Source organism: Streptosporangium sp. H13245, assembly GCF_055690525.1.
This window is the reverse complement of sequence record NZ_JBSZKT010000010.1, coordinates 173,015-216,447: the sequence shown is the minus strand read 5'-3', so window position 1 is coordinate 216,447 and position 43,433 is coordinate 173,015. Positions and strand designations below refer to the sequence as shown.

The following is a 43,433-nucleotide window of genomic DNA, read 5'->3' as shown; positions in this document are numbered from 1 at the left end:
GCCCCGGCATGTTCCTGGCTCACGGCGAAGAACGCATGCTCCTGGCTCACGGCGAAGAACGCATGCTCCGGGCTCACGGCGAAGAACGGCGGAAGGATTTCCGGGGTCATCGCCGACGGCCCGGGATCCCGTGTGAACCCGTCGGTTTCCGGCGCCCGCGAACAACTCCGGTCATGGCGAACTCTGGGGGCGTTTCGTTCGTCGGATAGGTACAGACATCTCCCCGGGAGGCAGGGTTGTACCAGCAACCACAGCGACGGCGGAGGAACTTCGCCCCGTTCATCGTCGCGATCATTCTCGCCGGAGCCCTGATCGTCGCCCTGCGGATCCTCGTCGGCGCGAACGAACCCGGAGGAACGGGAGAGGCGCGCGGCGCCTCGGAGCAGCCCAGGTCCTGCGAGGACGGTGTCACCCTGACCGTCGCCGCCTCGTCGGAGAAGGCCGAGCTGCTGCGGACGATCGCCTCCGGCTACAACGGCAGGCAGGTGGGCGGGCGCTGCGCCGACGTCGTCGTCGAGACCAAGGCGAGCGGCGGCGCGATGCAGGCGCTGGCCAGGGGCTGGGACGAACGCCAGGACGGCCCCCGCCCCGACGTGTGGTCGCCCGCCAGCAGTGGCTGGATCACCCTGCTCCAGCAGCGCGCCTCGGGAAACGACTCCGCCTCCCTGGTCGCCGCCGACAACCCGTCGATCGCCAAGACGCCGCTGGTCGTCGCGATGCCCCTGCCGATGGCCGAGGCGCTGGGCTGGCCGGGCAAGAAGCTCGGCTGGTCCGACGTGCTCGCCGTGTCGGCCGGGTCGTGGGCGAAGTACGGCCACCCCGAGTGGGGGAGTTTCAAACTCGGCAAGACCAACCCCAACTTCTCCACCAGCGGCCTGAACGCCACCGTCGGCGCCTACTTCGCGGCGACCGGCCTGTCCGGCGACCTGTCGGAGAAGAACGTGGCCGACGCGAAGGTCAGGGACTTCGTACGGGGGGTGGAGCGTTCGATCGTGCACTACGGCGACACGACGCTGACGTTCCTGTCGAACCTCCAGCGGGCCGACGACGCGGGCGCGGGCCTGAGCTACATCTCCGCGGTGGCCGTGGAGGAGAAGTCGGTCTGGGACTACAACCAGGGCAACCCGACCGGTGACCCCGCGACGCTGGGCAAGCACGCCAGGCCCAAGGTGCCGCTGGCGGCGATCTATCCCAAGGAGGGCACGCTCCTCTCCGACAACCCGTACGCGGTGCTGACGGCCCCGTGGGTCGACGACGCGAAGCGGGCGGTGGCGGCCGACTTCCTGGCGCACCTCCAGGCCCCCGAGCAGCAGGCCAGGTTCGCCGAGTTCGCCTTCCGCTCGTACGACGGCAAGGCGGGCAAGCTGATCACCCAGGCGAACGGGCTGCTGCCCGCCGAGCCGAGGACGACGCTGAGCCCGCCCGCGCCGAACGTGCTCGACAAAATACTCACCGGCTGGGCCGACCTGCGCAAACCCGCGAACGTCCTCATGGTCATCGACGTCTCGGGCTCGATGGGCGCCTCCGTGCCCGGCACGGGCAAGAGCAAGCTCGACCTGGCCAAGCAGGCCGCGATCAACGCGCTGCCCCAGTTCGGCCCGCACGACAGGGTCGGGCTGTGGATGTTCTCCACCAAACGCGACGGCGCGAAGGACCACCTGGAGCTGGCCCCGCTGGCCACCGTCGACGGCGCCCAGCGCGAGAGGCTGCGCGCCAGGCTCGGCGGCCTCACCCCCGACGGCGGCACCGGCCTGTACGACACCGCGCTCGCCGCCCACGAGCAGGTCCGCGAGCTGCGGAACGGGGACGCGATCAACGCGGTGGTCTTCCTGACCGACGGCAAGAACGAGGACCCCGACAGCCTCTCCCTGGAGAACCTGCTGCCCGACCTGCGTACCGAGGCGGGCCAGGAGACGGTGCGGATGTTCACGATCGCCTACGGCCAGGACGCCGACCTCGGCGTGCTGAGGCAGATCTCCGAGGCGACCGCCGCCGCCGCGTACGACTCTCGCGAGTCCGGAAGTATCGACCAGGTGTTCACCGCGGTGGTATCCAACTTCTGATGGCACGTCTCGCCGACGAACTCAGGGACCCGTGGGGCCTGCTGCTGGGCGCGACCGCCGGCGGCGCCGCGTGGGCCGTCAGCGTGCACCCGGCCGCCGCCGTGTGCGTGGGCACGGTCGTCTGGCTGTCCAAGGCGGGCATCGCGGCCCTGCAGGATCGCGGGCGTCACACCGGGCCCGCCGTCGCCCCCGGCAGCCCGGAGGAGTACTGGCTCGTACGGGCCGGATCCGCCGCGTACGGCTTCGGCGAGCTGAGCGCCTCGTTGGAGCCCGGCCCGCTGGCCGAGCGGATCACGCTGATGCGGCCCCGGATCGACGACTCGACGGCCACGCTGGAGCGGCTGGCCGGGCAGGCCTCGCTCACCGGCGCCGCGCTGGCCAGGTTCGACCTCGACAGGCTCGGGCACGAGCAGGCCAGGCTGGCACGGGCCCGTGAGGAGGCTGGGCAGGGCCTGACCCAGGACATCGACCGCGCCCTCGCCTCGCTGGCCTCCCAGCGGGCCGTGGTCGAGCGGCTCTCCGCGACCCGGCAGCGGGTGCTCGCCCGGATGGAGTCGAGCGCCATCGGCATCGAGGGGCTCCTCGCCCGGCTGGTGGAGCTGTCGGCGGTGTCGGCGAACGGCCCGCTGGAGCCGATCCGGGTGCTGGACGAACTCGCCGACACCCTCGAAGGAGTCCGCCAGGGTCTCCACGAGACCGAGCAGATCACGCGCGACGCGCTGGATCGATAAGGAGTCCTCATGTTCAAGGTCATCCGTCGGGCCTGGCGCTATCTGGTCTTCGCCCTCTCCGGGCGGCTGGACGAGCTGTCCGACCCCCGGGTCCAGATCGAGCAGGCCCTCCAGGAGGCCAAGGAGCGGCACCGGCGGCTGAGCCGGCAGGCCGCGGCGGTGATCGGCAACGAGCGCGAGCTGGAGATGAGGCTCGCCCGTTCCATGGAGGAGACCGAGAGGCTCCAGGCCAACGCCCGCCAGGCCCTTCTGCTGGCCGAGCGGACCCGGGCCGCGGGCGACGAGCGCAAGGCCCTGTCGTACGAGGACTCGGCCCGCGCCTTCGCCTCGCGCCTGGTGGCGGCCGAGAGCGCGCAGCGGGAGTCGCGGCTGGCGCACGAGCGGGCCGCGCAGGCCTCGGCCCAGGCGCGGGCCGCCGTCGAGACCAACGCGATGGCGCTGCAGAAGAAGATCGCCGAGCGGATGCGCCTGCTTTCCCAGCTCGACCAGGCCAAGGTGCAGGAGGAGCTCAACAGGGCGATGGGCGACCTGTCCGGCCTCACCCCCGCCGACGAGACGCCCACCATGGACGAGGTCCGCGACAAGATCGAGAAGCGCTACGCCCGCGCCCTGGGCGAGGCGGAGCTGACCTCCGGCTCCGTCGAGGCCCGCATGATCGAGGTGGAGCGCGCCGCCATCGACGTCGAGGGGGCCGCCCGCCTGGAGGCCATCAGGGAGAGCCTCAGGTCAGACGGGAAGCCCGAGGTCGAGAAGTAGATCGTTCAGCGGACGGGCAGGTCGTAGACGCGGCGGACGCTGGTGGGGGCGGCGGTGCCGAGGTCGGCCCCGTAGATGTGCAGCGAGATGGCCGTCTCGTCGCCCGTGTTGTGGACGCGGTGGATGTCACCGGGCGGGGCGAACCCGCTCACCTCACCGGTCCGGTTGGCTGTCCTGCCGATCTCGGTCAGGTGGTCGCCGTGGTCGCGGTAGAGGGTCTCGTACTCGACACCCCGCAGCACGCCGAACACGCACCACGCGATGTGGTCGTGGATCACGGTCTTCTGGCCGGGCCGCCAGACCACGGCCATGATCGAGAAGCCCTCCTCGGTGTGGAGGGTGTGGCCGACGTAGTGGTCGGGGTCGCCGAGGCGCTCCTGCTCGGTGAGGATCTCGGGGGACGGCAGCCGTTCACGCAGCAGCCCGGCGACGGCGAAGGCCGTCGTCCGAGGGTCGGCGGACGGGTCGGCGAGTTCACGAACTCCCGCGACCAGCTCGGCCAGTCCCGGGCGGGTGAGCGTCAAGGTTGTCATGTCCCAAGCATGCGCCGGGGAGATCCATAACGTCTAATGCCTATCTTCCCGCTTATTCATAGATAAAGTTAATACATGCTCGATATCGTGCGGCTCCGCGTCCTCGCCTCGGTGTCCCGGCACGGCTCGGTGACCGCGGCGGCCAAGGAACTCCACTACTCCCAGCCCTCGGTGAGCCACCACCTCGCGAAGCTTGAGGCCGAGACCGGCGCCAAACTGATCCAGCGGGTCGGCCGGGGCATCCGGCTGACCGAGGCGGGCCGCCTGCTCGCCGAACGGGCCACCGAGATCATCGGCCGCCTCGACTCCGCGTCCGCCGAGCTGTCGGCGCACGTGGGCCTGCGCGCCGGGCGGGTCAGGCTGGCCGCCTTCCCCTCCGCACTGGGGACGTTCGTGCCCGAGGCCGCCGCCACCCTCGCCGAGGGGCATCCCGGTCTGGAGCTGCGGCTGACCGAGACCGAGCCTCCCGACGCGCTGCGCATGCTCAAGGCGGGCTACGTGGACGTGGCGGTCATCTTCCGCTACGACGACACCGCCCCCGAGGCCGACGGGATCCGGCTGCTCCACCTGATGGACGACCCCAGCTACCTGGTCACCTCCGGCCCGGTCGGCGACCTGACCTCCTACCGCGACTCCCGGTGGATCGGGGGCTGCGACCGGTGCCGCAGCCACCTGCTGGAACTGTGCGCCAGGGCGGGCTTCGAGCCGGAGATCGCCTTCACCACCGACGACATCGTCGCCGTCCAGGCCCTGGTCGCGGCCGGGATCGGGGTGAGCGCCCTGCCGGGGCTCGCCCTGCACGCCCACCGGCACCCGAAGATCAACGCGACTGAGCTCCCCTGCTCGACCCGCCACGTCTACGCCGCCACCTACGGTGAGCCCCCCGACCCCCCGGCCACCACCGCCCTGCTGAGCGCCCTGACCTCGGTGACGTACCCGTGACACCCGCTCCGTACGGGATGCCCGAAGCGGGCGAGGTCCACCTGGCAGTGGGGGGCCGTCCGGCAGCGGGGGGCGTCCGGCAGCGGGGGGTCGTCCTGCGGCGTGGGGGGCGTCCGGCGGCGGGTGGGGACCGTCCGGCGGTGAAAACGTGAGGCGCCCGGGGAACCGGTAACCCTACGATCCGGATATGCCGGATCTGCCTACACTCGCACTCTTCGCCGCCGCGACCCTCGCCCTGCTCGTCGTACCGGGCCCCGCCGTGCTCTACATCGTGACCCGCAGCGTCGCCCAGGGCCGGTCCGCCGGGCTGATCTCGGTGCTCGGCATCCACCTCGGCTCGCTGGTCCACGTGGCCGCCGCCGCCCTGGGCATCAGCGCCCTGCTCGCGGCCTCGTCGACCGGGTTCATGATCGTGAAGTATCTCGGTGCCGCCTACCTGATCTGGCTGGGCGTGCGCAAGCTCATGACCCGCTCGAACGGGGAGGAGTCCTTCGAGCCCCGGATGGCGACCAGGTCCCGGATGTTCTGGGAGGGCTTCGTGGTCAACGTGCTCAACCCGAAGACCGCGATCTTCTTCCTCGCCTTCCTGCCGCAGTTCGCCGATCCGGAGGCCGGGCCGATCGCCCCGCAGATCGTGCTGCTCGGCCTGATCTGGACGGTGCTCGGCATGGCCAGCGACGGCGTCTTCGCCCTGCTCGCCTCGGCCATGGCGGGCCGCCTGCGCCGCTCCGCCCGCGCCCGGCGCCGCCTGGACGTCACCAGCGGCGTCGTCTATCTCGGCCTGGGAGCCGTCGCGGCCCTCACCGGCGAGAACTCCATGGCCAAGGCTTAGACACCCTCGGCGTCGCGTACCCCGGGGAGCCGCCCCCGGGGTACGTAGAAACGACCACTCGGCCGGTTACCCGATATCCAAACGAATTCCGGGATACGCAACACGGTATCGATATCACTAAGTCCAGATAAATCGTCTTTTAACGTGAAAACTTACCGGCCGACCGACAACCCCCAAGGACGGATCAAGTCCCAGCGGTCCCGGAAGCGCTCGCCCCACAGGACGCACGAGATACCCGCAGATCAGCGAGCCGACGCTCACGACTCCGGCGCATCGCGACCCGCCGACCGTCGTTACCGAAAACAATTTCACGATATTTCATATAAAAAACCGGACCACCGGCTCCACCGGTTGATAATCGCACCGGTATTCTCGGCTCGCGGGGTGGTCAGGCCACCCAATACGGGCGACGATCGGACCGTGCCCGGTCCGAATTCACGGCTGACGGCCGTTTCCCCCGTGCAGGCCCTGCTCGTCTGCACCAGGCTCTGGTCCTCGGGAGCCACGATCGACGAGACCCTGGCGGCCCGGCTCAGGGAGACCGCCCTCGTCGGCAACCACCATCGCTACGCCGCCGCCATCCCCGCGTACGCGGCGCTGATCGGCGTGCCGTCCTCCGGGGCGGTCACCCTCGCCGACATCCGCGACCGGTTCCTGGTCACCGACGAGCTCTTCAAGGGGTACGACCCGGCCTGGCTGCGGGGAGGACCGTCCGGACTGTCCGAACTGTCGTGCTGGCTGGGATCCGTCTTCGTCGAACGGCTCACCGGCCCCGACCTCCACGCCGCCGACGTCAACGAGTGGCGGGCCGTCCTGAAACGGCACGGGGTGTACGTCACGTTCTCCAGCGGCACCGGCGGGCAGCCGTCCCTCGTCCCCCGCGACCGCCTGACCCTGGCCGCCCTGCGCGCCGCCTCCGGCGTGCGCCTGCCCTGGACCCCGGCGACCGGCGGCTACGACTTCCTCCAGCTCGTCACCCCCGGGCTGGGCCTGGGAATCCAGTCGGGGGCGACCGGCCTGGCCGAGGGAGCCGTCCGCGTCCACCGGCTGCGGGCCGTCCCGTTCGACCTGCGCTCCCTCGCCGACGAGACGCCACCCCGCCCCGGCGAACGTACCGTCCGCGACCGTGAGGCCATCCCCGGCACCGGTGAGGAGACCGGACACGAGGCCGCGGCCGAGTTCCTGAGGGGCGCCGAACGGCCCGTCCTCATATTCGGGACGCCCCCGGAGCTCTCCGGCCTCCTCGACCACCTCTCGTCGGCGGCGCGGCGGATCCGGTTGCCCCCCGGCAGCCAGGTCGTCACCGGAGGCGGCTGGAAGGGCCGTACCGCGATCCCCCGGGAGGAGCTGGTGGAACGGGTGACCGAGCGCCTCGGCGTGCCGCGCGAACGGTACGTCGACACCTACTCCACCTCGGAGCTGAACACGGTCTTCCCGAGCTGCGTCAACGACCGCTACCACGTCCCTCCCTGTGTCGAGCCGGTCGTCGTGGACGGGCTCCTGACCCCCGTCCACGGCGACGACGTGGAGGGCGGGCTCGCCGTGCTGGATCCGTTCGCGCTGTCCTACCCGGGGTTCGTCGTCACGGGGGACGCCGTCCGGCTCCGCCGCGATCCCTGCGGATGCGGTCTGGCGGGACCGTACCTGGTGGCTCCGATCGTCCGCGCCGCCGGGGCCGGTGAGCGCGGGTGCGCCGCCACGGAGGAAACGGCGGGAGTGGTTCCGTGACGCTCGACGCCCGCACGATCGCCGGTACGCAGATCGTCCGGCTCCCGGCCGTGGTCCGGGGGAAGGTCGTCATGCCCCCCTGGCCCCGGGTGGGTGACGTCCGCCTGGCGGTCGCCGAGCGGGGATCGCACCACGCCGACGGCTGCTACCTGATCGGGCGGCCGGTGGTGGACCGTGACTCGCTCGCGCTCACCGGCGAGACACAGGTGCTCGTCCTGCCCGCCCCCGACCCGTCCTCCCTGCTCGAACCCGACCCGGCCGAGGCGCTGCTGGAGCTCGCGCGCACCCCCGTACCCGAGGTGCTCTCCTTCGTGGACGCGATCGGGGAGGCGCTGCTGGCGGGCTCCCCCGAGGCCGCCGAGGCGGGAGCGCTGCTGGCGGCGACCTCGCTGGTCGGCGATCGCGCGCACCGCGCCTTCCTCGCCCAGCTCCCGGCGCTCTTCGACGGCGACGCCGTCGGCCGCATGATCGAACGTGACCTCGGCGCGGGCCCGCTCGACGGCTGGCGCGAGGTCGGGGAGACGCCCGTACGGGGCATGACCTCGCGCTTCGCGGACCACGCCCGCGAGGCGCCGCCCGCGCTGCGCGCGCTCCCCACCCGGCAGCTCCACCTGACCGCGGGGAACGCCCCCGTGGTCCCGGTGGTCTCCCTGCTGTGGGCGTGGGCGACCAAGGGGGCCGGTGTGATCAAGCCCGCCGCCGAGGCCGCCGCGCTCGTCGTCGCGCTGGGTACGGCGCTGCGCGACACCGACCCCGGCCACCCGCTGGCCAGGCACACGACGCTCGCGTACTGGCGGGGCGGCGACCGGCGGGTGGAGTCGACGCTGTTCGCCGACGGGGCCTTCGACCGGCGGGTCGTCTGGGGCTCCGCCGAGGCCGTCGGCAGCGTGACGGCCCGGGGCGGGACCACCGACACCCTGGTGATGGGCCCGAGGTTCTCGCTGAGCATGATCGGGGCCGCCCTGGTCAGGTCGGACCCGGAGGCCGCGGCCCGCCGCGCCGCGGTCGACTCGCTGATCGCCAACCAGGCCGCCTGCACGTCCTCGCTGCTCCACGTCGTGGAGTGCGACGCCGCCACGGCCGACGCGTACGCCCGCGCGCTCGCCGGGGTGCTGGCCGAGTGGGACGTCGCGCTCCCGCACCGGCCCTCGCGGCACGCGCGAGAGCGCCTCACCCGGCTGCGCAGGGGCCTGCTCGGCACCGGGCGCTGGTACGTCAACGGGGAGTGGCCCGAGGTGTCGTCGGCGGTCGTACGGATCGACGGCGCCTTCGACCTCGCGCGGCATCCCGGCTCCCGGCTCGTCCTGGTCCGCGCGGTCGACGACCTGCGGCGGGCGCTGCCCCTGCTGGGACCGGCCGTCTCGACGGTCGGGATCGCCCCGGAGGAGACCCGGCTCGCGCTGCGGGACGCCGTCGCCGCGTGCGGGGTGGACAACGTCGTCCCGCTCGGCGCGGCCGAGCACGGATACGCCGGGCGCCCGCACGACGGCATGCGGGTGCTCAACCGGCTGGTCAGATGGGTCAACGGCTGACTCACCCCGGGCGAGGTGAGTCGCCATACTCGGCGTCGGCGTCGGCGAGGTGCGCGCCGACGATCTCCAGGGCGGCTCCCGGCTCCTCCAGCAGGGCGAGGTGCCCCGTACCCGGAAGGATCCGCAGGAGGCCCCGGGGGGCCGCCGCCGCGATCGTCTCCGCGCAGGCGCGGTGCGCCGGGATCTCGCGGTCGCCCACCAGCGCGAGGAGGGGGGCGGCCAGCGCGGACAGGCGGGCCACCGGCTGCCGGGGCTCCAGGAGGGGACGGAGTCCGGGGCCGTCGAGCTCGTCCCAGGCGTGCCCGCCGATGACGCCGGCGAGCGCGGAGCGCGCCCCGGGCCGCGCCGCGATCCCGCCGAAGATCAGGTCGCACGACATCCACAGCGCGGCCGTCCGCGCCCTCGAACCGGCGCCACGGTGCAGAAGGAACAGGTCGAGATAGTGGCGCTCGATCGCCCGCTCCCGCGGGCCGCCCGCGTAGGACGGGGCGGCGAGCGTCCAGGAGGCGAACGCTCGCGGGTGGCGCAGCGCCATCTCCAGGGCCACCACGGTGCCGAAGGACAGGGCCACGACATGCCGTACGCCCGCCTCCAGGGCGCGGGCCACCAGCAGGTCGGCCAGCGCGGCGCGATCCTCGCCGTCGCGCGGCGGCCTGGAGCGCCCGTGCCAGGGGAGGTCGACGGCCACGTGCCGCCTGCCGGGCAGGTGCTTCCAGAGCGGCGGCCAGATGGCGGCGCTCATCGTGTAGCCGTGCAGCCACAGCACCCCGGTCCCCGCGCCGCTCGCGGTGACGGCCAGGCCGTCCCAGTCACCGTCTTCCTCGCCCGCGATGCTCATCGCGTGCCCCCGAACCGCTGGCAGTACGAACGGTAGGCGCGCACGAGCTCGTCCCCCTCGGTGTACCGGGGGACGACCGTGGTGTCGAGGTGCTCCCAGATCGGGGTGTCCTGCTCGAACGCCGTGCGGCTGCCGCTGACGAGCGAGGCGACCTCGCGGACGGTCGGGGAGCCCGAGGCCCTGCGGACGGGCACCGCGACCGTCACCCTGACCACGCAGGCCCCGTCACCCGCCGGGGTGGCCGCGGTGATGACGACGTTGGGCTCGTCCGGTGGACCCAGCTCCGTGGCCACCAGGTTCGGGCTGAACACCAGGGCGCGGAAGCGGGCCTGGACCGGGTCGCCCCCGGGCTCTCCCGCCTGCCAGCGGTTGGGACGCGCCATGTCGAGGTCTCCCTCGACGCACAGCACCCCGCCCTCCGCCGGGCGGACGCTCAGCCGGGGACGCCTGTCGAGCCCGTGGACGGGGGCGAAATGGTCGGCGTCGAAGACGTTCTCGATGACGTATTCGGCCGGGACCTTCACGGGTAACGAGAATCCGGCCACGATTCGGTGGCTTTCCTGTAATTTCACCAGGAAATCATCGAGCCCGGTGTCGAACGACGGGTCGAGCAGCACGAAAAGACCTCCGGCCCGGAGCGTCGAACGATGGCGGTCGATCCGGAAACGACCGGAACTCTCACCCCCTAATTGCACTCGATGGCCATGAAAAGGGCAAACAATCGCATTTCCATCGACCTTTCCGCCATATCCGAGATGAGCACCTCTGTGCGGACATGTCGCGTCATAAACTCCCACGTCATCCCCGCTCCGTACGGCGATCAGCGAGCGTCCCGCGAGGTCGAGAACGGTGACGTCATCGCCGAGATCGGCACCGAACGCCAGCTGCGTCCATCCCAAGGATGCCGACAATTCCCCCTCCTTTCGATGGGCCCGAAACCACGGTTACCTCACCATGAAAAATATATTCCTGAATAATTATTCACCATTGCTTGTTAAGCCTCAAAAGTTTATGGTACAGGCACGGCGCCCAACCGAAAGAGGTGACTCGAATGACCGAGAACAATCCCTTCAAGGATCTGTCCGGCGTGCCCGCGCGAGATCCGGACGACCTGCAGCGCGCGGACAACCTCAGGAAGAAGGAGCAGACGCGGACCGTCGCCGATCTGGGCCTGGCGACCCCCGAGCGGCTGGAGCAGCTGCCCAGGATCCGCGACCTGACGATCCACGACCTCAACGACCTCGCCGCGGAGTTCAGCGGCATCCCGACCGACAACAGCCGCGTCGCGTCCCTGAGCATCGACGACCTGCAGGACCTGGAGGGCGTGTTCTTCGAGTTCAAGCGTTCCGTCGGCGGCGACCTCGTCAGCCGCAGGGCCACGGTGAGCAGCGTCGACGTCTCGTGCTGCTGCTGCACGCCCTGCTGTTCCTGCGCGGCGGCCGACATGACCTCCACGGCCTCCTAGCGCCTTGGCGACACAGGAGCCGCTGAACGCCCGGGAGCTCCAGGTTGCCCACCTGGGCCCCGACGAGGCCGTCGCGAAACGTGGGCTGACGGAGGTGCGGCTGGCCGCCCCGGGAATCGGCGCCCTGCTCACCCGGATCACCGAGCTCGCGGACGGGTCACGTTCGCTGGACGAGCTCGTCGACGCCTTTCCCCCGCGCGAGCGGGAGGACGCCCGCGAGGTGGCCGTCACCCTGCGGGCGCGGGGGCTGCTCGGCGAGGACGCGGGAGACGACCCCACGGCCCGGTTCTGGGCGAGCATGGCGCGGCTGTCCCCGGACGGGCCCGGTGAGGTCGCGAAGTCGTCGGTGCTCGTGGCCGGCACCGGCCGGGTCGCCGACGCGCTCGCCCGGTCGCTGACGGCGTGCGGTGTGGGCCGGGTCGAGGCACGGCCCGCACCGGTGGCCGGTGAGGACGGCTGGGATCTCTGGTGCGCCGCGGCCGACGGCCCGGCCGATCCCGCCCTCGTCGACGTGGCGCGGCGCGCGCTCGACGCGCGCGTCGTCCTGCTGCCCGTCTGGATCGACGACCTCGTCATCCGGGTCGGCCCGCTCACCCATCCCTTCGACACCGCCTGCCTGCGCTGCTACCTGCTCAGGACCGACTCGGACGACGTGTGGCGCGAGGCCCACGCGATGCTGCGCGCCCAGCGCTCGTCCGGCGTCGGGTTCCTGCCGTCGATCCCCTCGGTGGCCGGGGAGATCGCGGCCACCGAGGCGGTCAAGCACCTCACCGGGCTGCCGGTGACCGCCTGCGGCCGGGTCATCGAGGTCAGCCTGGTGCCGTTCCGCTCGGCCGTGCGCCGGGTGCTGCGGGTGCCGCGCTGCCCCGACTGCGGCGGGACCGCCAGGCAGGGCGCACCCGTGATCACTCACGGTTCCCAGCTCTCCGAGTGACCCGTGACGGACCCGGGCCCGCCGCGGGTCCACGGTGACGCCACCGGAGAGGACACCACCGGAAAAGGAGGCCGATGGATCTGCTCGACGCCTGGACGGATCTCGTGGATCCCCGCACGGGCATCGTCCGCGAGATCACCGAGCTGCGGATCGACGACGACGAGCCGCGCTTCGTCCACTACCTGTCCGAAGCCTGTTCCACCGAGGCGATGGGCTTCCTGAAGAACTTCGGCAACAACGGCGGCGCCGCGACCGACCGGCGCAGGGCCCTGGCCAAGGCGGTCGGCGAGGCGGTCGAACGTTACTGCTCGGCCTGCTTCTCCTACGACGACCTTCTGGTCGCCGCCTACGACGACCTCGACAGTCCCGCCACCCCTCCGGGCACCTACGCCCTCTACCGGCCCGAGCAGTACGCCGTGCCGGGCTTCCCCTGGCGGCCATTCACCTCGGCCACCCGGGTGGCCTGGACGCGCGGGCGCTCCCTGGTCACCGGGGAGGAGATCCTGCTGCCCGCGGCCTTCGTCCACGTCCCCTACCACTACCGGGCGGAGACGCCGATCGCCCAGCCCATCTCCACCGGGCTGGCCTGCGGATCCTCCCTGCGGGAGGCCACCGTGTCGGCCCTGTGCGAGGTCGTCGAGCGCGACGCGTTCACGCTCATGTGGCAGGGGCGGCTGAGCCGTCCCCGGATCAGGCTCGACAGCCTGCCCGACTCCCTCACCGACCTGGTGCGGCGCTTCGAGGACGTCGGGCTGGCGGTGCACGTCGTCGACATCGGCACCGACGTCGGCTGCCCGTCCGTCATGACGATCGCGGAGGGCTTCACCCGGACGTCACCCGCCCTCGCCTTCGCCGCGGCCTCCCACCCGGACGCCGAGGTCGCCTGCCGCAAGAGCCTGGAGGAGCTGGCGCACACGCGGAAGTTCTCCGTCCAGGTGATGGACTACCTGCCGCCCGTCCCCGTCGACGTGGAGTCCGGCCACCCCGCCGTCGACGGGCAGCGGGCCCACCTGCGCTACTACTGCCCGCAGGAGTCCAAGGAGTACGCCCGCTTCTCCTGGGAGTCCTCCCGGGAGACCGATCTCGACCTGTCCGGCGACCGCGACCTGTCCCTCCGCGCGCTCGTCGCGGGGGTGGCGGCGACCGGCGAGGACGTGATCGCCTGCGACCTCACGACGCCGGACGTCGCGGAGCTCGGGCTGTCGGTCGTACGCGTGGTCGTTCCCGGCCTGCACCCGCTGCACATGGGCCACTCCAACCGGGCGACGGGCGGGTGGCGCCTGACCGCGCTGCCCGGCTGGTCCCCCGGCGAGGACAACCCGCATCCCCACCCGTTTCCCTGACGCTTCCCTGACGCGGAAGATCCCCGACGAGGAAGGGCCACCATGCATCCGGTCGACGCGTTCCTGCTGGAGGAGAGCGAGGAGGCGGTCTGGGAGAGCTTTCACGAGAACTCCAAGACGAGCCGGGCCACCCCCCACCTGTACTTCGACAGGCACCCCGCCGACAGCACGGTCGTCGCGGTGATGACCGGGCTGCGCGAGACGAAGCCGTACCGCGACCGCCCCCGGATCGCGCTGCCGTACGAGCTGCCGCCGTCGAGGATCGACCTCGACGAGGCGCTGATCGGCCGCGAGTCCGCCCGGGGGTTCGGCCCGGGGCCGGTGGAACTGCCCGACGTGTCGAAGGTCCTGCGGTGCGCGTACGGCGTGACGAGATCCAACGCCGACGGCCGCTACCCGCGCCCCTTCCGTGCCGTCCCCTCGGGCGGCGCCCTGTATCCCCTGGAGCTTTACCTCTGGGCGCGCGACGTGTCCGGCCTGGTCAAGGGGCTCTACCACTACGATCCGACGGCGCACGAGCTGCACGAGCTGGGCGAGTTCGAGGCCGGGAGCTGCTTCGTCCAGTCCGAGCTCGTCGCCGGGGCACCGGCCGTGGTGCTGGTGTCGGCGGTGTTCGAGCGCTCCGTCTTCAAGTACGGCGAGCGCGGCTACCGTTTCGTGCTCGTCGAGGCGGGGCACGCCGTGCACAGCGCGGTGCTCGCCGCCTCCGGGCGCGGCCTGGCGGCGGTGCCCGTCGGCGGCTACTTCGACCGCGAGCTCGACGACCTGCTCGGCTTCGACGGGCTGCACGAGTCGGTCGTCTACACCCTTCTCCTCGGCCCTCGGGAGGAGGAATGACCGGAGCGGCCGAAGCGACCGGGGTGGCGGGCACGTGGCCGCTGACCGTCACCGCTCCCGGTCCCGCCCGGCGCGGCGCCTCCGCGCTGGCCTCGCTGGTGCACCCGCTCGACCCCGACGTGTTCCGCACCGCGTACTGGCAGCGCAGGCCGCTGCATGTCCGGGGGCCCGCCGACCGGTTCCGCGAGCTGTTCACCATGGCGGACCTGCGCGAGGCGGTGAGCCGCCAGCGCGAGCTCGGCCTGCTCATCCGCGCCAGCGGCGACCACGAGGGCGACGGCGGCGCCGCCGGGGCGCACGTCGCGGTGGAGGCCGCCGACGTGGCCGCACACCTCGGGCGCGGCGCCTCGATCTGCGTGGAGCCCATCGAACGGGCCGCCCCCAGGGTCGCGGAGCTGGCCGCCCGGCTCAAGCGCGAGCTCGGGCACCACGGCGACGCGGGCGTCAAGTGCTATCTCTCACCGCACGGCTACGGCTTCAACACCCATTTCGACGCCCACGTCGTGACGACGCTGCAGCTGGACGGGCACAAGCGCTGGCGCCTGTCCCGGGCGCCCGGTGTCCCGTTCCCGCTGGGCAACGCCTTCGCCGGTCCGGACGGCGCGGTGCGCTACATCGGGCGGGCCCCCAGCTCGGTCCGTCCCTGGGAACGCCCGGAGATCGCCGAGGAGACGTTCGCCGAGGTCCTGCTGGGTCCCGGCGACGTCCTGTGCCTGCCGGCCGGGACCTGGCACAGCGCGAAGGCGGTGGGACACTCCCTCGCCGTCAACATCGCGTTCACCCCCGCCGACATCCTCAAGCTCCTCACCGACGCGGTCAGGCCCCACCTGGAGGAACGGGAGACCTGGCGCTCGGGTCTCCCCGCGACCGGCGGGACGACGGCCCCCTTCGCGGAGCCGTCCGGAGGGCCGTCGGAGGAAAGCATCGGGAGGGCGTACGTCACGGCGGCGGGCACCGCCGACACGACGGGCACGGCGGGCACGGCGGCGGGTGCCGTGGCGGGCACGGTGGCCGGGTTCCTGGCGGAGCGGCGGGAGGAGCTGATCGACGCGCTCAGGGCGCTCCCGCTGGACGGCGACCTGCTGGCGACGGCGACCTCGGCCTCCGCGGGCAGCGCCGCCGCCCGGACCGCCGCCCAGGCCCCGTCCGCCGCCGGAGCGGACGACCGCAGGCTGCAGTGCGTGCTGACCGTGGCGAACGCCGAGGTCGCCGCGAGATGGTACGAACGGGTGCTCGGCTGCCGCGTCCTGGCGACGATCCCGGAGTTCGGCTGGATCGAGCTGGCGTCCCCGGTGCCCGGGGTGAGCATCGGCCTGTCGGAGATCCCCACCGCCGGGGTGAGCGGCGGGGCGGTGCTCGACTTCCAGGTGGACGACCTGGAGCACGTCCGCGAGCTGCTCGACCGCGAAGGAACGACCCCGCGGGCTCGCGCGCGCGACATCGCGGGCGTCGCGCGGTTCCTGGAGGCGAGCGACATCGACGGCAACCGGTTGATGTTCTATCAGCCGGACGACGACCGGGAGAGGACCTGATGGGCAGGCTGGACGACAACGTCGTCATCGTGACGGGCGGGGCCAACGGCATCGGCCGCTGGTACTGCACGGCCCTCGTCCAGGAGGGCGCCCGGGTCGTCGTGTGCGACATCGACGGGCAGGGCGCGGCCGGTTTCGCCGCCTGGCTCAACGAGCGGGCGGGCGCGGAGCGGGCACACCCCCTCGGGGTGGACGTGACCTCGCCCGACGAGACCGCGGGGATGGCCTCCACCGTGCTGTCGCGGTTCGGGGCCGTCGACGTGCTGGTCAACAACGCGGGCAGCTACCCGCACGTGGCGTTCGAGGACATCGACCACGACGCCTGGCGGCGGGTGGTCACCCTGAACCTCGACAGCGTCTTCCTGTGCTGCCGGGCGGTGCTGCCGGTGATGCGGAAGCAGGGGCACGGCGCGATCGTCAACGTGGCGACGAACCTGGTGTGGTCGGGGCTGTCCAACATGGCCCACTACATCGCGGCCAAGTCGGGGGTGATCGGACTGACCAAGGCGCTCGCCCGCGAGTACGGCGAGCACGGCGTCCGGGTGAACGCGCTGGCACCGGGGGCGGTGGTCCCCGACCTCCCGGATCGTCAGCTCACTCCGGCGGGCCAGGAGGCCGTGGAGGAGATCCTGCAGTACCAATCCGTCAAGCGGCACCAGCATCCCCGCGACCTCGTCGGCAGCATGCTGTTCCTCTGCTCCTCCGACTCGGAGTTCATGAGCGGCCAGGTCCTGACGGTCGACGGCGGCCTGACCATGCACTGACCATGTGCACCGCCCCCGGACGACCCAGGACGACCTCGGACGGCACCCGACCGTTCCCGATCGTCCCCGAGGACACCGGACCGCCCCTGACGGCCCTGACCGTCCCTGGCACGACCGGACCGCCCAGGACGATGCCGGAGCGCGTCGACCTGACATCGAGCGACACCAAGCGACATCGAGTGACGCCCGCCGACGCCAACCGGCACCGATCCACACCGAGCCGAACATCGAGCCGAACACCGCCCTGAACACTGCTCGACACCGAGCCGAACACCGAGTGACGCTGATTGACGCCGATGACACAGCCCTCGTACGACCCTCGTGCCCCGGAGATCCACGCCGATCCCTATCCCGCCTACCGCGCCCTGCGCGAGCACGATCCGGTGCATCTCGTACCGGGGGCCCGCCTGTGGTTTCTCACCAGGCACCGCGACTGCCTGGCCGTGCTCGGTGACGCCCGCCTCTCCGCGCGGCAGGGGCAGCGGTTGCGGCGGGGACACGCGGCGCTGCCGGTGTCCATGCTGAACACCGACCCGCCCGGCCACACGAGGCTCCGGCGGGCCACGGCGCCCGCGTTCCGGCCTCGGGCGCTTCGTGAGTACGAGCGCGGGCTCGCCCCGCTGGTCTCCGCGTGGGTGTCGCGGGTCCGCGAGGCGGCGGACGCGGGCCGGGAGATCGATCTCGCCGCCGGGTTCGCCCGTCCGCTGGCCGTCCGGGTGATCGCCGGGTTCCTGGGGCTGCCGGACGACGACCTGGACGACTTCGGCGGCTGGGCCGACGCCGTGGCGGGCAACCTCGACCCGTTCGGCGATCCGGCGCGCGGGGAGGAGGCGATGTCGGCGATGTGCGACCGTTTCGCCGACCATCTGTTCGCCAGGATCGACGATCCCCGGCCGGACGCGTTCACCGTCCTGGCCCGGGGGCACACCGGGGGGCTGCTCGCCCCGGCCGAGGCGATGGCCACGGCGGGTCTCCTCGTCGTCGGCGGTGTCGAGCCCCTGGGCGACATGATCACCAACGCCGTCGCCGCCCTGCTCGCCGAACCGGCCCGCTGGCACGACCTGGCGTGCCCCGGCCCGTCGCCGAGGGGAGAGCCCTCCGGCCGGTCACCGAAGAGGCGTGCCGTGGAGGAGTTGCTGAGGATCGACCCGCCCATCCAGTTCACCGCGCGTACCGCCCGGGAGGATCTCGTCGTCGGCGGCCGGTCGATCCGCCGGGGTGACGGCGTCGTACCGCTGCTCGGGGCGGCCAACCGCGACGGCGCGAGGTTCGCCGACCCCGACCGGCTGGATCTGGGCCGCCGCGTCAACCCGCACCTGTCCTTCGGGGCGGGACCGCATGCCTGCCTCGGCGCTCCCCTGGTCAGGCTGCTCGCGCGGCTGCTGGTCTCGGCGATCCGGGGGTGCGGCGCCGAGCCTCGGCCGGGCGCCGAACCCGCCGTCCGCCGGTCGGGCGTCGTGCCGCGCGGCTACGCGTCCCTGCCGGTGCGCTGGTCGTGAGCGCCGTGTCCGTCGCGCGGTCTGTCGGCACCGCACCGGGAGCGCGCGTCGCCGCCCTCTCCGCCGTGGGGACGGTCGCCGGACAGGGTGAGCGCCACCTCGGCGGCGGCTCTCCTGCCGCTGGCCAGCGCCCCCTGGACGAGGCCGCGCAGGTCCGGTCCCGCCGACGCCTCCCCGGCGAAGAAGACGGTCCCGGCGAGCGGTTCGGCCCACGCGGACGAGGCGGCTCCGGCACCGGCCACCGGGACGCTGTAGGCGCCGCGCGACCACGGGTCGCGCCCCCAGTCCATGACGAGCACGTCGTCCACGGCCCCCAGGTGGGAGCCGAGCGACCTGATCAGGTCGTTCTCCCATCCCGGGCGTCGTACCAGCCGCGCGGAGGGGCCCTTGACGTGACCGGTCGCGACGCGCGAACCGGCCCGGCAGGTCCAGAGGCCGCCGGGAGGGTCGGCCAGCAGGAACGACCGGGAGCGGGGAGCGGGCCCCGCGGTGACCAGCACGACCGCGACGGCGTCGCAGGAGGCGAGCACCCCGGCCGCGCCGGTCTTGCCCGGGGGCAACGGCGGGTCGAAGACGAGGTCTCCGGCGGTGACCACCGGCGGGGGCGGGGTGACCACGGCCGTACGCGCGCGGATCACCGTCGAGGCGGTCGCGGCCTCCACCCCGCCGGAGCCCCAGCGCAGCCGCTCGGCCGGGGAGCCCGTACGGATCTCCAGCCCTCCGGCCAGCGCGTGGACCACGCGGTCGAAGCCGTCCACGACCACGCGCTCCCCGCCCCGTCCCCGGCCGTGGTAGGAGGCGGCGGTCTCGGCCAGGTCGAGCAGTGCCGGATCCTCTCCCACCACCTGCTCCATCCAGGAGAGCGCCAGCTCGCGGGCGGGCGGGGCGAGGCCGGAGAGCGCGCGGCCGACCGTGCCGGACAGCGGTCGCGACGCGTACAGCCCGTCCTCGGCCGTCCACGGCAGGGGCCGCACCCGCGCGGCGAGGGCGGCGGTGTCGTGGTGCGCGCCTCCGGACACGACCGTGAACCCGACGGCGGCCTCCATGGGCGCGGTGACGATCCGCGCCTCGCGGAGCAGGTCGTCGAAGGCGTCGCAGCGGGCCGGATGAACGACCTGGGCACCCAGCTCGACCGGGCCCGCCTGGCCCGTCCTGAGGGTGCGGACCCTGCCGCCGATCGCGGGCCTGGCCTCGACCACCACGACGCCGAACCCTCGCGCGGACAGCTCTCCCGCGCAGGCGAGCCCGGCGACACCGGCTCCGATGACCACCACGTCGGCTGTCTCGGCCGTCATCGTGTCCCACCCGATCCGAGGAGAGAACCGTGGCCCCCACTCCCCCGTTTCCCCACGGGAGCGGCTCATCGCCTGGCTCGGCCGGGGCGGGCGACGGTCAGGCCCTGACCGTTCCGAACAGCAGAACCGTAACAGGGAGGCGACCCCCCCACCCCGCGAAACCGGCACTCCCCCCGCGGGGTCCCGCGAGCTCCGTCCCGGACCCGGCCCTCCCCCCGCAGCACCCGCCCACCTCCACCCGGGATTCGGTCCTCACCCCACAGGACCCACTCACCTCCACGCGGGACGGGGCGAGTTCCGTTCCGGCCCCGGTGGCTCCCGTTCCCGGCCCGGCGGGTCCCGTGCCGGACGTCACGCCGACGGGGCGGCTCGCCGCCGCGTTCGGTGATCTCGCCGTACGGCTCGGTGTGCGGGACGACGCGGGTGCCGTCGCGGACGCGCTGTTGCGGATCGCCGGGGACGCCGGGGACGGCGGGGACGGCGGGGAGCCCCGGCGGCGCTCCCTGCTCACCGGCTCCACCGTGCCGGTCGAGGTCTCGCTGAAGCTCGACGAACGGGGTGTCCCGTCCCTGCGCTGCGTCGTCGACCTGGTCGGGCACCGCCCCGACGACTGGGAGGAGTCCCTGGCGAGTGCCCGGTCCGTCGCGGGATGTTCCACCGGGGAGCGAGCCGACCGGATGTATGGCCTGTTCAGGACGCATCTGGCCGGTGCCCCCGCCGACCTCCCGGCGCCGCTGATGCTCGGTCTGGGCTACGGGGCCGGGGGCCGGAAGCGCGGGACGGTCTACTTCAGGACAAGCTGGCTTCACCCGGACGAGCTCGCCACCAGGCTTCCCTCCCTGACGGAGATCCTCGGGCGGGCCGAACGCCTGCACGGCTGCGGGCTTCCCGGCGGCGTCGAGGTGATCGGGTACGACCTGGCGGACGGCGAGATCACGGCGTGGAAGACCTACAAGTGGCTGCCCTCGGGATCGGGCCTGACCTTCGGCGAGCGCGCGGGGACGCACCCGGACCTGCTTCCCGCCGCCCGGCTGCACGACCTCTTCGCCACCGCGTCGCGGCCGAGCCCCGCCGACCGGTCGCTCTTCCTGCAGCTGTCGCACGACGGGGTCTCGACGCGGCAGAAGGTGTTCTTCTTCTGCGCCGCGTGGGGGTGGGACGACCCGGCGGGGCTCGCGGAGCTGCTCGATTTCCTGCGGCGGTCGTACGAGCACGACCTCGGCCCGCTGCTGCGCCTGCGTGAGGCTACGGCGGCTCACGGGACCGGGGTCAGGCTGGGGCTGATCGCGCTGGGCGGCGACCCGCGCCGCCCATCGCTGACCTTCTACTTCTGGCCCGTCGAGAGGCCCACCCGGATCGGGGTCGTCAGGTGAAGCGGTAGGTGGTGGTGGATTCGAACCGCTCGCCGGGGCGCAGGACCACCGAGGGGAAGTCCGGCCGGTTGGGCGAGTCGGGGAAGTGCTGGGTCTCCAGGCACAGGCCCGCGTGCTTTCCGTACGCGGTGGCGACGCCGTCCAGGAAGTTGCCCGTGTAGAACTGCACGCCCGGCTCGGTGGTGGTGACCTCCATGGCGAGCCCTCCGGCCGGGTCGCGGACCTCGATGCCGCCGCGCAGGACGTAGCAGTGGTCGTAGCCGCCGCCCAGCAGGGGGTCGGCGATCCGCTCGCCGATCTCGTACGGAGAGGTGAAGTCGAACGGGGTCCCGGCGACCGGGGCGAGCTCCCCGGTCGGGATCTGCGTGGCGTCGACCGGCAGGTAGTGGTCGGCGTCGATGCGGACCACGTGCTTGAGGACGTCGCCGCCCCCGGCGAGGTTGAAGTAGGAGTGGTTGGTGAGGTTCAGCACGGTCGGCGCGTCGGTGACCGCGTGGTAGTCGATCCGGATCGCGTCATCGGTCAGCGTGTAGGTGACCGAGGCGGTGAGCGTGCCGGGGTAGCCCTGCTCGCCGTCCGGGCTCACGTGCTCCAGGGTCACGGCGGTGCCGGAGGCGGCGGTGATCCGCCAGACCCGGGTGTCGAAGCCGTGCGTCCCGCCGTGCAGGCTGTTGGGGCCGTTGTTGACCGGCAGCTCGTGGTCGCGGCCGTCGAGGGTGAAGCGCCCGCCCGCGATGCGGTTGCCGTACCGGCCGACCACGGCGCCGAAGTAGCGGCTGCGCGTCAGGTAGTCGCCGAGGTTGTCGTAGCCGAGGACCACGTCGACGCCGGAGACCTCCAGCGACTGCAGGATCGCCCCGTAGCTGATGACCGCGGCGCGCATCGGCCCGTTCGACAGCACGTGCCGCTCGACCCGCTCGCCCGACGGGGTGGTTCCGAAGGTCATTGTCGCGCCTCTCCGGTGGATTCACGGACGACCAGGCTGGTGTCCAGGGTGGCCAGGGTAGGGGTGGCACCGTCGTCGAACGACTGCAGCAGCAGGTCCACGGCCATCCGCCCGGCGGCGGCCGTGGGCATGGCCACGGTGGTCAGCTTGGGCCGGTTCAGCCGCCCGGGGACGATGTCGTCGACGCCGACCACGCTGACCTCGTCGGGAACGCGCACGCCGCGCTCGTACAGGCCCTCGATGAGGCCGATGGCCACCAGGTCGTTGTAGGCGAGCACGCCCGTCGCCCCGGCGGCGACCACGTCGGCGGCGACGGCGAGGCCGCCCCGCTCGGTGGGCGCGTTCGGGCCGAGGATCACCAGCTCGACGCCGTCCGTCGCGGTCGCGGCGGCGCGCATCTCGCCGCTGGTCCACGAGCCGGTCGGCCCGGAGAGCAGGGCGATCCTGCGGTGGCCGAGCCCGATCAGGTGCTCGATCGCGAGGCGGGCGCCCTGGCCGACGTCCATCAGGATCGTCGGCATGCCCTTCACCCGCCGGTTGACCACCACGAACGGCACGTCGGCGTGGAGACGCTCGATGACCCGGTTGGACAGCCGGGGGCTGCAGAGCAGGACCCCGTCGACCTGCTTGGCGAGCGTCTGGATCAGCTCCTCCTCGACCTGCGGATCCTCGTCGGTGTCGGCCACGAACACGTGGTAGTCGCGGGCCCTGGCGTGCGCCTGGGCGGCCTTGATCAGCGGCGGGAAGAACGGGTTGGAGATGTCGGCGACGATGAGGCCGATGTTGTGGGTCCTGCCGGTGGTGAGGGCCCGCGCGGCCCGGTTGGGACGGTAGCCGAGGTCCTCGGCGGCGGCGAGCACGCGGTTGCGGGTCTCGGTGTTCACCAGGTGTGGCGCCGAGAAGGTGCGGGACACCGTCGAGACGTGCACTCCCGACGCCCGCGCCACGTCCCTGATCGTCGCTGCCACCGTGCTCCTTCGCCGTGGCCCTTCACCGGGCCCTGAAGCACATTAGTGCAAGCGGTTGCGTGACTGTCAACGCCGGAATCAGGTGGTCTGCGAAACGGTACCGGGGCGAGCCCGCCGTCCTGGCGATCAGAAATACCGAAAAATCCGCAGATAGGGAGGGCTTTACCAAATTGAGCCCTTGACGTTAACCGTAGATGTCATCAATGTTTCTTGCAACCGGTTGCAGTCCGCGACGCCGATTCGGAAGGAGTTGCCGGAGATGGCAGTCATCACGGCGGGTCCCCGGATACGCCGCCGTCCAGGTCGCCTTGTGAGCGCGCGGCGAGCCCGGCCACCGGGCAGGCGGACGGCGCCGATGGAGAGGGCCGGAGACCACCGGCGCCCGGGACCGCGATGGGAGGTGGCGTGATGAAACCGGTTCGCGTGGTGCTCGCCGGGGCGCGCGGGCACGGCTGGTGGCACCTGTCGAACGTGCGGCGGCTGGCCGAGGCCGGGCTGGTGGAGCTGGCCGGGGTGTGCGACGTGCGGCCGGTCGACGACCTGCCGGAGGGAGCGGAGTTCTCCGGAGACCTGGCCGGGCTGGTCGGGCGTACGGGTGCCGAGGTGACGATCCTGTGCACGCCCATCCACACCCACGCCGACCTGGCGGAGCGGGCGCTGCGCGCCGGGTCGCACGTGCTGCTGGAGAAGCCGCCCGCCGCCACGTACGCGGACTACCTGCGGATCGCCGAGGTGGCCGGGGAGACAGGGCTCGCCTGCCAGGTGGGATTCCAGAGCCTGGGCTCGGAGGCGATCCCCGCGATCCGGCGGATGGCCGCCGAGGGGGTGATCGGCCGGGTCACCGGGATCGGCGCGGCGGGAGCGTGGGAGCGCCCCTACTCCTACTACGGCCGGGTGCCGTGGGCCGGGAAACGCGAGGTCGGCGGTGTTCCCGTGGGGGACGGCGTCCTCACCAACCCGCTCGCGCACGCCACCGCGACCGCGCTGGCCGTCTCCGGCGCGACGGTGGAGAACGTCGAGGTCGAGCTCTACCGGGCCAACGCGATCGAGGCGGACGACACCTCGTGCGTACGGGTGCGGATGGACGACGGGACGGTGGTGACGGTCGCGGTCTCGCTGTGCGCGGACCGGCGGCACGAGCCGTACCTGATCGTGCACGGCGAGAAAGGGCGGATCCGGCTCACCTACACCGAGGACCGGGTCGAGTTCGACGGGACCTCGGTCGTCCACCCCAGGACCGACCTGCTGGAGAACCTCGTCGCGCACATCCGCGACGGCGCCGGCCTGCTCGTACCGCTGGAGAGGGCGGCCGGTTTCATGCGCGTCATGGAGGCGGTACGGCTGGCACCCGAGCCCCTGGCCATCCCGGACGTGTTCCAGGAGGTCGGCGACGAGCGCCGGGTGCTGCCCAGGATCGCCGAGGTGACGGCGGCGAGCGCGGAACGGCTCGCGCTCTACTCGGAGCTGCGGGTGCCCTGGAGCGGGCGCCGCCCCGGCGCGGAGCGGTGATCCGCGTGGTCCCAACGGCGACGAAGTTCCAGGGGGCCCCAAGGACTTCCTGGACACGTTCGAAGTTCCAGGGGGTCCCGGGGGCTTCCTGGACACGTTCGCGGCCAGGCCGACCGGGGTGCGGGCGTCGCACCGGCGGCCGAGCCGTTCCAGCGAGGCGGGCGGCGCCTACCCCTGACCTGGGCGCCGCCCGTCTCCACCAACCGAAAACACCCGGAAACACCTAGAAAGCACCCGGAAGGCTCTCGGGGGCCGTACGGAGCCTCTCCCTCCCACCTGACCAGCGGAGGAATCCCCGTGAAACGAGCCGTCGCGCTCACCACCCTGCTCTCCCTGGCGGTCCTCACCGCCCCGCCCGCGGCCGCCTTGTCGGAGACCTCGGGGCGGCCGGACCTCGGCCGCCAGACCCTGCCCGCGAACGACGGCTGGGCCGCCGAGGGCACCGGCACCACCGGTGGCGCCGCCGCGCCCGCGTCGAACGTGCACACCGTCTCCACCCGCGCCGAACTGGCCGCCGCGCTCGCCGCCCCCTCGCCGAAGATCGTCTACGTGAAGGGGACGATCGACACCGACAGGACCTGCGCCGACTACGCGACCGGCGGCTACACGCTGGAGGGCTACCTCGCCGCGTACGACCCGGCGGTGTGGGGCAGGGCGGCCGTGCCCTCGGGCCCGCTGGAGGAGGCGCGGGTCGCCTCGGCCGCCAGGCAGACCGCCACCATCAAGCTCAAGGTCGGCTCGAACACCACCCTCGTCGGCCTCGGCGAGAACGCGCGTGTCCGGGGCGTCAACCTGCACGTCGACAAGGCCGACAACGTCATCATCCGCAACATCCTCTTCGAGGACACCGCCGACTGCTTCCCGAAGTGGGACCCGACCGACGGCGCGGAGGGCAACTGGAACTCCCTCTACGACAACATCTCGGTGACCGGCTCGACGCACGTGTGGGTGGACCACAACACCTTCACCGACGGCGACAACCCGGACTCCGGGCAGCCTCGGTACTTCGGCAGGCCCTACCAGGTGCACGACGGGCAGCTCGACATCACCAACGCCGCCAACCTCGTCACGGCCTCCTGGAACCGGTTCTCCGGCCACGACAAGACGATGCTGATCGGCTCCACCAACAACCCGGCGAACGACACGGGCAAGCTGAAGGTCACCGTCCACCACAACCACTTCGACGACGTGCTCCAGCGGCTCCCGCGCGTGCGCTTCGGCCAGGTGCACGTCTACAACAACTACTACGAGATCCCCGACGCCTCGACCTTCGAGTACGCCCTCGGTGTGGGTGTGCAGTCGCAGATCTTCGCCGAGAACAACTTCTTCCGGCTGAGCCGGGCGGTCGACCCGGCGGACCTCCTCTACGACTGGGGCGGCACCGCCCTCACCGCCAGGGGGAACGTGCTCCGCGTCGGCGGCAGGGTCGCCCCCGCCGACCTCGTCTCCGTCTACAACGCCGCCCACGACCCCGACCTCGGTACGGACGCGGGCTGGACGCCTGCCCTGCACACCGGGATCGACCCGGCCACGTCGGTGGACCGTTCGGTCTCCCGGCACGCGGGGGTGGGCGAGATCGGTTAAAAACCGCAGGACCCGGACGGCTCGTCGTTCACGAGCCGTCCGGGTCCACCCGCGTCGGGACCTGTCAGGCGGGCGCCGTGAAGGTGTACGAGCCCGCGCCGAGCCGGAAGACGGCCGCGCCGCCCTCGTACCCCATGGGCACCGCCTCCGGCGGGCCGGTGACCGCGGCGGCCGAGGCCGAGGGGACCCGGACCGTGGCCGTGGCGTTCGCCGGGATCTCCACCCGCAGCGTCAGCGTCCCGCCGCCGATCGACCAGTCGCTGAGCGCCCTGCCGTACGGCGTCAGCAGGTCGGCCTTGCCCGAGGTGAGCCCGCCGCCGGGGCGCGGCGCGATGGTGATCCGGCGGTAGCCGGGGTCGCGCGTGTCCGGGCCCAGGCCGCCCACCGACCGGTAGAGCCAGTCGCCCACCGAGCCGAGGCCGTAGTGGTTGAAGGAGTTCATCCCCGGGTCCTGGAAGGAGCCGTCGGTGCGGATGCCGTCCCAGCGCTCCCAGATGGTGGTGGCCCCTCGGCCGTTCATGTAGCCCCAGCCGGGATAGCCGGGCTGCAACAGGATCTGGTACGCGGTGCCGAGATGGCCGTTCTCGGCCAGGACGGGCAGCAGGTTCTCCACGCCCAGGAAGCCGACGCTGAGGTGGCCGTCCCGCGACGCGACCTTCGCGGCGAGCTTGTCGGCGACCGCCTGGACCCGGTTCTGCGGCACCATCCCGAACGACAGCGCCAGCACGTACCCGGTCTGGGTGTTGCCCGACACGGTGCCGTCCGCCGCGACGAACCTGGAGGTGAACGCCTGGGCCACCTGGTCGGCGAGGGTGCCGTAGGAGGCGGCGTCGGCGGTCCGCCCGGTGGCCGCCGCCATCCGCGACAGCAGCCGGGCGCTGTGACCGAAGTACGCGGTGGAGATCAGGTCGTTGGCCGTGTTGTCGTTGACGTTCAGCCAGTCGCCGTAGGTCTCCTGGTCGCGGATCAGGTCGGAGCCGGAGGTGGCGCGCGAGTAGTCGACCCAGCGCCTCATCGCCGCGTAGTGGTCGTCGACGACGCGCAGGTCCCCGTACCTCTGCCACAGCGTGTACGGCACGATGACGCCCGCGTCCGCCCAGCCCGCCTTGCCCGCGCCGCAGCAGACGTCGGGGGCCACGTCGGTGAAGGCGCCGTCGGCGCGCTGCGCGTCGGCCAGGTCGTCGGCGAACTTGTCCAGCAGGCCGTGGACGTCGAAGTTGAACGTCGAGGTCTGCGCGAAGATCGCGATGTCACCGGTCCAGCCGAGCCGCTCGTCGCGCTGCGGGCAGTCGGTGGGCACCGACAGCATGTTGGAGCGCGCGCCCCACAGGATGTTGTGCTGCAGCTGGTCGACCAGCGCGCTGGAGGAGTCGAAGGTGCCGGTCGGCGCGCCACCGGTCCAGGCGGCCCTGCCGGTGAGGCTCGCGGTGGTGGGCGTGCCGGGGAAGCCGGTCAGCTCCACGTACCGGTAGCCGTGCACGGTGAACCTCGGCTCGTACACCTCGTCCGCGCCGGTCCCGGCGAGGGTGAACCTGTCGGTCTGCCGGGCGGCGCGCAGGTTGGCGGTGTAGATCGTGCCGTCGGCGTTGAGCACCTCGGCGTGCCGCATGGTCACCGTGGTGCCCGCGGGGCCGCGCACCCGTAACCGGTTCCAGCCGGTGAGGTTCTGCCCCAGGTCGACCACCCACACGCCGGGCCTCGGCTGGGTCACCGACCGCGCGGCGACGTCCTGCTGCACGACCACGCCCGGGTCGACGGCCGCCACGAGGCCGGGCCTGGCCTCTCCGCGTACCTTCACCGGGCTCCAGCCGGAGTCGTCGAACCCGGAGGCGTCCCAGCCGGTGCGGGTGGCGCGGGCGTCGTACTCCTCGCCGTGGTAGAGGTCGTCGGCGGTGATCGGCCCCGGCGCGGTCCGCCACGACGAGTCGGTCAGGACGGTGGTCTCGGTGCCGTCGGTGAAGCGGACCCGGAGCTGCGCCGAGTACCAGGGCTGGGTGCCGTATCTCTGGCTTCCGGCGAAGCCGAGCGATCCGGCGTACCATCCCCGGCCGAGCTGCGCGCCGACGGCGTTGTCACCCTGGCGGACCAGCGAGGTCACGTCGTAGGCCCGGTAGGCCAGGCGCTTGTTGTAGTCGGTCCAGCCCGGGGCGAGGACCTCCTCGCCGACCTTCGTCCCGTTGATCCGGGTCTCGTGCAGGCCCAGCGCGGTGACCATCAGCCGCGCCTCGGCCACCGGCCTGCCGAGCGAGAACCCCTTCCTGAGGTACGGGACGGCCTCGGCGGCCGAGACGTTCGAGGCCCACGGCCCGGAACCGTAGGCCGCGACGGCGCGGGCCGCGGGCCAGGAGGCGTCGGAGAAGCCCGGCTGCTCCCAGCCGGACGGGCCGCTCTGCGAGGCCTTCCACCCGGCGTCGGTGACGATCCGCGTGGTGCCGCCACCGGCGACGTCGGCCTCCAGCGCGGCGATCATCCCGGCCGGGGAGACGGTGGTGTTCTGGGTGGAGACGGCCAGCGTGTTGGCTCCGGCCCGGAGCCGGGAGGCGACGTCCACGACCGAGGCGGACTTCCAGGAGTCGGTGGCGCGCGCCGAGGAGCTGACCTGGACGCCGTTGACCCACACGTCGGCGGTGTCGTCTCCGGTGACGGTCAGCCTGGCACGGGTGATCGCGCCCGAGGGAAGCGTGAACTGGCGGCGCAGGAACCGGGTGGCCTGTGGCGCGCTCGCCGCCGGGTCGCCCTCCGGGTACCAGATCCAGCTCGCGCCGGACAGGGTGGGAGCCGTGCCGGGCGCGCCGACGAAGGCCGCCCGCCACTCCGTCGCCGGGGCGAGCAGGCCGGTCTCGAACCAGTGCGCCGGGCCCCAGTCTCCGGCGCGGCCCTGGGTGTCCCAGACGCGTACCCGCCAGTGGTAGCGGGTCTGGGAGGCCAGCGCGCCGCCTCCGTAGACCGCGTCCACCGACGTCCCGGACGCGACGCGCCCGCTGTCCCACACGTCGCCGGTACCGGCCTGCGCGCGGGCCGCCGTCGAGGCGACGATGATCTGGTACGCCGCCTGGATCTGCCCGGGGGCGGCGGAGGTGAGCTTCCAGCCGAAGCGCGGCCGGGGGGTGTCGACGCCGATCGGGGTGGCCCGGTGCTCGGTGACGGGGGCGGTGACCGCCAGCGGCGAGGCGGCGGCGAGGTCGGGGGCGGTCACGTCGCTGTTCCACGGGGTGATGCCGTACGTCCCCGAGACCGAGGCGGCGGGCCAGGAGGTGTCGGCGAACCCGGGGTCGGTCCAGCCGGGGGTGACCGTCTCCGCGGCCTTCCAGGCGTTGTCGGTGACCAGCTCCACCGTGCCTCCGGCGGTGGTCACCCGCAGCCTGCCGATCACCCCCGCCGCACCGGCCGTGGTGTTGCGTGCCGCCACGGCGAGGGTGTTGGCGCCGGGGCGGACGGCCGAGGCGAGGTCGACGTACAGCGCCCGCCGCCAGGAGTGCTCGGCCCGGGGCGAGGTCGCCAGCGGGATCCCGTTGAGCCAGACGTCGAGGGTGTCGTCCCCGGTCGCGACGAGCTGCGCCTCGGTGACGGCGCCCGCGGGGACGGTGAAGGTACGCCGCAGGTAGCGGGTGCCCGCGGGGACGGACTGCCGCGCGTCCCCGCCGGGGGACCAGATCCAGCCGGCCCCGGCGAGCCCGACCGGGGCGGCGGCCCGTGCCGGGGCGGCGACGGCGGGCGACAGCCCCGCCACCAGCGCGCAGAGGGCCAGCGTCCATAGGGCCGTGCGTAACCGGCCGGGGTGGAGGGAGGGGAATGGCATGCCGTCTCCTTGCTTCGTGGGGGGCGAAAAAGGCGGGCGAACCAAGACGGAGTAAATCGATTTAAAGCTGACTGGACAGTAGATCAGCATTTCTGGGCCGTCAATAGCTGATTAACACGACATTTCCGACAGAACTTCACCCAGGTGAGACTGTTTTTATTGTTACGTTTTAATATGAGCTTAGGGCGAGCCGAAACAGGCCCCGCGCCGGAGCGACACGAGAGTGTCGGTATCCGCCAAGACGCAGGCACTGACCGTCGACATCGCCGACACCGCCGATCAACCGCGTCTCGAGCACACCCGCCGCGAGCATCCCGGCCGGGCGTCCGCCTACCTCGGGTCGGCGCAGAGCTGGGAGGTCAACGAGGTGCGGGCCCACTCCTCCCACGCGTCCGGCGACCAGCCACGGTCGCGGACGAAGATCAGATAGAGCTGCGGGCTGAGCAGGCCGAACAGCAGGTCCGCCGCCATCTCGGCGGAGAGGCCGGGACGGGCGTCGGGCTTGCCGGTCAGGGCTTCGGCCGCCGCGCGCTGCACGGTGTAACGCGGGTCGGGGCCGTTCGGCCACTGCGCGGCGATCTCGGGGTCGGTGGCCGCGGCAGCCGCGATCAGCGGCATGATCGGGGCGACCCGGCCCAGGATCTCGCGGGTGCCGCGAACGTGTACGCGCAGTTGCCCGGACGCGGTGGGCTCGGCGCACGCGGTGCGAAACCACTCACGATCCATGGTGGCGACAGGCTCGGCGTCCCCGGCGATGGACGTGTCGACGACGTCCTTGAACAGCGTGCGCTTGTTGTGGAAGACGAAGTAGACCGTCTGGACGGCCACGCCCGCGCTGTCCGCGATCTCCTGCAGGCTCGTCGCCCCGTAACCCCGCGCGACGAACAGCTCGCGAGCCGCCTCGACGATCTTTTCCCGGGTGTGGCGTGAGCGCTCGGTTCGCTTGTCCGGCCGCTTGACTCTGTCCATGCTACGAGTATAAATATAGAGTGTGCCACTAGAGTTCAACTCTAAATTGTTGGAGGAGACGATGGACCAGCCCACCACCACCCAGAAGCCGGGCCCGGACCCGACCTCACCGCGGCGAGACCAGGAGGAGGAGTCCGTCCACCGCGCGCTGGAGGGCTATTACCGCGCAGGCAAGCCGCCATGGGATACCGGCGTGACGCCGCCCGAGCTGGTCGCCCTGGTAGAGGGGCACGGCGCGCCACCACCCGGCCGCGCCCTCGAACTCGGCTGCGGCACGGGAACCAACGCCACCTACCTCGCACGGCACGGCTGGGAGGTGACGGCCGTCGACCTGATCGACCGCGCCATCGACCAGGCCAGAGAGAAGGCCGAGGCGGCGGGAGTGACGGTACGGCTGCTGCACGGAGACGCCACCCGTCTCGGCGAGCTGGACGTGCCCGGCCCCTTCGACCTGTTCTTCGACCTGAGCTGCTACTGCGGGATCCCGCTGCACCGCCGCGACGCCTACGCCGCCGGGCTCACCCACCGCGCCGCTCCCGGAGCACGGCTGCTGATGTTCGGGTACGGCCCCGAGCCGCTCGGCAGTCCGACCACCGAGATCACGTCGTGGGCGGCGGGCGTCACCGCCGACGAACTCCACACCAGGTTCGCCGGCTGGGAGCTACTCGACGTCACACCGGGCACCAACTCGGTGCCGACCTTCTGGTTCACGCTGCGCCGCGACGCCTAGTGCTGCGTTCCTTAGGGCAGGTAGACGAACCTGCGGCGCGGGGTCCGTGGCTGTGGTGAGGATCGTCCCCAGATCCAGGTCTTGTCGATGCCGCGCGAATACTCCAGCCGGTCCTTGATCCGGTGCCCGTCGGGCGACCAGCCCGGGGCGGGTGGGAAGGGTAACGCAGAGGAAACGGCAGAGCTGATTTTCTGACGCGGGCACCTGCCCGAACTCCTCCTCCGCAACCGCCGGGGAACGGGCCGGGCAGATCGCCGCTGAAATCGCCGCAGCCCTCAGGAGCCCTGCCATGCACGAAGAAGAGACTTTTTCGAGACTGGATCGACGACGGTTCCTGCAACGCGCGGGGCTGGCCGCCGGAGTAGGTGCGGCGTTGCCGCTGCTGGGCATGGGTGGCGCGAGCGCCATGGCCGCCGCTCCGTGGTCCGCCGACGACCCCGACCAACTGTTCAAGGACGGCCATTTCAAGCGCGCCGAACTAGGTTACCGGCGCAGGCTGAAGGAGAACGCCGACAACGCGCAGGCCGCCGCGCAGATCGGCTACATCGCTCTGCTGTCCAACCGGTTCGCCGACGCCGAGAAATTCCTCAAACGCGCCGTCAGTCTGAAGCCCGACGACGAATTCTCCCTCTACCAGCTCGCGGACTGCTACGTCCGCCAGGACAGGCTGTCGGAAGCCGTACCCTGGCTGCGCAAACGCGGCGAGCTGACCGACTCGCTGACCGACTTCGCCTCCGCCAAACTGTACGAGACGATCCGGGGCACCCCCTGGCAGGTGCACGGCCCGCAGACCACCCGGATCCCCTTCCTCGGGCTCGAACCCCTGCCCCACATGATGATCTCCATCAACGGGACACCGCCGAGGATCTTCCAACTCGACACGGGAGCGACGACGGCCGGCCTCAGTATGCGACTGGCGAAGGAGGCCGGACTAGAGGTGATCTCCGAGAGCAGGGGAAGCGCCGACGGGCAGCAGTTCACGATGTATTACGGCATCGCCAAGTCGGTGCGTATCGGCGACCTCGAGATCCGCAACGCGCCCGTCCACTGGAACGAGGCCGACCGGCCGAACCTGCCCGACGGCACCGAGGCGCAGGGCACCATCGGCACCGTGCACTTCTACCATTTCCTGACCACCATGGACTACGGTCACCAGCAGTTCGTCATGCACCGCAAGACCGAGGCCAACCTGCGCAGGATCCGTACCGAGACCGCACGGCTCAAGGGTGACGTCCTGCCGCTGTGGCTGGCGAAAGACCATTTCCCCTGCACGCTGGGCTCGCTCAACGACTTCGGGCCCCGGGTCGTCACCTTCGACACCGGCGGCCCCGGCCGGGGCGTCGGTACCTCCCTCGACTTCGCCGAACGCGCCGGCATCGAGCTCGGTGAGCCCGAGCAGGGGCGTGGCGGGGTGCGCTACCCCATCGCCCCCGAGCAGATCAGCCTCGGTAAGGCGACACGGCGGCGGGTCAAGGGGTGGGCGGAGGAGAAGCCCAAGGTCGGCGCCGGGATGAAGTTCGACACGATCGCCAACTTCACCCACGACTTCTTCAAGCCGTTCGCCATCACCTTCGACTACACCCACATGAACCTGTACGTCACCGGCGACTTCATGAACCCGGACACGGGCCGGTAGGGAGCGACCGCGATCTGGCCGTGAGCACTCGCTTGGCGAAGACCGGCACACCGTCCATGGCCGGCAGTGCCGAGATACCGCCTATCCCCTTCCCCGGAACCTGTGCCTGCTCCGGCGACTCGCCGAGCTGCCGGTTGCCGCGCAACGCCAACGCGCTCGCGACATCGCTGTATCGGTGGACACGCTCACCGTGAGACATGTCCAACCGGCTGTTTCGCAGTCCCAACGGAGGCGCCCTTCGTAATCAACTTCGCGTATTAGTGCGACGTTCCTCAAAGCAGATCGAGAACCCAAGGTCGCCGGGGTGGCTTTCCCCGCCCTCAATCTCCCGGGCCGGCGGGGATCTGCACTTCCAGCGAGGAACGTCGCACTAGTAGTACTTCGTCAGGTTGGTCCGAGAGGATGGTGTTCTGGCCGGATTTGGCAAGGTATATCGCGGTGGTAGTGGGACACGCGCCGGCGAACGCATCGGCCAGATCGTCCACGGCGTCATCCAAGCCGCCCGAGATCGCCGAACAGGCGTCACTGACACTCTCGTGTCGCGTGGCAACACAGAGCTGGAACGGCTTGGGGCCGGAACAACACGGAGCTGGAACGGCACGAACAGGAACGACTCCGAGCCGATCTCCGGGGGGCCGGAGATCGGCGGGAATGTCAGACGGAGGAAATGCCAGGCGGAGGGAATGTCAGGCGCGTCCCTCCACGAGGACCCCGTCGACCCGGCGGGGAATTCCCAGCGGGTTGTCGTCGCGAAGCTCCGGCGGCAGGAGCTGGGCCGGCCAGTCCTGGTAGGCGGTCGGCACCAGCCACCTGCGGATCGCGGCGGCGCCGACCGAGGTGTGGGCGGCGGCCGTACTGGCGGGCCAGGGACCGCCGTGGTGCATGGCCCAGCGGACCGCCACCCCGGTCGGCCAGCCGTTCCAGATCAGCCGTCCCGCCTTCCTGAGCAGCACCTCGGCACTCGCACGCGCCTCGGCGGGGTCGGTCGCGTGAACCGTGGCGGTGAGCGAGCCGTCCAGCCTCTCCAGTACGGGAGGCAGGTCCGCGGGGTCGGTGTAGACCACCACGACAGCGGCCGGGCCGAAGCACTCCTCCACGAGATCGGGCAGGTCGGCGGCGAACGTCGCCAGGTCGGTGACGAACACCTGCGGGGTCACCGCGAACGCCCCCTCGCCCGGCCGTCCCTCGGCCAGCGGGGTGAGCTTGCCGAGCCTGGCCAGCCCGCGCAGGTAGCCGCCCCGCATCCGCTCGGTGAGCATGGGCCCGCCCACGGTCTCGGAGACCGCCTCGGTGATGGCCCCCAGGAGGTCCGCGTCGTCGGGGACGAACACCAGCCCGGGGTTGGTGCAGAACTGGCCGGTGCCGAGGGTCAGCGAGGCGGCGAACCCCTGGGCGAGGCCGTCCCTGGCGGCCGAGGGCAGCACGACGACGGGGTTGACGCTGCCCAGCTCGCCGTAGAAGGGGATGGGGTCGGGACGCTCGGCGATGAGCGCCTGGATGGCCTTGCCCCCGGGGATGGAGCCGGTGAACCCGACTGCCGCCACGGACGGATGCCTGGCCAGCCGCTTTCCCGCGTCGAGCCCGCGGACCAGGCCGAGGAGGGCCGGGTCGGGCAGGGCGCGCCGGATGACCTGCCACGACAGCTCCGACGTGGCCGGATGCCCGTCGTGGGCCTTGACCACCACCGGGCACCCGGCGGCCAGCGCCGAGGCCGTGTCGCCGCCCGCGACCGAGAAGGCGAACGGGAAGTTGCTCGCCGCGAAGACCCCGGCCACGCCGGGCAGGGGGTGGTTCATCCGCCGCAGGTCGGGGACCGGCGGCTGGGCCGTCGCGTGGTCGATCACCGCCTCCACATGCCCGCCGTCCCGCAGCACCTGGGCGAAGAGCCGGAACTGACCCGCGGCCCGCCCCACCTCCCCGCGCAGCCGGGTCTCCCCGAGCGCGGTCTCCGCGTCGGCGGCCCGCCAGAGCTCCTCGACGTTCGCCTCCAGCGCCGCCGCGACCGCGTCGAGCGCCTCCGCCCGGTCCGCCGTACGCCAGGCGGGCCCGGCCGCGAGAGCCGCCCCGACGATCGCGTCCACCTCGTCGTCCGAGGTCAGCGGGAAGGGATCCCCGACGGACTCGCCGGTCCTGGGGTCAACTGAGTGGATCAAAACGAAAGCCTCTCCTCAACGGAACCTGCCACGCCAGGCCACTCTCCTACGGTAAGCGCTTTCCAGCACAGTGGCCACCCGGCACGATCTTGAATCGCATCGGCCGGGGCCGGGGGAATCGTACGGCCGACCGGATGGCAACCGTGAGGCACCCTAGGATCGAACTACCAGGTAGCGGAGGTTTCACGCTCCTCGCAGGGAGATCTCCAGGCCGAAATGGTCATTCAGATGGGTGAGACGCCGACCGAGCGTCACCGCGTCCCGGACGCCACGCCGGGACGGACTCAAACGCAAGGCTTCGATCACCCGTAATAGGTCAAGAGCAGGAGAAATCCGGACATGACCGATCTACGTGAATGCGTCGAAGAGCTGGACAAACTCGAAGACGCCATAACCGGCATGCGGTGCCGACTGAGCCGTGAGATCCGCCGACAGCGCCGATTCGCCGCGGACGCCTCCCACGAGCTGCGTACTCCCATCGCGGGCCTGCGCGTCTCCCTCGAAGAGGCCGCGCGCAACCCGCAGAAAACCGATCTGGAAAATCTTCTCTCACACGCGTTGAGCAACGTCGACCGGCTGCAGGCGATCGTGACCGACCTGTTCATCCTCACGGAGCTGGAGGCGAGCACGGGCGTCGCCGAATACAAGGCGGTCGACCTGGCCAAGATCGTTCAAAAGCAGGTCTACCGGCGGAAGGACAAGCACAAGATCAGCCTGCGGTGCCGGCCGGGAATTCTGGTGGGAGCCGCTCCGGAGAAGATCAGCCGAATGCTCGCCGAGTTGCTCGACAACGCCCAGCGCCACGCCGAACACGTCGTGGAGGTCGAGCTGAGCCACGATTCCGGTTACGCCATCCTGACCGTCGCCGACGACGGCCGGGGCATCCCCGAGGCCGACAGGCAGCGCGTCTTCGACCGGTTCATCCGGCTGGACGAGGCTCGCTCACGCGACCTCGGCGGCACCGGCCTGGGCCTGACGATCGCCCGCGACATCGTCACATCCCACGCGGGCACGATCCACGTCGAGGACTCAACACTGGGCGGCGCCTGCTTCGTCGTCCGCCTGCCTCTGGCCGACCCGGCCGTCCCCACCCCCTCGATCGACGCGTCGAGCAACGGCCTTCGCGGCAGCTGACCCACCGGGGCCGTCCCGGGAACCGTGCCCGGCGAACTCGCCAAGAGCCCATACGGGCCAGGAGGTCGCCACAACCACGAGAACGCCGGAACGGGGAAGGGAGTCATCGCCCGGACCCGTGCCAGCCCTTGTGGGGGAAGAGACGCCCCGTCGGTCAGCTGACCGGTGGGGCGTCGTCGGTCGTGGACTTCACGAGGAAGCCAGCATGCGACGTAGATCCTGAGCGGAGTCCACGAGCGTCGACGTCGGCCCCGTCCCAGCACGCTCAACACGGTCGGCAACGCGAAGCAGCAGGTTGGCCGTACGTGCGGAGGCGATCTCATTCGCCTGCCCCATCACATCGACGATGACCGGCTCGGCCTCTCGCCACGCCTGCGCGTGTACGAGGGCATTGAGCAGCTGGGCGGCGTAGTGGTAGCGAGAACGTCCTCGGGTGGATCGCCGAACGAAGGCGTCCATGAGCGGGGCGGCAGCCTTTCCCCACTCGCCCAGCTCCGCGTAAGCCATGCCTTCGTGCCAGGCCAGCTCGGCTTCGTCCATCCACCATGTCCAGTGCGGATCGCGCGCGCTGATGCTTTCGGCGAGCGCGGACCGCGCCCGCTGAAGCGCGTCGAACCCTCGCGTCTTGTCGCCCATGACGGCGAACGCACGTCCACGCCGTACGTCGAATATCGCCGCCACACGAGGGGAAAGGTCACCGTTGGTGAGCACGTCGTCAGCGAGGCGCAGCGCCTCGCGCGGGCGGTCCTGACACAACGACAGCATCGACAGGTGAGCCAGCTCGAACAACTCCATGCCGCGATCTCCCGCGAGACGCGAAAGCATCAACGCTTCATGAACGATCCGGCGTGACACCTCTTGCTGATCGGCGTCGTGAGCCTGCCAAGCGGCGACCTCTCCGGACTCCCCGGCGGCAGCTTCGAGATCCCGCTCGATTCCCGCCGCAAGGCTTCCCGTGGCGAGCTTGGCACTGACGGTTCGGAAAATCCGCAGAGAAAGGGGAAAAACTTCATTTCCCCCGTGGGCGCTGTCCAGCGTGACAAGCGCCTGGCTGGTTCTCCGTAGTAACGCCACATCCTCCGCGTCAGCTGGTCGGCCGTTCAGAGCAAACGAATCAAGGACACTCATGTCGCCCACTGTTGAACTGTCCGGAACACGTGGGGCACCGTCATCGAACAAAACCGCTTCGTCGAGGTCGAAGACGAGTGCGAGCAACCGCGGATAGGGGGCACGAGGCCGGGCCCTGCCCGCCTCCCACTCCCTGAGCATCCGGGTCAGAGACTCCCTGCCCGGCAGGCGGATACCGGCATGTTCACGAGCCACCTCAGTGAGGCGCCGGGCCACCTCCTTCTGCGTCCAGTACTCGCCAAGGCGTGCGGCCTTCAAACGCGCGGCCCATGTCGGCAAACTCATAGTTACCTCGCTGACGTGGGGGACTCCGCTTTCCTCCTCCATCCTCCTCTATCGGATAGCGAGTGCGCCGCGTTCTGATGGATGCGTCATGTCGGTGACACGGCAACCACAAAAGACAAAGCCCGCCCACGGCATTGCGCGCCAGGACGGGCCCCTTGATCAGGAAGCGAGTCCTGACCCGATGAATAACCCTAATGCTCCAATTCTCGACCGGACTACAGCGAGCGGCTGTGGCCGCTTCGCCACCGCGCCACCCGTCACCGAACCGTCGCCCGCCGTGCGCCGCGCCGAAGAGCTCGCCGCCGTCCTGGGCAATCTCTACGGCATCGAGGCCGACGTCCACGAGGTGCGCTCCGGCAACGCCATACTGTCCGTCCACTACGGGCTGCTGGCCTACACCGACGGGGAGAGGTTCTGGTGGACCGGACCCGAGCGCGGCGACTTCGGTAGTCCGCTGCTCAGCTCCGAGCTGACGTTGCCCGTCGCCGCCGAGCAGCTCGCCAGGCACTATCGGATCCTGCGCGCCCGTCCCGCCGCCAGTGTGCTGGAAGGCGAGCTGCCGTTGCTGGCCGACGTGATCCTGGCCGATCATGTCGTCCCGCGCTGACCGGAGGGAAGCAGACGTGATCCCGCCCTGCGGCACACCGGGAGGCGACCGGCTCTGCGCGGCCACCTGGCGGCCCGGTGCCGTCACCGCTCTCCAGCGCCTGCGGACCGAGTTGCACGCCCACCGGATCTATCCGGCCATCGCCTACGACGAGGGGCAGCCCCGCCTGGTGGTCGGCTCCGGCACGCTGACCGTCTGGGCCGACCGCGAGGGCATGTTCTTCCGCTGGGGCACCGTCCACCTGGAGGAGCCCGCCGACCACGCCCCGGCCGACGACCTGCCGCAGGTAGCACGCCAGATCGCCGAACGGCTCGGCGAGCACTACACCGAGCCGACCACTGCTCCATGAGCGGCGGCACGGCGACCAGCCTCCCGTGCCGTCACGCTCGCGCTCCCCACAAGCGTTGGCGCATGACGCGGTGGACGTCCCGCGAGGCGCGGGAGATGTGTCGACACCGGCTCGCCCCCGGATACAACCCGTCGCGTTAGGTTTCACTCGAAATCACGGGAGCACCGCCTCCCAGCGGGCGATCAGGGTTTTGCCTCCGGGGGTCACCGTCACGTTGTCCCCCGCCTTGCCCAGGGCGGTACGCAGTGCCTTCGCCTCGTCCCCCCGGTAGGTCCGGGTGCCGAAGTTACCTCCGGTCGCGGCCTCGATCGGTGTGGTGATTCCCTTGGGCCAGGTCGCCTGCCGGATGGGCCGGGCGCTCGGGTCCTCGTACATCGTCACCGTGATCGGCGCGGTGGGGTCGGGGGTGCCGGTGGTGCGGATCCTGGCGGTCAGTTTCGAGAGGCGCTCGGTCGCGGCGACGATCCGCTCGTCCTCCGCCAGCGGCGATCCCTCCAGCCGGGTCTCGTGGGTCCTCCCGCCGGGGTCCACCACGGTGACGACGGCGAAGGGCTGGTCGGTGGCCCCTCCCGTACGGTCGAGCGTGCCCTCCCGTCCGGCCAGGGACTCGACGAGCCCGGCCCGTAGATCACGCAGTTCGGTCGCGGTGAGCGGGACGACGAGCAGTTCCCCGTCCCGCAGGGAGACGGCCCGCCCGTCGGCGGTGACGGCCATGCTGTCACCGCCCTCGCACGTCATCCCGCCGCAGCTGACGTACCGGACCACGACGTCACCCGGCCGGGCCCCGGCCGTCGCGGCGGGCTCGGCGGGTTCGACGACGGCGGTGGTTCCGGTGGTCGCGGAGCAGCCGGTCAGGAGGAGAAGCACGGCGGCGAGCAGGAAACGCGTCACCTCCCTGAAACGGGCCGGGGCCCCTCGCGGTTCACGCCCCCGGCGAGACGGCCGTACGAGGACCTCTCCGGAGACGCGACGGCCGGGAGGGAAGGGTCAGGCCCCGGTCGCCCGGGCGGCCTCGGCGGTCTTCCTGGCCCAGCGGTAGTCGGCCTTGCCCGCCGGGGAGCGGACCATCTCGTCGACGAAGGCGAAGGTCCTGGGCACCTTGTAGCCGGAGATCCTCCCCCGGCAGTGGGCGTCGAGCTCCCCGGCCGTCGGCGTCGTGCCGGGACGCGGCTCGATCACCGCCGCCACCCGGCTGCCCCACCGCTCGTCCGGGATGCCGGTCACGACCGCGTCGAAGACCGCCGGGTGGCCCTTGAGCACCGCCTCGACCTCCTCGGGGAAGACCTTCTCCCCGCCGGTGTTGATGCAGGCGGAGCCCCGGCCGAAGATCGCGATGGTGCCGTCCTCCTCGACCTTGGCCATGTCACCGGTGAGCAGCCAGCGGACGCCGTCCCCGTCCGTCACGAAGGTACGGGCAGTCTTGGCCTCGTCCCGGTAGTAGCCGGAGGCGATGTGGCCGCTTCTGGCCACGGTGCCCAGCTCGTCCGAGCCGGGCTTGACCGGTTCCAGGGCCGCGTTGAGCACGGCCAGACCGGCGTGGGGGTTCGCCTGGTAGCGCAGCCCGGACTCGGGAGAGGAACCGGGGACCGCCGACGCGGTGTAGCCGGACTCGGTGGAGCCGAAGCTGTCGACGATCATCTTGCCGGGCAGCAGATCCTCCAATCGCTCGCGTACGGAACCGCTGAGGATCGCGCCGGTGGAGCTCAGCACGAACAGCGAGGACAGGTCGTAGGCGCCGGTGGCGATCTCGTCGGCCAGCGGCCGGGCCATCGCGTCCCCGGTGATGTTGAGCGTCAGAACCCCCTCCCGCTCGATCGTCCGCAGCACCTCGGCCGCGTCGAACGTGCGGACGTACGCGATCGTGCCGCCCATGCACCAGCTGATGAAGGTGCCCATCTGGGCGGCGCCGTGCATCAGGGGGGCCGCGGCCATCATGGTCACCGCGTCCGTGGCGACGGCCGCCTCGATCACCTCCCCGGGAGTGGCACGCGGCTCGCCGTAGGGGTTGCCGCCGCCGAAGGCGAAGAACAGGTCCTCGGTACGCCACATCACCCCCTTGGGCATGCCGGTCGTACCGCCGGTGTAGATGATGTAGAGGTCGTCGCCCGACCGTTCGGGGAAGCCGCGCGTCTCCAGCTGCCCGGCCAGCGCCTCCTCGTACGGCACCGCGCCCTCGACCTCGGAGGGTCCCCCCACCGCGATCAGGTGTTCCAGGGCGGGGGCGTCTGGGGCCGTGGCCGCCACCCGGGCGTCGAACTCCACGTCGAACAGCAGGGCCACGATGTCGGAGTCCCGGTAGAGGTAGAGCAGCTCGGCCTCGACGTAGCGGTAGTTCACGTTGACCGGCACGGCACGGATCTTGAGGGTGGCGAGCAGCCCGGCCACGTACTCGACGCCGTTGTACAGGTGGATCCCGACGTGCTGCCCGGGGCGCACGCCCCTGCTCTCCAGGAAGTGGGCGAGCCGGTTGGCGTGCGCGTCCAGCTCGGCGTAGGTCACGTGGCGGTCGCCGCAGACGACGGCCGTGCGGTCCCCGATCGCGTCGGCGAGTCCTTCGAACAGATCCGCGTGGTTGAACTCCATTCGCACCCCTCCTGGGGGATCAGGGTTTGTCGCTGCCGACCATCCACATCGCGAAGAACTGCGCGCCTCCCCCGTACGCGTGCCCGAGGGCCCGCCTGGCGCCGTCCACCTGGTGCTCCCCGGCCATCCCCCGCACCTGGAGCGCCGCCTCGGCGAACCGGATCAGCCCGGAGGCGCCGATCGGGTTGCTCGACAGCACGCCGCCCGAGGCGTTCCACGGGATGTCGCCGTCCAGGGCGGTGGCCCCGGACTCGGTGAGCTTCCAGCCCTCCCCCTCGGCGGCGAAACCGAGGTTCTCCAGCCACATCGGCTCGTACCAGGAGAAGGGCACGTACACCTCCGCCACGTCGATCTCCCGGCGCGGGTCGGTGATCCCGGCCTGCCGGTAGACGTCCGCCGCGCAGTCCTTGCCACCCTGCGGGTTCACGGTGTCGCGGCCCGCGCGGAAGATCGGCTCGGAGCGCGTCGCCGCGCCGAGGACCCAGGCGGGGGTGCCGCCGGTGAGCCTGTCCTCCGCGGCCAGGACCATCGCGCAGGCGCCGTCGGAGGACGGGCAGGTGTCGAGGTAGCGGATCGGCTCCCAGAGCATCGGGGTCGACTCGACCATCTTCCGGTCGATGCCGGGGATCCTCAGGTGGGCGTACGGGTTCCTCAGGGCGTTGCGCCGGTCCTTGACGGCCACGAGGTGGCCGATGTGCCCGGGGGCGCCGGAGCGGCGGATGTACTCGCGGATGTGCGGGGCGAAGTAGCCGCCCGCGCCGACGACCAGCGAGGCGCTGAACGGCAGGTGGGTGGAGAGCGCCCAGGTCGCGTTGGACTCCGACTGCTTCTCGAACGCCACCACCAGCACCCGGTCGTGCACGCCGCCCTGGATCAGCGAGGCGCCGACGAGCGCGGTGGACCCGCCGACCGAACCGGCGGTGTGGACCCGCATCATCGGCTTGCCCGCGGCGCCCAGCGCGTCGGCGAGGTACGCCTCGGGCATCATCACGCCCTCGAACAGGTCGGGCGCCTTGCCGATGACGACCGCGTCGATGTCCTTCCAGGTCAGGTCCGCGTCCTCCAGCGCGCGCAGGGCCGCCTCGCGGACCAGCCCGGCGAGGGAGACGTCGCGCCGCTTGGTCGTGTAACGGGTCTGGCCGACACCGATGACAGCGCAGGGGTTACCCATGGTCGCTCACCGCTCCTCGCTCGCCACGCGGACCACTCGCCACGTCGGATTCGCCCTGTTGCTCACGGCCACCCACCGCTCCTCGCTCACCGCGTCGGGTTCGCTCCACGTTCAGGCCTCCATCACGGTGACGAGGTTGTGCTGGAGGCAGGGGCCGCTCGTGGCGTGCCCGAGGACGCGGCGCGCGGTGCCGTCCATGACGTGTCCGGCCGCCTCGCCGATCCTGATGAGACCGGTGGCCATGACCGGGTTCGCGGCGAGGGGGCCGCCGCTGGGGTTGACGCGCGTGCCCTCGGGGAGCTCCAGCGCCTCGCGCAGGATGAGCTCCTCGTGGCTGAACTGGACGTGCAGTTCGGCCACGTCGACGTCACCCTTGCCGACCCCCGCCGCTCGTGCGGCGTCGGCGGCGGAGGCCGACCGGGCGAGATCCCTCATGCCCAGGTAATGCGGCTCTATGCGGTGGGCTATCCCCGTTATCCACGCGGGGCGCTCGCACAGCTCCCTGGCCAGGTCACCGGCCGCCAGCACCAGCGCGGCGGCGCCGTCGGTCGCCGGGGCGATGTCGTACGGCCGCAGCGGCGCGACCTCCGCGTCCTCCCCGGCGGGGTCCGGCAGGTCGAGGGCGTACGGGTTCGCCCTGCCGTCGGCGCGGCTGCGTCGTACGATCTCGTCCAGCTCGGCCCGGTCCGCCCCGGTGGCCGACGCCTGCAGCGCGGCGAAGGAGACCTGGTCCAGCCCGAGGGGGGCGAGGTAGTACGGGTCCAGCTGGAGCGTCATGATCTCCCGCAGGTCCCCCTGGGACGACTTGCCGAAGCCGTAGACCAGGGCCGAGTCGACGTCGCCGTGCTGGAGCCTGACCCAGGCCTCGTACAGCGCCCAGGCGGC

36 protein-coding genes and 1 pseudogene (1 of these 37 cut by a window edge) are annotated in these 43,433 nt (G+C 71.6%); 22 read left to right on the top strand and 15 right to left on the bottom strand.

Annotated features, from left to right (window positions below):
• The first annotated feature begins 236 nt into the window (after positions 1–236).
• Genes ACW9TB_RS18845 through ACW9TB_RS18835 form a run of 3 tightly spaced genes read left to right on the top strand, consistent with a single transcriptional unit; the run spans position 237 to position 3,550 of the window.
• The gene (locus ACW9TB_RS18845; RefSeq protein ID WP_472749304.1) at positions 237–2,063 is read left to right on the top strand and encodes a substrate-binding and VWA domain-containing protein; all 1,827 of its coding nucleotides are present in this window, start codon (positions 237–239) and stop codon (positions 2,061–2,063) included.
• Positions 2,063–2,794, top strand: a complete 732-nt coding sequence (locus ACW9TB_RS18840; RefSeq protein ID WP_472749303.1) for a hypothetical protein — start codon at positions 2,063–2,065, stop codon at positions 2,792–2,794. The genes ACW9TB_RS18845 and ACW9TB_RS18840 overlap by 1 nt, the downstream gene beginning before the upstream one ends.
• Positions 2,795–2,803: 9 nt before the next feature.
• Positions 2,804–3,550, top strand: a complete 747-nt coding sequence (locus tag ACW9TB_RS18835; RefSeq protein ID WP_472749302.1) for a PspA/IM30 family protein — start codon at positions 2,804–2,806, stop codon at positions 3,548–3,550.
• 5 nt (positions 3,551–3,555) lie between these two features.
• On the opposite strand, the gene ACW9TB_RS18830 is transcribed toward ACW9TB_RS18835, so the two are convergent.
• Positions 3,556–4,083: a cysteine dioxygenase family protein gene (locus ACW9TB_RS18830; protein ID WP_472749301.1), complete on the bottom strand. Its 528-nt coding sequence runs from the start codon at positions 4,081–4,083 to the stop codon at positions 3,556–3,558.
• Positions 4,084–4,158: 75 nt separating this feature from the next.
• Between ACW9TB_RS18830 and ACW9TB_RS18825 the strand changes: the two genes are divergently transcribed.
• The 4 genes from ACW9TB_RS18825 (at position 4,159) to ACW9TB_RS18810 (ending at position 9,117) form a co-directional block, all read left to right on the top strand.
• Positions 4,159–5,025, top strand: a complete 867-nt coding sequence (locus ACW9TB_RS18825) for a LysR family transcriptional regulator (RefSeq protein WP_472749300.1) — start codon at positions 4,159–4,161, stop codon at positions 5,023–5,025.
• Positions 5,026–5,212: 187 nt separating this feature from the next.
• A complete protein-coding gene (locus ACW9TB_RS18820; RefSeq protein ID WP_472749299.1) occupies positions 5,213–5,857 on the top strand; it encodes a LysE family translocator in 645 nt (214 codons plus the stop codon).
• Between the two features lie 420 nt (positions 5,858–6,277).
• Positions 6,278–7,585: a LuxE/PaaK family acyltransferase gene (locus ACW9TB_RS18815; RefSeq protein ID WP_472749298.1), complete on the top strand. Its 1,308-nt coding sequence runs from the start codon at positions 6,278–6,280 to the stop codon at positions 7,583–7,585.
• Positions 7,582–9,117: an acyl-CoA reductase gene (locus ACW9TB_RS18810; protein ID WP_472749297.1), complete on the top strand. Its 1,536-nt coding sequence runs from the start codon at positions 7,582–7,584 to the stop codon at positions 9,115–9,117. The genes ACW9TB_RS18815 and ACW9TB_RS18810 overlap by 4 nt, the downstream gene beginning before the upstream one ends.
• A 1-nt stretch (position 9,118) precedes the next feature.
• Here ACW9TB_RS18810 and ACW9TB_RS18805 read toward each other — a convergent pair whose 3' ends face one another.
• The 3 genes and pseudogenes from ACW9TB_RS18805 to ACW9TB_RS18795 form a co-directional block, all read right to left on the bottom strand.
• Complete coding sequence (locus ACW9TB_RS18805) at positions 9,119–9,955, bottom strand: alpha/beta hydrolase (RefSeq protein WP_472749296.1); 837 nt, start codon at positions 9,953–9,955, stop codon at positions 9,119–9,121.
• Complete coding sequence (locus tag ACW9TB_RS18800; RefSeq protein ID WP_472749310.1) at positions 9,952–10,527, bottom strand: hypothetical protein; 576 nt, start codon at positions 10,525–10,527, stop codon at positions 9,952–9,954. Before ACW9TB_RS18800 ends, ACW9TB_RS18805 begins: the two co-directional genes overlap by 4 nt.
• Positions 10,528–10,647: 120 nt before the next feature.
• Positions 10,648–10,854: pseudogene (locus tag ACW9TB_RS18795) on the bottom strand (Rieske 2Fe-2S domain-containing protein); the annotation flags it as partial.
• Positions 10,855–11,006: 152 nt separating this feature from the next.
• Between ACW9TB_RS18795 and ACW9TB_RS18790 the strand changes: the two are divergent.
• The 7 genes from ACW9TB_RS18790 to ACW9TB_RS18760 all read left to right on the top strand — a co-directional run bounded on the left by ACW9TB_RS18790 (position 11,007) and on the right by ACW9TB_RS18760 (position 18,329).
• Positions 11,007–11,420, top strand: coding sequence for a hypothetical protein (locus ACW9TB_RS18790; protein WP_472749295.1), 414 nt, complete (start codon positions 11,007–11,009; stop codon positions 11,418–11,420).
• Positions 11,421–11,424: 4 nt separating this feature from the next.
• Complete coding sequence (locus tag ACW9TB_RS18785; RefSeq protein WP_472749294.1) at positions 11,425–12,354, top strand: TOMM precursor leader peptide-binding protein; 930 nt, start codon at positions 11,425–11,427, stop codon at positions 12,352–12,354.
• 74 nt (positions 12,355–12,428) lie between these two features.
• Positions 12,429–13,697 carry a YcaO-like family protein gene (locus tag ACW9TB_RS18780; RefSeq protein ID WP_472749293.1) on the top strand — a complete coding sequence of 423 codons (1,269 nt, stop codon included), beginning with the start codon at positions 12,429–12,431 and terminating at the stop codon, positions 13,695–13,697.
• 42 nt (positions 13,698–13,739) lie between these two features.
• Positions 13,740–14,534, top strand: a complete 795-nt coding sequence (locus ACW9TB_RS18775) for a SagB family peptide dehydrogenase (RefSeq protein ID WP_472749292.1) — start codon at positions 13,740–13,742, stop codon at positions 14,532–14,534.
• Positions 14,531–16,066 carry a JmjC domain-containing protein gene (locus ACW9TB_RS18770; protein WP_472749291.1) on the top strand — a complete coding sequence of 512 codons (1,536 nt, stop codon included), beginning with the start codon at positions 14,531–14,533 and terminating at the stop codon, positions 16,064–16,066. The genes ACW9TB_RS18775 and ACW9TB_RS18770 overlap by 4 nt, the downstream gene beginning before the upstream one ends.
• Entirely contained in the window at positions 16,066–16,830 is a 765-nt protein-coding gene (locus ACW9TB_RS18765) for an SDR family NAD(P)-dependent oxidoreductase (protein WP_472749290.1), read from the top strand. Before ACW9TB_RS18770 ends, ACW9TB_RS18765 begins: the two co-directional genes overlap by 1 nt.
• Before the next feature lie 296 nt (positions 16,831–17,126).
• Positions 17,127–18,329 (top strand): cytochrome P450, encoded by a 1,203-nt coding sequence (locus tag ACW9TB_RS18760; protein ID WP_472749289.1) that lies wholly within the window; start codon positions 17,127–17,129, stop codon positions 18,327–18,329.
• On the opposite strand, the gene ACW9TB_RS18755 is transcribed toward ACW9TB_RS18760, so the two are convergent.
• Entirely contained in the window at positions 18,299–19,624 is a 1,326-nt protein-coding gene (locus ACW9TB_RS18755; RefSeq protein ID WP_472749288.1) for a flavin monoamine oxidase family protein, read from the bottom strand. The two genes, ACW9TB_RS18760 and ACW9TB_RS18755, sit on opposite strands and share 31 nt — an antisense overlap.
• Before the next feature lie 311 nt (positions 19,625–19,935).
• Between ACW9TB_RS18755 and ACW9TB_RS18750 the strand changes: the two genes are divergently transcribed.
• Entirely contained in the window at positions 19,936–20,997 is a 1,062-nt protein-coding gene (locus ACW9TB_RS18750) for a hypothetical protein (protein WP_472749287.1), read from the top strand.
• Here ACW9TB_RS18750 and ACW9TB_RS18745 read toward each other — a convergent pair.
• A complete protein-coding gene (locus ACW9TB_RS18745; RefSeq protein WP_472749286.1) occupies positions 20,990–21,943 on the bottom strand; it encodes an aldose epimerase family protein in 954 nt (317 codons plus the stop codon). The two genes, ACW9TB_RS18750 and ACW9TB_RS18745, sit on opposite strands and share 8 nt — an antisense overlap.
• A complete protein-coding gene (locus ACW9TB_RS18740) occupies positions 21,940–22,911 on the bottom strand; it encodes a LacI family DNA-binding transcriptional regulator (RefSeq protein WP_472749285.1) in 972 nt (323 codons plus the stop codon). The genes ACW9TB_RS18745 and ACW9TB_RS18740 overlap by 4 nt, the downstream gene beginning before the upstream one ends.
• Positions 22,912–23,319: 408 nt before the next feature.
• On the opposite strand from ACW9TB_RS18740, the gene ACW9TB_RS18735 reads away from it, so the two are divergent.
• Both ACW9TB_RS18735 and ACW9TB_RS18730 read left to right on the top strand, forming a co-directional pair.
• A complete protein-coding gene (locus ACW9TB_RS18735) occupies positions 23,320–24,420 on the top strand; it encodes a Gfo/Idh/MocA family protein (protein WP_472749284.1) in 1,101 nt (366 codons plus the stop codon).
• Positions 24,421–24,717: 297 nt separating this feature from the next.
• Positions 24,718–26,004 (top strand): pectate lyase family protein, encoded by a 1,287-nt coding sequence (locus ACW9TB_RS18730; RefSeq protein ID WP_472749283.1) that lies wholly within the window; start codon positions 24,718–24,720, stop codon positions 26,002–26,004.
• 64 nt (positions 26,005–26,068) lie between these two features.
• Here ACW9TB_RS18730 and ACW9TB_RS18725 read toward each other — a convergent pair whose 3' ends face one another.
• Together ACW9TB_RS18725 and ACW9TB_RS18720 are read right to left on the bottom strand one after the other, a co-directional pair.
• A complete protein-coding gene (locus tag ACW9TB_RS18725; protein ID WP_472749282.1) occupies positions 26,069–29,803 on the bottom strand; it encodes a family 78 glycoside hydrolase catalytic domain in 3,735 nt (1,244 codons plus the stop codon).
• Between the two features lie 330 nt (positions 29,804–30,133).
• Positions 30,134–30,772 carry a TetR/AcrR family transcriptional regulator gene (locus ACW9TB_RS18720; protein WP_472749281.1) on the bottom strand — a complete coding sequence of 213 codons (639 nt, stop codon included), beginning with the start codon at positions 30,770–30,772 and terminating at the stop codon, positions 30,134–30,136.
• 61 nt (positions 30,773–30,833) lie between these two features.
• Here ACW9TB_RS18720 and ACW9TB_RS18715 point away from each other — a divergent pair, with 61 nt between their 5' ends.
• Positions 30,834–31,502: a class I SAM-dependent methyltransferase gene (locus ACW9TB_RS18715; RefSeq protein WP_472749280.1), complete on the top strand. Its 669-nt coding sequence runs from the start codon at positions 30,834–30,836 to the stop codon at positions 31,500–31,502.
• A gap of 289 nt (positions 31,503–31,791) precedes the next feature.
• The gene (locus ACW9TB_RS18710) at positions 31,792–33,138 is read left to right on the top strand and encodes an aspartyl protease family protein (protein WP_472749279.1); all 1,347 of its coding nucleotides are present in this window, start codon (positions 31,792–31,794) and stop codon (positions 33,136–33,138) included.
• 686 nt (positions 33,139–33,824) lie between these two features.
• Here the strand turns inward: ACW9TB_RS18710 and ACW9TB_RS18705 are convergent.
• Positions 33,825–35,291, bottom strand: coding sequence for an aldehyde dehydrogenase (NADP(+)) (locus ACW9TB_RS18705; protein WP_472749278.1), 1,467 nt, complete (start codon positions 35,289–35,291; stop codon positions 33,825–33,827).
• Between the two features lie 339 nt (positions 35,292–35,630).
• On the opposite strand from ACW9TB_RS18705, the gene ACW9TB_RS18700 reads away from it, so the two are divergent.
• The gene (locus tag ACW9TB_RS18700; RefSeq protein WP_472749277.1) at positions 35,631–36,425 is read left to right on the top strand and encodes a sensor histidine kinase; all 795 of its coding nucleotides are present in this window, start codon (positions 35,631–35,633) and stop codon (positions 36,423–36,425) included.
• Positions 36,426–36,614: 189 nt separating this feature from the next.
• Here the strand turns inward: ACW9TB_RS18700 and ACW9TB_RS18695 are convergent, their stop codons facing one another.
• On the bottom strand, positions 36,615–37,838 hold the full coding sequence (locus tag ACW9TB_RS18695) for a helix-turn-helix domain-containing protein (RefSeq protein WP_472749276.1): 1,224 nt from the start codon (positions 37,836–37,838) through the stop codon (positions 36,615–36,617).
• Between the two features lie 277 nt (positions 37,839–38,115).
• Here ACW9TB_RS18695 and ACW9TB_RS18690 point away from each other — a divergent pair, with 277 nt between their 5' ends.
• Complete coding sequence (locus ACW9TB_RS18690) at positions 38,116–38,445, top strand: hypothetical protein (protein WP_472749275.1); 330 nt, start codon at positions 38,116–38,118, stop codon at positions 38,443–38,445.
• Positions 38,446–38,461: 16 nt separating this feature from the next.
• Complete coding sequence (locus ACW9TB_RS18685) at positions 38,462–38,794, top strand: hypothetical protein (RefSeq protein ID WP_472749274.1); 333 nt, start codon at positions 38,462–38,464, stop codon at positions 38,792–38,794.
• Positions 38,795–38,947: 153 nt separating this feature from the next.
• Here ACW9TB_RS18685 and ACW9TB_RS18680 read toward each other — a convergent pair whose 3' ends face one another.
• The 4 genes from ACW9TB_RS18680 to ACW9TB_RS18665 form a co-directional block, all read right to left on the bottom strand.
• Complete coding sequence (locus ACW9TB_RS18680; protein ID WP_472749273.1) at positions 38,948–39,685, bottom strand: hypothetical protein; 738 nt, start codon at positions 39,683–39,685, stop codon at positions 38,948–38,950.
• Positions 39,686–39,781: 96 nt separating this feature from the next.
• Entirely contained in the window at positions 39,782–41,377 is a 1,596-nt protein-coding gene (locus tag ACW9TB_RS18675; RefSeq protein WP_472749272.1) for an acyl-CoA synthetase, read from the bottom strand.
• A gap of 19 nt (positions 41,378–41,396) precedes the next feature.
• Complete coding sequence (locus ACW9TB_RS18670; RefSeq protein WP_472749271.1) at positions 41,397–42,548, bottom strand: thiolase domain-containing protein; 1,152 nt, start codon at positions 42,546–42,548, stop codon at positions 41,397–41,399.
• 111 nt (positions 42,549–42,659) lie between these two features.
• Positions 42,660–43,433, bottom strand: the 3' portion of a protein-coding gene (locus ACW9TB_RS18665) for a thiolase domain-containing protein (protein WP_472749270.1). The gene runs 246 nt beyond the window's last position; 774 of the gene's 1,020 nt are visible here — the last part of the coding sequence; its start codon lies beyond the right edge, outside the window; it ends in the stop codon at positions 42,660–42,662.

Coding starts and splice junctions, on each gene's coding strand:
- ACW9TB_RS18840 (WP_472749303.1), top strand. CDS start 2,063: ATGGCACGTCTCGCCGACGAACTCAGGGACCCGTGGGGCCTGCTGCTG.
- ACW9TB_RS18835 (WP_472749302.1), top strand. CDS start 2,804: ATGTTCAAGGTCATCCGTCGGGCCTGGCGCTATCTGGTCTTCGCCCTC.
- ACW9TB_RS18830 (WP_472749301.1), bottom strand. CDS start 4,083: ATGACAACCTTGACGCTCACCCGCCCGGGACTGGCCGAGCTGGTCGCG.
- ACW9TB_RS18825 (WP_472749300.1), top strand. CDS start 4,159: ATGCTCGATATCGTGCGGCTCCGCGTCCTCGCCTCGGTGTCCCGGCAC.
- ACW9TB_RS18820 (WP_472749299.1), top strand. CDS start 5,213: ATGCCGGATCTGCCTACACTCGCACTCTTCGCCGCCGCGACCCTCGCC.
- ACW9TB_RS18805 (WP_472749296.1), bottom strand. CDS start 9,955: ATGAGCATCGCGGGCGAGGAAGACGGTGACTGGGACGGCCTGGCCGTC.
- ACW9TB_RS18790 (WP_472749295.1), top strand. CDS start 11,007: ATGACCGAGAACAATCCCTTCAAGGATCTGTCCGGCGTGCCCGCGCGA.
- ACW9TB_RS18780 (WP_472749293.1), top strand. CDS start 12,429: ATGGATCTGCTCGACGCCTGGACGGATCTCGTGGATCCCCGCACGGGC.
- ACW9TB_RS18775 (WP_472749292.1), top strand. CDS start 13,740: ATGCATCCGGTCGACGCGTTCCTGCTGGAGGAGAGCGAGGAGGCGGTC.
- ACW9TB_RS18770 (WP_472749291.1), top strand. CDS start 14,531: ATGACCGGAGCGGCCGAAGCGACCGGGGTGGCGGGCACGTGGCCGCTG.
- ACW9TB_RS18765 (WP_472749290.1), top strand. CDS start 16,066: ATGGGCAGGCTGGACGACAACGTCGTCATCGTGACGGGCGGGGCCAAC.
- ACW9TB_RS18760 (WP_472749289.1), top strand. CDS start 17,127: ATGACACAGCCCTCGTACGACCCTCGTGCCCCGGAGATCCACGCCGAT.
- ACW9TB_RS18755 (WP_472749288.1), bottom strand. CDS start 19,624: ATGACGGCCGAGACAGCCGACGTGGTGGTCATCGGAGCCGGTGTCGCC.
- ACW9TB_RS18745 (WP_472749286.1), bottom strand. CDS start 21,943: ATGACCTTCGGAACCACCCCGTCGGGCGAGCGGGTCGAGCGGCACGTG.
- ACW9TB_RS18735 (WP_472749284.1), top strand. CDS start 23,320: ATGAAACCGGTTCGCGTGGTGCTCGCCGGGGCGCGCGGGCACGGCTGG.
- ACW9TB_RS18725 (WP_472749282.1), bottom strand. CDS start 29,803: ATGCCATTCCCCTCCCTCCACCCCGGCCGGTTACGCACGGCCCTATGG.
- ACW9TB_RS18720 (WP_472749281.1), bottom strand. CDS start 30,772: ATGGACAGAGTCAAGCGGCCGGACAAGCGAACCGAGCGCTCACGCCAC.
- ACW9TB_RS18715 (WP_472749280.1), top strand. CDS start 30,834: ATGGACCAGCCCACCACCACCCAGAAGCCGGGCCCGGACCCGACCTCA.
- ACW9TB_RS18710 (WP_472749279.1), top strand. CDS start 31,792: ATGCACGAAGAAGAGACTTTTTCGAGACTGGATCGACGACGGTTCCTG.
- ACW9TB_RS18700 (WP_472749277.1), top strand. CDS start 35,631: ATGACCGATCTACGTGAATGCGTCGAAGAGCTGGACAAACTCGAAGAC.
- ACW9TB_RS18695 (WP_472749276.1), bottom strand. CDS start 37,838: ATGAGTTTGCCGACATGGGCCGCGCGTTTGAAGGCCGCACGCCTTGGC.
- ACW9TB_RS18675 (WP_472749272.1), bottom strand. CDS start 41,377: ATGGAGTTCAACCACGCGGATCTGTTCGAAGGACTCGCCGACGCGATC.
- ACW9TB_RS18670 (WP_472749271.1), bottom strand. CDS start 42,548: ATGGGTAACCCCTGCGCTGTCATCGGTGTCGGCCAGACCCGTTACACG.